Here is a 57,671-nt window from a genome sequence, read left to right as displayed (position 1 = left end):
GGTAGCATTGCACACGCTGGTGCGACGCGTTTTGCCATTCAGGACAATCGCAATGCCTTGCTCAAGGTCCAGCTCATGGTCAAGATACACATGGCAATTACCTGTACCAGTTTCAATAGTTGGCACCGTTGCGTGTGCAACCACGGCGTTAATCAAACCTGCACCACCGCGTGGAATGACCACATCAACGTACTCTCGCGCAGTAATTAACGCTTGCACCGACTCGTGAGTTTCGCATGGTAAAAGTTGTACAAATTCTGCTGCCAAACCATGTGAGACCAGCACGGCTTGTAAGATTTCGACTAATTTTTGATTCGAATGCTTTGCTGATTTTGAGCCGCGTAACAAGGCGATATTGCCAGATTTCAACGCTAAGCCAAAGGCATCAACGGTCACATTCGGGCGTGCCTCATACACCATGCCCATCACACCAAGTGGGACACGTACCTGGCGCATTTCAATGCCATTTGGCATCATCGAACCGCGCACAATTGTGCCAATAGGATCGGCAAGTTCTGCTACTTGCCGCAGTCCTACTGCCATTGCGTGGATGCGATCATGATCTAATAACAAACGATCCAAAATATTTTCTGGCATGCCACGCTCACGGCCTGCTTGAAGGTCTTTGGCATTGGCCTCGATAATCTCATCTGCATGCGTCTCTAACGCTGACGCAGCTGCAAGCAACACTTGGTTCTTCGTTTCGGTGCGCAATGCCGCTGCTTGTGGTGCACATTCATATGCGACACGCGCGAGGCGCAGCACTGCTGCGCTTTCATCTGCAACTTGCTGAGCATACGTGGAATCACTGTGAGTCATACCGTGATAGTACTGGCTTTTCATGCCAAAATTCTAGTTCTCTGCGGTATCACGCACCACGGCGTCCTCCGACTGCCGCTGTTCCCCGGTGCGGCGTTCGACCCCTGCCGCACTGCACGACCCTTCCGCTGTTCCCCGGGACAGCGCCGCAACACGCCGGCTCGCTCCAACCTAAGCGACTGCTGCTCCCCTGGGCGGCGTCGCAGCTACTCGACGCTCTAGCGCGCGTCACCAACCGCGTAGCCGCACACCCCAAAAGCTTCACGCACCGAAAACTATTCGTTTAGCCCGTAATGCGACAAATAATCTGCATGAATCACTGGTCGGTGCTGTGCATCTGGCAGTTCTTCTGTGTGGCGGCCAAGCATAGTTGCTAATGTTTCCGCATCATAGGAAACTTCGCCGCGACCAATCACTTTGCCAGCAGGATCAACGATGTCCACGATATTTCCGGCATGGAAGTCACCTTCGACTTCTGTTACGCCAACTGCCAGAAGTGAAGTACCACCTTGTGCTAATGCACGTGCGGCTCCAGCATCAACACGAATACTGCCTTCCGAATCCGCTGCATACAACGCCCAGAACTTCCAGGCCGACAAGCGGTTTTCTTTCGGATAAAACACCGTTCCAACGCTGGCATCTTCTAATGCCTGGCCAATATTGGCAGCTGAAGTGAGCAGCACTGGAATACCACCACGCGAGGCAATCCCGGCAGCTGAAACTTTCGACGCCATACCGCCAGTGCCTAGCGCACCACCGTCACCTGCGATAACTCCTTGTAAATCGGAAGCGTCACGCACCTGTGGAATGAAGGTGGCAGTTGGGTCACTTGGATTTTTATCATAGAGGCCATCGACGTCGGAAAGCAGCACCAACGCATCGGCAACCGCTAAATGCGCAACCAGGGCGGCGAGTCGATCGTTATCGCCAAACCGCATTTCAGAGGTCGCCACCGTATCGTTTTCATTCACAATCGGAACCACACCTAGATGCAACAATCGGTCAATCGTTCGCTGCGCATTTCGCGCACGCTCGCGCTGACCAGCATCCGAGGCGGTTAGCAACACTTGTGCAATTGTGCGACCATAGCGGGCAAAACTTGCACCCCAGGTATGCATCAGGTGTACTTGACCAACTGCTGCTGCGGCTTGTTTGGTAGCCAGATCTTGCGGGCGTTGCTGTAATGCAAGTGGTCCCATACCTGCTGCGACTGCACCAGAAGACACCACAATTAACTCGGTGCCTTTTGCTAATCGACGCTGCATGGCATTGACCAGGGCGTCGATACGCAGTGGATCGACCACGTGGCCTGCACCGGTCAGTGATGATGAACCGATTTTGACAACCACGCGTTTTGCATTGGTGATTTGGTTGCGCAGTTCCATTAGCCCTGCCAGCGGTCTCGTGAAGCTTCTTGGCCGTCACCAAAGTCAAGTTCATCGATCAAACCACGACGAACCTGGGACGCACGCTTGCGCTCTGCTGCAGACACACGCTCAGTGCGTGACAGGCGAATATCCGTGCCACGACCAGTTAAGGTTGGATCCACACCAGCTGCGGTCATTGGTTCCCACTCGAAGGAAACCGGACCAATGCTCACCGTCGCGCCAGCTTTCGCGCCAGCTTTATACAAGGCGTCTTCGACACCCATCCGGTTCAGGCGATCGGCTAAGTAGCCAACTGCTTCGTCGTTTTCAAAGTCAGTTTGAATAATCCAACGCTCTGGCTTTTCACCAGTAACAATGAAGCCACCTTCAATCGCTGGATCACGATGAATCTCAAACTCACGACCCTTGGCTTTCGCATCCACTGCTTTCGGACGAATAATGGTGTGCTTTTCCACTTTCGCCTTTGGTCGAGTTTTACGAGCCTGCTGCACAATCTCAAGCAGCTTGTAGCACAATGGGTCTAATCCCTTACGGGCGACTGCAGAGATAATAAATACTGGCCACCCGAATTGTGCTTCTAGATCTTCCTTGACAAATTCTGCCAATTCTTCTGCTTCTGGAATATCCACCTTATTCAGCACAATAATGCGTGGACGATCGCGCAAATCGCCTAATGAGGTATCTTCATCAAGAGCTGACTGGTAAGCCGCAAGTTCCGCTTCGAGTGCTTCAATATCACTTGCTGGGTCACGACCTGGTTCCATCGTGGCGGTATCAACCACATGGGCCAGAACTGCGGTGCGCTCAATATGGCGCAAAAAGTCCAGACCAAGGCCTTTGCCTTCGGAGGCACCTGGAATCAAACCAGGAACATCTGCAATGGTAAATGTTTCATGGCCAACTTCGACCACGCCAAGGTTCGGGGCCAAGGTGGTGAATGGGTAGTCACCAATTTTTGGCTTCGCTGCCGAGATCACCGAGATCAGCGAGGACTTGCCTGCCGACGGGAATCCCACAAGGCCCACATCAGCCATCGATTTCAGTTCTAAGATGATGTCGTGTTGTTCGCCTGGCTCACCTTTCAGCGCAAAACCTGGCGCTTTACGAGCACTTGAGGCCAAAGCAGCATTACCTAGACCACCAAAACCACCTTGTGCTGCGATATACCGCATTCCAATGCTGGTCATATCGGCTAAGGTTTCACCCTTATCATTGAGTACTACGGTTCCTGCCGGAACTTCAATAATAAGGTCCTCACCACGGGCACCATTGCGGTGATCGCCAGCACCGTTAGCACCACGCTGTGCCTTGAGATGTGGGCGGTAGTGCAAGTCAAGCAACGTGTGCACCTGGGAAGAAACCTCAAGAACAATGTCTCCGCCATGTCCACCGTTACCACCATCAGGCCCGCCCAATGGCTTAAATTTTTCACGGTGAATAGAGGCGCAGCCGTTGCCGCCATCGCCTGCGTTCAAGTGCAAGACCACGCGGTCGACAAAACGTGCCATAGTATTTCAGTTACCTTCCAGATGTTACGTTGTAATGCTTGTCGCCTGTTTTCGTACTGGTTGCACACACGTTGACGAACAAAGCCATAAGTATGTTGATATTACCAAAGATCAAGGTAATGCGCGAAGCAAAAAATCGTCTGAACATAATTCAAACTATGTTCAGACGATCAATCACAAGCTGCAAAGTTCCTGCACCTTGCAGGCTTTGCGACGCTGTTTCAGATCACAGACCTTCTCGGTTGCGTCGTCAAGCATCTGGTGCAAAACCACGATGTCTGGTAGCTCTATGCATGCACAGCTCGCACAACCACGCGCTACTAGTACACCGATTCCGCAAGCTGAACACGACCAAGATCAAAGAATCTCAACCGTGCTCAACAATGCTGCTTAGGGTAGTACATTATCCTTTGCGCAGGCAGGAGAGCTGTTCACACTGGAATGCTCCTGGAATACCTGGAATCAAACCATTAATCACAGCAATCAAGAATGCCACACCTTGCGCTGAGAGCAGTCCAAAGATAGCGGCTAACACAGCCCAAAGATGCGACTTACCGTCAGCTTGGGAAGAACCTGCTGCTGAAGATGCGCCAGTATCTGCTGGCGGTGGAACTTGGTTGTCACCGTTATTTGGTGGAACCTCATTCTCCCCCTTACCGTCATTACCATCTTGTGGCGGATTCACAGTTCCTGGGTCAACTGGAGCAACCACATTTACCTGGTGCTCTGCAGAGCTAAGATCCGTGGTTGCAACTACTGATAATGTGCCAGCTTCAGTTGGGGTGTAGGTAACTTCAAACATACCTTTGTCATTGGTGGTACCAGCAAACGACTGACCAGCAATTTCAAAGGTGATTGCCTTGTTTGCAACAGGCTGACCATCTTTCGTCTGGACAGTCGCGGTGAACGTGCCTGCTTGATTTGGCTTCAACTCGGCTGGGCCAACAATTTCAATCGTTTCAGCGCGCGCAACGTTATCTGCAACCTTATATGGCAAGGTTTCAGTCACACCATCAGCACTTGCGCTGACAGCCAACGTACCTGCATGCTTCGGAGTTTCGCTAATTGTTACTTGACCTTGATCATTGGTACGCAGTACAGAACCTTTGAACCCAACCTTGGTTGAAATGTCATGACCAGCAAGTGGCTGACCCGAAGCATCTAACGCGGTAATAGTAAAGGTGCTCTCAGTACCTTTTTGGCCTTCAGCAGGATTCGCTGAGATCTTCAACGATGCCACCGTGGCTTTTGGAGCCGCAACGATACGCACCGCTGGAAATACATCAGCCTTCAACGGTGAACAACGCACTAATGCTCGCGCCTGGTAGGTACCCAAAATCGGCACCGCTGCCTCAGCGTCAATCATCATAGTGAAGAAGGATTCTTCAGCTGGATAAATTTTCGAGCTCGGATTCGCAACGATCGGCAGAGTTGGCTTCACGCTGGTACCAACCTGATTGCCGGTCAAGGAAACCGTAATAGTTGGAATTTCAAAGCCCATCTTGCCTGCACGTGCGCTACCCACGAGGCCTTTATCCTGCGTCGCTAAAGTAATTTCGCTTTCGTTATTGGCATTAATACCATCCGTGGTCGCACCACCTGAAAGCGAATATGTCTTACCAGAGTTGGTCACCTGAATACCGGCTTGACCGCCAGCAATCGAGACATCATTGACGGTTGCGTTGTTCGGCATCTTCAAAGAAAGTCGCGCACGTTCCATCGATTTCGTGGTCACCGATGCAATACCGGCAACCTTAAATGGATTCGGCAAACCAACATACCCAGGCTTGATCACATAGTTAAATGGCTGACCAACAATCGCCTCAGTTGGAGCTTCCACAGCCGCGGTGAACCGGAAACTGTCACTTTTTTGCACGCTATCGGCTTGACTTTTCAACGCGCCAAGACCATTGGTGGTAATCGCACACTGAAAACTGATCTCTGCACTTGCCGCTTGCGCAACCGGCAGCATTGGAGCTGATAATGCCGCTACCCCAAGAAGAGGTACGACAGCAGCAGCAAGCACCTTTTGTAAACGAGCCATGAATATCCTTAAATAATTTCAATGATAAAAGTGTCAAAAATTGCAACCACCATAGACTCCAAGATGTTTTGGGACACGTAGTTGCGGTTACTTCCGCACCTACTGCTTTTGCTTGACGACGCTATCGCCAACAGTTTTGTCAGCCTGCCTCAGCAAGAGATCAGGTGCGAAAATGGAGCTACTCTTAGCGGTTCAATGGTGGCAGAATACGCAGTTTGCCGAAATAATTCAGCGCGGTGAAGATCATGCCGACGAAGCTGGTCAGACCGATGACTGTCGCAATCGTCTTGAAAATAATTGATGGATCAGAGGAATTAAAACCACGGGATGATCCCAAATCAAGAACAGATGATCCATACTTTGCAATGCTTGACCCCAGTGTAAGACCACCTTGAATCTGTGCCAAAACATCTGATGAACCATTTGCAGCTGGCTGGGTTTTCAACGCAGGAATCTTAACCTGCTCAGAGCTAATATCGCCGGTTGCCACTGTTACGGTTTGTTCTTCTTTCCTACGTGGAAGCTCATAGGTAACAACGCCATTCGCATCAGTGGTCAAGGTTACTTCTTTACCTGCGATGATAAACCTAAGCTCCTGATTTGCAACTGGCTTATCGTTAGCATCTACTACGGTAGCTTCCAGGGTAGCTGTAGCGTCGGTCTGCTGCGTTAGCTTTGCTGCGATTTTTGCCACCGACGCAGTTGGCTCGCTTGGCACGTTTGGCTCGCTTGGCTTACTTGGCTCAGGCGTATTCGACGTCGTTGGCTCACTTGGCTTACTTGGCTCTGATGTATTCGGCGTCGCATCAGTGTCAGTTGGCGTGGTTGTAGTTGGTGTTGTTGTGGCGGTGGTGGAAGTTTCAGGCTTCGGCTTTTCTTTCACAACAATTTCGGTGCCGTTTGTGATTTGCTCATTAACTTTCCCGATGATCTGCAAACCTTCTGATGCCTCAGTTGGGGTGTAGACATACTCGTATGCACCATCTTTAAGTGCAACAACCTGCTCTTGACCATCAATTGTCAAGGTTACTGAAGCAACTGGAGCATCATCGCCTTCTTCGGTGTATGACACCACCGCACGAATGGTCACTGGCTCACCAACGGTCACAGTCTCTGGCGTTGCAGTAATCTCAACCGCAGTTGGCTTCTTGGTGATATTGCGTACCTCAAGTGGCACATTCGTGGTCACAGTTGGAGTGGATTTTACCGTTGCAGTGTAAGTTTTTGGACCAATAGTAGTAGGCGTAATTTCTGCTGTAAATGCACCTTGTGCATCAGTGGTCACACTGATTGGTGCAGTCAAATCCTCTCCTGCGATCTCAACTTCAGCGTTTGCAATTGCAATACCGTCTTGATCAACCAAGGTACCTGTTACAGTTGCAGCTTCACCAACGGTAATCGTCGGTGTTGTGAATGCGCCGGTAATCGTCGTCGGCACTGCATCAATAATCGTAACCTTTGGGAACACCAAATCTTTGGTATTCACGCAGCGCAGCAAGACGTTATCAGCGGTTTCTTTACCACTAAGCGTCACAGTAAGATTCAGCACACTGGAAAAGAGCGCGTCTGGTGCAGCGAGGGAACCGGAAAATCGGGAAACTGAACCTTGTGCTGCTACTGGAGCAAACTCACCCGCTGCAGTTGCCTGAAAATGGAGTTCAGTTTCTGGCAAGGTAACTGTAAAGGTATCTCCTGCAAGCTCACCTTGAATTGGTGCAACTGCTAAATCTTTCACTTCACCTGTTGCATCAGTGGATTCTTTTGCAAAATCCACTCGTTGTGCACCAGCTGTACCAGTGTAATCACCACCATAGGTTGCATCCGTATAGCTGGCGTGTGCAGCATCAAATGGCACACTCACACGTGCATGCGAAACGCTATTCACATCAAAGCTATAAGCAGTAGAAAAAAAGCCACCGGCAAACTCATAGTGTTTTGGAATGCTCACAGTTGCATTTTTAACGGTGTAGTTAAACGTGCGCCCAACCTTCGCCTTCTCAGGAGCCGCCACCGTGTAGGTGATATTAACTGGGAATGCAGCCGAATCGTTATATGCACCCTCAATGCTCGAAGGAACTTTCGAATCGGTACCACGACTGAGTGCACAGTGCATTGGAGAGGTAACTTGCACGTCCTGGGCAAACGCTGTATCGACAAGAACACTGCTTCCTAGCACAGGAACCAATGCAACTGCGATTACGCGTTTCATAGTGTTGTTTTTCATTGACTTCAGTCCTTTACATTTCCGATGCATAAATCCGACTTGCTCTCGTAGATCTCAACCGGAATATATAGTGCTTATCGGAAACTCTATACTATCCGTTACTACAGTTAGTTTTTTATAGAAAAATATATCTGTGTCAAGCAGACAAAAACCCAGAAATACATGCGACAAGCATCTATTTCTGGGAATCAGTCAAAGTATCTAGAACGATCCTCGCCCAAAACTAGAACCTCGGCCGGTCACAACGCCAACAACACGAGATGCCATGATCGCAACAACAGCTAAGATCAAGACACCATGTCCTAAAACCGACAAGATCAGTTGAATCAGGCGACCATTTTCAGTTCGTGGTTGACTACTTGTGAGCGAATTCTTTGCATTCGAGGCAGCTCGTGCCAAGTCAGTGATTTGTGATTCGACTGCAGCAGTACGAGTGATCTGTGGAGCTTCTTGAGCCTGCACAGCACTGACGGTACTTGTGGTCATCATAACCACACTCAAAGCAGCCACCATAGCTTTTTTCATCATGAGTATTCCCTTCAATATTGTGACGTAAGGCTAATATCAGTTGCCCCACAAACACTCGGTCGCCTATACCTGCACGCAATTGCCCATCACAAACTGCAATAGCATGCACAAGTTTTGCAACCAATAAGTCTTCTTGCAAAGTATAATCAGATATTTCCATACGTAAAAGCCCCCACCAGAAACTAGTGAGGGCTTACAAACAAGAACTTTCAGAAGTTCTTAGGCGTCAACGGTCTCAGCATCTGGAACGATGTTCACAGTGCGACGGTTGCGCTTAATGCCGAAAGTAACGGAGCCAGCAGCAAGTGCGAACAAGGTGTCGTCGCCACCACGTCCAACATTCTCGCCTGGGTGGAACTTGGTGCCACGCTGACGGACGATAATCTCGCCGGCGTTGACCTTCTGGCCACCAAATCGCTTTACGCCAAGGCGCTTTGCCTCGGAATCACGACCGTTGCTGGAGCTGGATGCACCTTTCTTGTGTGCCATGTGGTTTCCCTCCTTCAGGAAATCTCGGTAGGCCGGTGAGCCTTACTTGATACCGGTAATCTTCAGCACGGTCAGCTTCTGACGGTGACCTTGACGCTTCTTATAACCAGTCTTGTTCTTGTACTTCAGAATCTTGATCTTAGGACCCTTGACCAGGTCTACGATCTCAGCAGAGACACTTACCTTCGCAAGTTCCTCTGGCTTGGAAATAACAGTCGCGCCATCGACGAGCAGAACCGGGGTGAGAGCCACGGACGAACCTGGCTCACCCTCGATCTTCTCGACCTTGACGAGGTCACCTTCAGCAACCTTGTACTGCTTGCCGCCGGTCTTGACGATCGCGTACATACGAGGGCTACCCCTTATCTATCTCAGGACCAAGCACCAAACTCGGCACTTAGTGATTAACGTTTACTTAAAATTTTTGGCTCTTTTAACGCCGATTTCCACCGTACCATCACGAAGGAATATCTCTGGCATGCCAGATTTCTCAGCTTAAAATAGCGACTTACAAAGACTACCTGCAAGCTACAAAAAAGACAAATAGTGACATTTACGTTGCTTGCCGACGCACGGCGCGACGCCGTCCTCGACTCGATCCGCGGGCCACCCGAGCAGTCGATTCATCCTGCTCTTGCGTCACAATATTTTCTTTCTTCACAGCTGTACTGGAGTTTTCTTCTGCTCCTGCAAGCTTACGACGCACCGCACGACGCTTCGTGCGCCCAGCGACACGAGTTGCAACAGGGGTATCTGATTGATCTTGATCATCCCCACGTTCAACTTCTTGTGTCGAAGATTCTACAGTTGCCGCTGGAGCTTTCTTGACAGCTCTGCGCTTACCACGACGACCACGCTCTGCGCTGGTCTGGCGTGCAACCGCATCGGCTGCAGCATCGGCTTCTTCAGTGTCCGCTGCTTCAACAGACGCCACGGCTTGCTCACCACGCGCATTTTCGTGTTGCAAACGCTTGCGTACCGCACGACGCTTCTTGGCGGTTTGTACGCCTTCTGCTTCGCCCTCTACAATCACGGCTGCCGTATCATCCGCAGAAGTCTCTACGCCCTCTCCTTCAGCCTGTGGAGCTGAATGTTGCAGGCTCTTTTTCACACCCCGACGACCACGACCGCGTCGCTTCGCAGCACTAGCGGTACTTGAGTGCGATGCTGTCGTGTCATGCGATTCTCCGCCCTGTTCAACCTGCGATTCGGCAGTCTCGTCAGCTGCCGTTAATGCAGCAGCTGCCGGTCCATAGTCTTCCGGCTTTGGCGCATGATCGCTGATCGAATTACCGCGTACCTTCCGCTTGCGGCGTGGAGATGCTTCAAAGGCTGCCACTGCTTCTTCATACGTTTGTGGCAGGTAATCTTCTCCACTTGGCTGATCTGGATCTTCCAGCTTCGCGTTGGTCACAGCATTTTCAATAATTGCATCGAATTCTGTATCCGCCGCAGTTGGCACAACTTCGCGTGCTCCACCACGTTGCTGTCCACGACGACGAGAGCGGCGTGCAGGTCGAGCATCCTCCTGTACCTCGGTTTCTACCACTGGAGCTGCTGGCTCAGTTTCGGCGTTCACGTGCGCGTCGTCAGGCATTGCAATCACAGCAGCAGCGAGTTCTTCATTGCTTCGTGTCGCTGGCGCAGCCGTGTCATTGCGACGATTCCGGCGCGAAGACGTTGCTGCTTCAGCAGATTCATGCTGCACCTGGTCGTCTTGCGAATTATCCTCATGCTGCATAACCACTACAGCTGGATGGCGGGTTGGGTCTTGATGCAGCACACCATGTCCGCTACGACCGCTAGCTGGACCATCGCGATGTTCAACTGGATCGTCGTGAATAATCACACCACGCCCATCGCAAACATCGCACTCGGTTGAGAAAGTTTCTAATAAACCAGTACCCAAACGCTTACGCGTGATTTGCACCAAGCCCAAGGACGTCACTTCCGAAATCTGGTGGCGGGTGCGATCGCGTCCCAGTGCTTCCGTGAGGCGACGCAAGACCAAATCTTGGTTTTCTGGTAGCACCATGTCAATGAAGTCAACCACAATCATGCCACCGAGATCGCGCAAACGCATTTGTCGCACGATTTCTTCAGCCGCTTCGAGGTTATTCTTCGTAACAGTTTCTTCGAGATTGCCACCTTGACCAGTGAATTTGCCAGTATTGACATCGATCACGGTCATCGCTTCGGTGCGATCAATCACCAACGTACCGCCAGATGGCAACCAGACCTTGCGTGAGAGCGCTTTTTGCAGCTGCTCATCAACGCGATATGCATTGAACACATCATTGCCATCGTGTTCGTCACGATCGAAACGTGCCAAGCGCTCGAGCAATTCTGGAGCGACCGACTGAATATATGCATGCACGGTATTCCATGCGCGCTTGCCATCGACAACTAGCCTGGAGAAATCTTCATTAAAGAGATCACGAATAACCTTCACCAGCATATTTGGTTCTTCGTACATGGTGACAGGCTTCGCACCTTTTGCATCCATCTCTTTTTGGGTGCGTTGCTGAATTTGCTCCCAGACTTTGTGCAAACGCTGCACATCAGCTGCGATCGCGTCTTGCGAAACGCCTTCGGCAGCAGTGCGAATAATCACACCACCATCGCGTGGGACAACCTCACGCAGGATGTGCTTGAGACGCTTGCGCTCTGGGGCTGGGAGTTTGCGAGAAATACCTGCAGAACGTCCACCTGGGACATACACCAAATAACGGCCTGCTAAGGAGATCTGCGTGGTCAAACGCGCGCCTTTATGGCCAATTGGATCTTTGGCAACCTGCACTAATACTTGGTCGCCGGATTTTAAGGCTTGTTCAATTTTACGTTGCCGCCCGCCCAAGCCAGCGGCGCGCCAATCAACTTCTCCGGCGTAGAGCACACCGTTGCGGCCTTTTCCAATATCGATAAAGGCAGCTTCCATCGATGGCAAGACGTTTTGCACACGGCCTAAATAGATGTTTCCGATCATCGATGCTTGCGTATCCGACGTGACGAAGTGCTCAACGAGCAGATCATCTTCTAATACGCCAACTTGTGTCACCAACCCTGGATGATCGTTGCGCTCACGTTCACGAACCACCATAGTGCGTTCAACGGATTCACGACGCGCGAGAAACTCTGCTTCGGACACAATATGACGCTTCTTGCGGGATTCTTCCCGCATTTCTACGCGACGACGACGCTGGGCTTCTAATCGGGTGGAACCTTTTAATGCCACCGGTTCTGTTGCAACGTCTTCGGTCTCGTCTTCATGGGTTTCAACAAGCTGTTCATGTCCACGTCCACGGCCAGTGCCGCGGCGGCCACGACGACGCTTGCGAGGAAACTCGTCATCATCATCTTCGGTGGCGTAGATGTCCATTTCGAAATCATCGTCACCGTGGGTTTCATTTTGCAACGTCGGCGCCATAAACAGCGGCGTTTGGAACTTCACCTCAGCAGGTGCAGGAGTCACCAGTGGGACCAGCGGCTCATCATCGTCTAAGACACCATCCCAATGGAATTCCGCAGGATCTTCTGCAGGTGCTGCCGCTGCTTTGTCTGCTGCTGCCTTGTCTGCCACCGCTTCGGCTGCCGCAGGCTCGTCCGCAACAGCTGGTTCCTCAGCTACTTCCGCAGGAGCATCTGCAGTCTCTACTGCAACATCGTCAGCATCGTGTGCAGCTGGCACTAATAAGCCCTCTTCTTGACGCTGCTTGATCTCACGATCAACTTTTGCCTCTAGCTGCGAGATCTCATTGGCAACATTCTTTTCTACCCGACGGCGCGTCTGTTCTACTTGCTCTGCTTCGACAGCAGGCTCCTCAGATGCATTCGCTTGAGATTGCTCTACGAGCGGGGCAAGTTGTTGCGCAACTTTTTCTTCAATCTGGTGAATTTCGTTTTCGACGTTCTTTTCCACGCGGTAGCGCAGTTTTTCTTCTTCCGAAAACTCAGCGGTTTGTGCTGCTGCGTCCTGTTCGTAGGCGTCGAGAAGCTGCTCGACTTCTGGCTTGGTCAGTGCTGATTGCGCAACTTTTTTCAAGCCCAATTCTGCAAGCTGTGCAATGACTTCTTTGGAACTTAGTCCCAACTGCTTCGCAAGCACATGGACACGGGTTTTTTCACCCAAAGTTGAACGGTCGAAGGTGGCTGGTGTGGCCATGACAGATTCGTCTCCTTATACCGAGCTCTTGGCTCTCGGCACGCGCCACACGCCGAAGCGACAATGACGACGCGACACTGTATCCTCCTCCGGGCGCAGCTCTTAGAAAGAATCGCAGCCAGCACAGAGTAAGAATGTCGGACCTTTTAAAAAATGTACGAGCAAGAAAACGGTTTTGAATTGTATGTATGTCGGTCTATGTAGTTATCACGACGGCATCCTATGTAAATCACACAAATACCGTCATTAAAAGCTATGCATGTAAACCATCATGATTCTCAAGCCAAAGACTTGCAGTAAGCATTGGGTATCTCGGCTTAGTGCATCATGCGCACATGCTTGGTTCTATCTTTCCATACCTTGCAACATTTTGCTGAACGAGCCACCCCTAAATCACAGAAAAGATTGCGGTACTGGCAAGAGTTACCCAACAGTAACAGCCATAGGGTGTTGCACGCTCGCCGCTTCTCCACGCAACACAGCAAACGGCAAACGACAGACGGCAGATGGCAGACGCACTCAGTGCCCCTCGCCACAGCACACAGCTTTTTCGCAAACCTTTCACACATACTGCTCAAGGTGGTCTTACCTGCTAACCGAACATGGTCGTGCCATGGGAAAGCCTCCTAGTTCAATTCACTAGGAGGCAATAATCACAAGCAAAAAGGCTTAGAGATTCGGGAACCAAATCTCAATTTCGCGTGCTGCAGATTCCACAGAATCGGAGCCATGCACAACATTTTCAGCAACGTTGAGCGCGAAGTCGCCACGGATGGTACCAGGAGTTGCTTTCGCAACTGGATCGGTGCCACCAGCGAGCTGACGCCACGCATCGACTGCACGTGGACCTTCCACGACACCTGCAACCAATGGGCCAGAGGTGATGAAATCTACCAGCTCACCAAAGAATGGCTTTTCCACATGCTCTGCGTAGTGCTTTTCTGCAGTCGCACGGTCTGCAACGCGCAGATCCATCGCAACCAGCTTCAAGCCTTTACGCTCGATACGGGCAATAATTTCTCCGATGTGGCCTTTGGCAACGCCATCTGGCTTGATAAGAATTAATGTACGTTCAGTCATACTTTCCTAGTCTAGCCTGAATCGCAGCTTTGCCCAATAGGAATTTCACTTTTCTTAGCCCAGCTCGCTGTGACCGCAAGAGTTTCTGTCTGCCTTCACCTTTGCAGCTTTACGACGCAGCGATCCACCCACTTTCTCTACCACCACCGCACACCTCTATTCCAGGTATAAGCGGGTTCACGATTAACCCGTTGCCCCACAAGTTTCGTGCAGGTAGCGCAAGTGTTCGGCGACTGGATCAATCGTGGTGTGGGCATAGAGCATGCGCATGCCAACGATATCTTCAACCTCATTCAGGATCAGACCAGTCGGGCTTGGGAAAAAGTCGAAGCCTGCGAAATCTGTGCCGAATCCTTGTGCTAATTCCAGCACCATCGCGTGATCCGCTGCTGAAAGTTCCACTCTGGTAGCAGTTCCACCGCGGGTAAAATTGCTCAAGAATTGTCCCGGTGCATGACGCAGCATGGCAGCAAGAATACGATCACCTAAGACATATACTCGCAGGTCTTTGCCGATCACATCAGCAACTTCTTGGCAGAGTAATTCGGTATCAGGTGCAAACTCATAGGTTTGCAGATATTCTGCTAGCTCTGTTGCATTGTGAATATGTGCCACCGCGAAACCACCATGACCATCAAGCGGTTTGAGTACCGCGGGGTACGACACGGCGTCGAAAAGCTCATGCACAGCATATTTGCAGGTGCGCAGGGTACGTGCACCTAGTTCGCGGGCATGGGTAAGTGTGCGCATTTTGTCATTGCACAGCCAGCTTGCTCGCGCGGAATTACTGGTATGGGTGCCAAGGGCTTCTAATTGTTGGCGGGCTTGCTGGTTTTCGCAGCGCATGATGGCAAATTGCGGTGGTTCGTGAGTGCGAAGATAGGCGTCTAATTCTTCGGCAAACACCATTGTGGTGCGTATGCCACGAGCTTCGCCTTGCGCACAATACTGCTGCGCTAACCATTGATTATTCGCATAACGGGTGCGGTCATACACCACTATTGCCTGCATATTCCCTGCTCCTGCCCCTACTTCTGATCCTGCTCCTGCAAGCATTGCAGAATATGCGCAAGAATATCTGCGGCGATATTGGCATCTGCCACCTTATTTAAGTTAATAAAGTGGGCGTTTGAATTAATTTCGCAAATGATTGGTTGTTCATCTGGGCCAAATAAAAGATCCACACCTGCAAAATCCAACTGCAAATGTTGGCAGGCTTGGATGGCCATTGTGGCAAATGCCTCAGGCAGTGTTACAACTGTTCCTACCCCACCATTGGTGAGATTCGCGCGGAAATCACCATTGCCGGATTCGCGTAGCATGCTGCTGACCACCGTGTTTCCAACAACTTGCATGCGCACGTCACGCCCGCGCGAGTTCGCAATGAATTCTTGTAATAATGCTGGTCGATTCTCAATGCGATCTAAGAACTGCAATAATTCATCGCGCGTGTGAATCAAAAACACTTGGCTTCCGAATGAGCCAAATGCTTCTTTGGCCACCAGTGGCAGACCTAAGGCAGCAATGGCATCATCGACAAAGCGTTGGTCGTGCCACTTGACTTGCCCGAACCGCATTGGCACAATCACCGTGGCAGGTTGCGGCAATACATCGAGTAACCCGAGATAGGTTGCGGTTTTATCATCACAAATTGCAATGGCATCGGCTCGATTAAAACAGCGAATCCCAACATGTTCGAGCAGTTGCGCGCACCGAATATCTTTATCCCACACCAATGCGAAATCAGGCTTGCCGGTGCGCAGTGCCCCAAGCACTTCCGTGTTGGTGACCACTTGCATCGCAATATTCATCTTCGCCGCGTTGGTAAGAATATCGGCGTAGAGTTCGTCGAACTTCGCAGAGCGTAAAAACGCATTCACCACCAGCCAGCCAGTGACAGTCATCAGTTTCCCTTCGTAACATGCACAAAGCGCAAGAAAACCAAGTATGTGCTTGCTTTTCTTGCGCTTCGCATCATGAATATTAGAGGTGTTGGGTTGTCAGCAATCCTCGTTGCATACGTGCAATCAAATTGGAGCGCAGATACAAGATATACCACCAGACGAGTGCAAAAAAGACCGCAATAATACCCATCGAATAGTGAATAAAAAATCCACCAAGCGCTATTACTTGTAATCCAATAGTCACCGGAAGTGCCCAGGATCGTTTTTGCACAAATGCTGCCACCAGCATCAATGTAGCCAAGGTGGTCACTGCTACCCAGTTGAAAGTGGTCCAGTAGGCACCACCGTCGACACGCAAAATCACGGTTAAGACCAGGTAGAACGTGATTGCTTCCATGACTAACGCACCGGCCATCACACCGCGTAAGCCCTTCATCGGGTCTTTCACTGGTGCATGGCCTGGGCCAAGTGGACCGTATTCTACGGGTGGTTGTTGTTTTGCCACTATTGCGGTTCCTTCCCCATTAAAGTGCGGGCTTCACCAGCGGTGACCACAGAGCCGGTAATAATGACACCTGCGCCAGATTGAATATCAGTGTCTTCGGCTAATTCCACGGCAAGTTCAACTGCACCAAGCAGGTTATGGGCAGTATGCACGCGTTCATCGCCAAAGATTTCTCGGGCGTATTCTTCCAATTCCTCTACCGGCAATGCACGCGGACTAGTATTTTGTGTCACCACAATTTCTTGCAGATATGGTTCAAGTGCCTGCAAGATTCCACGCACATCTTTATCGCCAAGAATTGCCACCACACCAATCATGCGGCTGAAATCAAAATCACGCGATAATGCAGCACCTAATGCTTTTGCACCATGCGGATTATGCGCGGCATCGATAAACACGGTTGGTGCGGTACGGACTCGCTCCAGACGACCAGGATTCACAACAGTTGCAAATCCTTGTTTCACAGTATCGAGATCCAGGCTACGGCCAGGTCCTGCCCCAAAGAAGGCTTCCACGGCGGCAAGTGCATTGGCAGCATTATGTGCTTGGTGTTCACCAGCAAGTGGAATGAAAATATCAGGATACTCCCCTGCCAAGCCGCGAATTGTCACTTGTTGTCCACCAACTGCGATACCACCGCTGACAAGCCCAAACTCAATCCCTGCGCGAGCGACTGCCGCATCAGTTGTCACCGCATGCTCTAAAATTGCACGCAGTGCATCTGGTTCTTGCAGCCCAATAATGGCCACATTATCTGGCGGAGACAGGAGATCATCAAGATCCCAGCGTTGCTTAATAATGCCAGCTTTTTGGGTTGCAATTTCAGCAAGTGTTTCGCCTAAAAATCCTTGATGATCCAGGCCAACTGGCGTAACAACGGCAACATCAGCTTGGATAACATTCGTCGCATCCCAGCTTCCGCCCATGCCAACTTCCACAATTGCCACATCAACTGGCGCATCAGCAAAAGCCGCATACGCCAGAGCGGTACGTATCTCGAACTTGGAAAGTTTCGGACCTCCCTTGGCAATACTTTGGGCATCAACCATTTCCACATATGGCTTAATTTCTTCCCATATCCGCACATAGTCGCGTGGATGAATTGGGAGGCCATCAATGGCAATAGTTTCTGTCACTGATTGCAAATGTGGGCTGGTGGTTCGACCAGTACGCCGGTGAAACGCACGCATTAACGATTCAATCATGCGCACAGTCGAGGTTTTGCCGTTCGTACCTGCCACTTGAATACTCGGAAACGCCCGTTCCGGGTTGCCAAGTAGATCCATGAGCAATTGCATGCGCTCTAATGTGGGGTCAATTTCGACCTCACTGAATCGACTCTCTAACTCGGCTTCTACGGCAGCCAGGGCTGCAATATCTTCCGGGGTAATCGTTTGTGGCGCTGGCTGTTCGGTGGGCGCTTGCACATCAATTGGCAAGCTTAAGCCCGACTCACTGAGCTTGAGTTCCCCCAAGCCCAGTAATTCGTGTTCGTGATTCGACACTTATGCTAACTCCTTGAGCAACGCGCGAATACGCGTTACTTCTTCTGCAGCAATCTGCTGACGATTCTTAATCTTTTCCACCACAGCTTCTGGAGCCTTCGCCAAGAAAGCTTCATTGCCTAGTTTCTTCCCGGTTTGCTCCAGTTCCTTTTCAGCGTTGGCAAGATCTTTTTCCAAACGCTTGCGCTCTGCAGCCTTATCCACGGTACCGGAGGTATCCAAGGAAACTGCCACAGTGGTCTGCGACAAACGCGTTTCAATCGAAGCAGATGCCTTAAACGTCTCCGCTGGAACCTCAAGCTTGGCCAAGGAACGGATCGTGGTTTCAAAGTTTTCCAAATCACAGGCTGCAAAATCCACGGCAGCTGGGACTTTTTGGCTTGGCTTCACACCTTGATCAGAACGGAATCGACGAATCTCAGTGACAAGCTTGACGACGTCGTCCATGCGGCGAGCAGCCACTTCATCTTTCGCTGCCCCACCGTTGGTTTCAGCGACAGTCGGCCAACTGGTGACATTCAATGATTCACCATCTGTCAGTGCCTGCCACAAAACTTCAGTAATAAATGGCATCGCTGGGTGCAGCATGCGCAACACAGCATCAAGGACGCGACCTAAAACAATTTGTGTGCGTGCACCAATGGCTTGTGCTTCTGGTGTTGCAGCATCAAAGTCACGTGGAATCTGTACCTTGGCAATTTCAAGATACCAGTCACACAGTTCACCCCAGGTGAACTGGTAAAGCAGTTCATTAGCCTTCGCGAACTGGTAGCGATCAAGATAATCGTCAACCGCTACGCGTACTTCTTCCAGGCGATCTAAAATCCAGCGGTCGGCGTCGCTAAGCTCATCGCGTGCTGGCAATTCACCCATGCGTGCACCGTTGAGCAGGGCAAACTTGGTGGCGTTGAACAGCTTGGTGCCGAAATTGCGTGAGCTTTGGGCGGAATCTTCGCCAACTGGAAGATCCACGCCAGGGTTGGCACCGCGAGCAAGCGTGAAACGCAAGGCGTCGGCGCCATAGTCGCGTACCCAGTCCATTGGGTCGATGCCGTTGCCCAGGGACTTACTCATCTTGCGGCCTTGCTCGTCGCGTACCAGGCCGTGGAGGAATAAGTCGGTAAATGGGATCTGTGGGCGACCATCGGTGCCTGCTGGGAATAGCTCTGGGGTGGTCTTAGCGGCGAAGGTGCCGAACATCATCATGCGCGCAACCCAGAAGAACAAGATGTCATAGGCGGTGACCAGCACTGAGGTTGGATAGAACTTTTCCAGCTCAGGGGTTTTTTCTGGCCAGCCCATAGTGGAAAATGGCCACAGCGCCGAGGAGAACCAGGTATCCAGTACATCGTTGTCTTGGGTGTAGCCGGCTGGTGCAGTTTCGTCTGGACCAACGCACACAATTTCGCCATTTGGACCGTACCAAATTGGAATGCGATGTCCCCACCACAGCTGACGAGAAATACACCAATCGTGCATATCATCAACCCAGTCGAAATAGCGTGGCTCAGCAGACTTCGGGTGAATCACGGTATCGCCTTGACGAATCGCATCGCCTGCATCCTTGGCGAGTTCTGCAACTTTGACCCACCATTGCAAAGACAGGCGTGGTTCAATTGGTTCACCGGAGCGCTCGGAGTGACCCACCGAGTGCATATATGGTCGCTTTTCAGCCACAATGCGGCCTTGTTCGGCCAATGCTTCGCGGATTTTCACGCGAGCTTCAAAGCGATCCATGCCGTCGAATTGCGTGCCGGTATTTGCGATATGGCCCTTCGCGTCCATTACTGATGGCATTGGCAGGTTGTGGCGCAATCCCAACGCGTAGTCATTTGGATCATGCGCTGGAGTGATTTTCACCGCACCTGTACCAAACTCTGGATCAACGTAATCATCAGCAACCACGATCATTTCGCGATCTGGAATAAATGGGTGTGGCAGCTTCGTGCCAACCAAGTCGCGGTAGCGCTCATCTTCAGGGTGAACCGCCACGGCAACGTCGCCAAGCATAGTTTCCACGCGCGTGGTTGCCACGATGACATGTGGTTCATCATCATTCATCGAACCGTAGCGAATCGACACTAATTCGCCTTCGACGTCTTTGTACACAACCTCAATATCAGAGATTGCGGTTTCGAGCACTGGCGACCAGTTCACCAAACGGTTAGCTTGGTAGATCAGGCCTTGGTCATACAGCTTTTTGAAGATGGTTTGCACCGCGCGTGAAAGGCCCTCATCAAGGGTGAAACGCTCGCGTGACCAGTCCACGGAGTCGCCGATTGCACGCATCTGGGTGCCAATCGTGCCGCCGTATTCTTGCTTCCATTGCCACACTTTGTCAATGAAATCTTCACGATCATAGTCCCAACGGCTCTTGCCCTCGGTTTCCTTCAGCTTCGCTTCAACCTTGGTTTGGGTTGCGATACCTGCGTGGTCCATGCCAGGCAACCAGAGTACTTCGTAGCCTTGCATACGCTTACGACGAGCAATGATATCCATCAGAGTGTGATCAAGTGCATGTCCCATATGCAATTGGCCAGTGACATTTGGCGGTGGAAGCACAATGGAGAAAGCTGGTTTATCCGAATGCGGATCAGCGGTGAAGTAGCCCTGCTCGACCCAATGTTGATACAGATTACTTTCGACTTTTTGTGGTTCCCAGCTCTTTGGGAGTTTTTCTGCACGATTGATTTCAGCCATGTGCTCTATTGTAGGCAATTGGGCTGCCATATCCATACACCAGTCCACGCGCGAATAAGTTTTTTTTGCAATTCCGCAGTTCACCGCATCTTTACATGGCCGTCATCTGCACTTCGTCCATCCTATTTTGGTAGCGGCTGCGTTGTTTGTGTGTTGCGCAGCGTTTGTAAGCAGCATAAGTACTGCTTGACGACGCCCACGTTGCCATGCAATCTTCCCCGCTCCTCGCAAAGTGCTTGTCGACCACTGCTTGTCGACGCTTCTCATCAGTGCCAGCGTGGTTCATGCTTCCGCACTGTCTACACGTCTTATTCTCGCTCCCCCAACCAGCATGACAAACGCCCTTATGTCTGCACATTGTCAAACATAAGGGCGTTTGGAGTTCTTGCGATACTGGTAGGAAATTATCCCCTACCACACAAGTGAAAAGGTTTAGCTAAGCAGATCTTGGACAGCTGCGCGCTCTTCAAGCAGTTCCTTCGCATTTGCTTCAATGCGTGCCTTCTGGAAGTCGCTCAACTCGAGACCAGAAACGATCTCCCACTTGCCATCGCGTGCAACGGTTGGGAAGCCGAAGATGATGCCTTCTGGTACGCCATAGGAACCGTCGGAAGGAATTGCAGCGGAAGACCAGCGCTCGGTGCCGTTGATCCAATCGTGCATGTGATCGATTGCAGAGGATGCAGCAGAAGCAGCAGAAGACTTGCCACGAACTTCGATAATCTCAGCGCCGCGCTTTGCAACACGTGGGATGAACTGATCAACATACCAATCATGCTCAACCAGGCCGGAGATCTTCTCGCCGCCAACGGTTGCATAGGTGATGTCTGGGAACTGGGTTGCAGAGTGGTTACCCCAGATGACCAGGTTTTCAATTTCAGTCTTGTCGCGGCCGAGCTTTTCAGACAGCTGAGAGATCGCACGGTTGTGGTCCAGACGCATCATAGCGTTGAAGCGCTCGTTTGGAACGTCCTTCGCTGCGTGCATTGCAATCAACGCATTGGTGTTTGCTGGGTTACCAACAACGAGCACGCGAATGTCATCAGCGGCATAATCGTTGATTGCCTTACCTTGTGGGCCAAAGATCTTACCGTTCGCAGCCAACAGATCGGAACGCTCTTCACCCTTACCGCGTGGCTTTGCACCAACCAAGAAAGCAGCGTTGGTGCCGTCGAATGCTTCTTCAAGCTTATCGGTAACGGTGATGTTCTTGAGCAATGGGAATGCAGAGTCATTCAATTCCATTGCCACACCTTCTGCGGCGCCTACAGCTGCAGGGATTTCCAGCAGCTGCAACTCGATTGGGGTGTCCTTACCGTAAACATCACCATTCGCGATGCGCCACAACAGCGAGTAGGAAATCTGGCCAGCAGCACCGGTAACGGCAATCTTCTTAACGGAAGTCATGAACTCTCCTTGTATGAGGTTGAGGGGAACTCCACAATTCGTGGCTTCCCGTTGAATGCGCCCAGCCCGTAGCAGAATTCAACCTGTACGCCGAAGGCTTCGCGCATATCTTGAACATCTACTAGCCTAATCCTCTCACCTTAAAATCCGCTACCAAGAACCCTTATTTCAGCACCGATGACCGCTTGAGATTTCTCACACTTTTTTCTTTGCTGGTATTCCCGCTGTTGAGATGAAATATTCTGCGCGCATCAAACGAACCACAGGGCGGTAATTGATGTGTATGAAAGTTGCCCACAGGTCTGCGTCGAAAAGCTTGCGCAGCATGCTTCAAGGCAACCTTTAGCTGTACTCAATTGCAGCAAACTCACAACTTCACCCACGAAAATACCCCCTTAATGTGACTTTTCTGTGTTTTAAGCCTCTTTAGGGATTTCTCTCTCAATTTTCGACTATCTTTAGAAAGATAACTGCCGTACATAACTTGCATGCGGCCAACTTGCACAATGTGGTCAGGAAGTTTCTGATACACACTGCCAAGCAAGCCACAGGCAAAACAAGTGGCAACCGATGTCGCGCACAAAAGTATGCGTCCTCGCCAGCAAGCATTCTGTACTACTTCAGCAACTAGTAAGGAGCACACTCGTGTCTGAGCTTCAAGGATCCGCTGAGAATCCTGACCCCGTAGATATCACTGAAGATCTACATGTAACGACTGACCCTTCACCTGAAACTGTGTTGGCAATCGCGGTCAGGCGTTTTTCTGAGGGTGGTTTCCACGATACGAAGCTAGAAACCATTGCGAAAGAATCGGGCATGTCGAAGCGCATGATCCACTACCACTTTGGCGACAAAAAGGGCCTGTACATAAGCGCTCTCGCTGAAGCCGTGCGTCGCTTACGCCCAACGGTGCAAGAACTTGAATTAGAGTCTGCCGTGCCGGTTGAAGGTGTGCGAAAAGTCGTCGAAGCGGTGTTCAAGCGCTATAACTTGCACCCTGAGGCCGTTCGGTTGCTTTCTTTGGAAAGCATGATGAACTACACCAATGTCGCAGAGCAGTCGCCATTGATGGATCAGTCAGCGATCACCTTGCAGCTGGATAAGTTGCTGATGCTCGGCCAAGATGCAGGCGCCTTCCGACCAGGCATTTCAGCGCAAGATGTCTTCACCCTAATTGCCTCACTTGCAGTTTTCCGCGTGACGGCACATAAGACCACCATCAACTTGTACAACATTGACATGCTTGACGACGCCAACACGCGTTCCATGGCGCGAATGGCAGCCGATAGCGTGCTGGCCTTTTTGACCTCTCATATCCGTGTTCCAGAACAGATTTCGTATATCTCGACCATCCCAGATACTGAGTCAGTTCATGTGATTGCGGATCACTACGAATCTGGCGAAGCAACGTATAACTTCGATACAGATATCTTCGAATAACACACTCTTTGAACACTCAACCGCCGGTGATCGTTTGCTCTATCAACGATCACCGGCGGTTTTGATGTATTACCTGTCATGCACAGGTATGCGTCTGAACAGCGGCGGCAATGGCGTAACCCGAGGCGATGCGCACCCATGCGCGACACCGGCGTGGCTCAGTATGACGAGTGCCAAGGTGCGGCTCCGGTGCTGCTATGCGCTTTGTTCTAATTCCTCATGGCTGAGAAGTTTTGGTGCCGCTTCTCCACGTGCTGCAGCAGGCGTCACAATCACTTGCGCAACATCTTCTCGATCTGGAATATCAAACATAATCGGTACCAAAATATCTTCCATAATGGCACGCAGGCCACGAGCACCGGTTTTGCGTTCCACTGCTAAATCCGCAATTACATCAAGTGCTTCAGGTTCAAATACCAGATCCACCGAATCCATGCGCAGCAAATGCTGATACTGCTTCACCAGTGAGTTCTTTGGCTCGGTAAGCACCTTCACCAACGACGCACGATCAAGATTATTCACAGTTGCCACAATTGGAAGGCGACCAATGAACTCTGGAATCAACCCAAACTTCACGAGATCTTCCGGCAACACATCCTTGAAAATATCAACGGCATCCTTCTCTTTCGTCGATGCAACATGCACACCAAACCCGATGCCCTTTTTCCCAAGACGATCTTCAATGACTTTTTCCAAACCAGCAAACGCACCAGCCACAATGAACAAAATATTTGAGGTATCCAGCTGAATAAAGTCTTGATTCGGATGCTTACGCCCACCTTGTGGCGGAATAGAAGCAACCGTACCTTCTAAGATCTTGAGCAACGCCTGCTGCACACCTTCACCGGAAACGTCGCGAGTAATCGAAGGGTTCTCAGACTTCCTGGAAATCTTATCAACCTCATCAACATAGATAATGCCTCGCTGCGCCTTGGCAACATCAAAATCTGCAGCCTGAAGTAGTTTCAGCAAGATATTTTCAACATCTTCACCGACATATCCAGCTTCCGTCAAGCTGGTTGCATCAGCAATCGCGAACGGAACATCGAGTAACCGCGCAAGCGTTTGCGCGAGATAGGTTTTGCCAGATCCAGTTGGCCCGAGCAGCAAAATATTTGATTTTTGTAGCTCCGTGTCATCCGCGTTCTTCCGCTTAGTGGTCACGCGTTGTTCTTCAGATCGCACTCGTTTGTAGTGGTTATAGACCGCTACAGACAACACACGTTTTGCAGCATCTTGCCCAATGACATATTGGTCAAGAAACGCTGAGATTTCACTTGGACGTGGCAGACGATCATGATCTGCGTGTTCTTCGTGTTGGCCTTGGCCGAGTTCTTCTTCGATAATTTCGTTGCACAGCTCAATACATTCATCACAGATGTACACTCCGCCACCAGCAATGAGCTTTTTGACCTGCTTCTGGCTCTTTCCGCAGAAAGAACACTTGAGTAAATCGGCGCTATCTTGAGTACGTGCAGCCATAATAGGGTTGTTCGATCTCTTTCACGTTAGAAACACAAAGTGTTATTGAAGTATTCTCATCCTACCGAAAATCTCCACCAGTGCGGGCATCGACTCGTAAGACGATCAGCCCGCGAGCACAAAACCCACGGGCTGATTGGTATAACGCTTCTCGACGCGTAACTATTTCATCATCACAACATTAGCCATTGAGCTTGCGATAATCGAAGATTTGATCCACAATGCCGTATTCCAGCGCTTCTTGAGCGGTCAGAATCTTATCGCGATCAGTATCTTTACGAATCTGCTCTGGGGTACGACCAGTGTGACGTGAAAGGGTATCTTCCATTAAGCGACGCATACGCTGAATCTCAGCTGCTTGAATCTCGAGATCCGAAACCTGTCCGCGTGAACCCTGGGTGGCTGGCTGATGAATCAACACACGTGCATTTGGCAGCGCAGCACGTTTACCTGGTGCACCTGCGGCTAATAGCACAGCTGCTGCTGATGCTGCTTGGCCAAGGCAGACAGTACGCACATCTGGACGCACGTACTGCATGGTGTCATAAATAGCCATCAGCGAGGTGAATGAGCCACCTGGGGAGTTGATATACATCGTGATTTCACGATCCGGATCTAAGCCTTCTAACACCAATAGCTGCGCCATGATGTCGTTGGCGGAAGTATCGTCAACTTGCGTACCTAAGAAGATAATGCGTTCTTCAAAAAGCTTGGCATATGGGTTGGTTTCTTTGGTGCCATACGCTGACTGCTCAATAAAACTTGGCAGCACGTAACGTGAGGATGGCATTTGCATACCGTTGTTCATGAAAGTTCTCCTTAAACCGTGATGTTTTTAGTTCGCAATTGGGCCTTGTGCCATGGAAATAACGTGATCAACAAGACCATATTCTTTTGCCTCTTGGGCAGTAAACCAACGGTCACGGTCAGAGTCGAGGGTAATCTGCTCGAAGGTTTGACCGGTGTGCTCAGCAATCAACTCAGCCATTTCGCGCTTGGTTTGCGCAAACTGTTCTGCCTGAATTGCAATATCTGCAGCAGTACCGCCAACACCTGCGGATGGCTGGTGCATCATAATGCGTGCGTGTGGCAATGCGTAGCGCTTGCCCTTGGTGCCACCAGAGAGCAGGAACTGTCCCATCGAAGCTGCCAAGCCCATGCCGTAGGTTGCAATATCGCAAGGCGAGTACTTCATGGTGTCATAAATTGCCATACCTGCGGTGACGGAGCCACCTGGAGAGTTAATGTAAAGGGAAATGTCGCGGGTTGGATCTTCGGCAGACAACAGCAAGATCTGTGCGCACAACTTGTTTGCAATTTCATCGTTGACGTCGGTGCCTAAGAAAATAATGCGTTCTGCCAACAAGCGTTGGTACACGGAATCGCTGAGATTCATGCCTGCAGCTGCTGCCATGTGGATCGATCGATCAGTCATGGAAAGGTACTCCTTACAAGTTTCTTTTGTTCATAAAATCGCGGACAGTTGCGTAGATCTTCGTCTACGATGCCTGATCACTACCATACCGCGCCAATACATTTTTTGCCGCTCTGTTCGCTCTCAGCAAAATCTATGGGGTATGACAAACGCAATCCTCGGTAAAAAAGCCCAGCACAATCAGTGCTGGGCTTTAATCACTTATAACAGTAAAGCAGAGAAATTACTTTTCTTCTTCAGCTGCTTCGTCTTCAAGACCAAAGTACTCTTCTGGGTCAATTGCATTGCCCTCGGAGTCTTTCACGGTCACACGGCAAATAGCTGCTGCCAATGCCTTACCACGGGTCACATCAGCGAACAGTGCGCCGATCTGGCCAGCTTGCTGCAACTGCTGGATGAACTGGTTTGGATCCATGCCATAAGCCTGTGCGGTGAACAAGATGTGGTCGGTCAGTTCAGACTGAGAAACCTCTGGCTTCTCCTGCTCTGCCAAAACATCAAGGAACAGCTGGGTACGAACGGACTTTTGTGCGTTCTCCAAAGCCTCAGCCTTGAACTGCTCAACGGAAGAGTTCTGGGTTTGCAGGAACTCGTCGATAATCTTCTCGTTGTGTGCAGCCTCACCGAAGGTGTTATGGAAGGTGTTGTGTGCTTGCTCTTCCACCAATGCCTGTGGCAGTTCGAACTCGACAGCGGCAAGTGCCTTTTCCAAAACAGCGTCGCGGATTTGGCCAGCCTGCTCAGTCTTTGCGCGCTCTTCCAAGGAAGCCTTGGTGCTTTCGCGAAGTTCTTCAACAGTGTCGAATTCGCTTGCTTCTTGTACGAATTCTTCATTAAGTTCAGGAAGCTTACGCTCCTTGGTCTGTACAACCTCAACAGTGATGGTTGCTTCCTTGCCTTCGAACTCACCAAACTTCAAGGTTGCGGTAAAGTCTGCAGACTCGCCAGTCTTCAAGCCACGAAGTGCAGTGTCCAAGCCGTCAATCAAGTCGCCCTGACCAACGGTGTAGGTCAGTTCAGAAGCCTTTGATTCTTCAACTTCCTTGCCATCCACAACTGCAGACAGGTTGATAATTGCAATGTCGTTGGTCTTCAGCTTGCGCTTGGTATCTGCCAACGTGGAGAAACGCTCACGCAACTTATCCAGCTCCGCATCGACAGCTTCGTCGTCAAGCTTAACTGCAGGAACCTCTACCTCGATGGCGCTGAAATCTGGCAATGCGATTTCTGGGCGAACATCAACTTCAGCGGTGAACTCTACAACAACTTCGTCCTCCAGCTTGGTGATCTCAATTGCTGGCTGGCCCAAAACTGCCAATTCATGCTCGGTCACTGCTGCTTGGTACTTCACTGGGAGTATGTCGTTGACAACCTGCTCAAGCACTGGACCACGGCCGAAACGTGCATCAATCAGCTTGCGTGGTGCTTTACCTTTACGGAAACCAGGAATATTTACCTGTGCAGCAAGTGCCTTGTATGCGGAGTCAATTTCGTTCTTCAGTTCCTCGAACGGAACCTCCACGGTCAGCTTGACTCGGGTATCGTTCAGCTTTTCGACGGAACTCTTCACGAGCGTTCTCTCCTGTAGATCTAATAGGGGCAATATTGACTTTAACCCCCGAGGCGCACGTGAATTTATGCTCCTCGGGGGCTATTGTCGGGACGACAGGATTTGAACCTGCGACCCCCTGTACCCAAAACAGGTGCGCTACCAAGCTGCGCCACGTCCCGATTTACTCTCCAAGAGAAGATTCTCTTTCAAGTAACGCCGCTCTTGGCGACAGGAGAAATATTGCCAGACTTTTTCGGATTTACCTAATCGGCTGGTCAGAGGCTATTTTTAGGCGCCTTTTCACACATAACTTTCAACGTTCAAGGTTCACGCACGTTTCAACACCTCTTCCAGGTTCTCCAACGCACACAATGCACGCACGACAGCCACAACCCAGGAGCCACAATCCTACAAATACGCAATGCATACCATTCGCCTACGCTTGCACACTCACGCACAGCGTTGAAGTCTCCGACAATCACGTGCCAAGATTTGCTCGGCGACGCCAACCCCTTGGCACAATTTCACCACCACACACCGGCGCCTTGATACTGCCCTAGATACATCGACGAACTCGCGCATCAATACGGCACACACAACCGCGCTACCATTCATCGGAATTTCAGCGAAGGGGAATCAATGCTTCAGCAAGCATCCATCAAGGTTTCAGCGAAGGGGCATGCACCAGCTACAAGCTTTTACTTATGACTCGCAAGCATGACTGCCATTGAAGAAAGTCCATGAGAGCATGCATTGTCACACTCCATTGAAATTCGCGGCGTAGCCTATCAACCACTTGAACTTAAGGATCAACGTGAGAATCAAAAAACACCCATTGCCTCCCGAGAAGATAATCCTTGAGGTAATGAGTGTGAAAATATTGGAGGGAATGACGGGAATCGAACCCGCGTCACCAGTTTGGAAGACTGGGGTAATAGCCACTATACGACATTCCCACGTGGATATTTCAGTGAACTTGAATTGCTTATATGTGCAGAAAACCTGCATGTAAAAACACAAAGTACGCGAAACTATCCGTTGTGCATCGATCACTTTAGCGCATCATGTAGCGTTGCGCAATTTTCACCGTCAAGATGCATATTCACACCAGGTCTACAATTCCACTGCAGCACCATTGTCACTCACGTCACTTCACCCATGTTCCTCACTAGTAAAACCAGACCATCGACGCGGCAGGCACTTTTTGGTCACACATGTTCTCGTTTTCCCGCCCATCGCCCCCGAATGTGTACCCCATAGGAGATCCTCAGCGATGAATTTTACGTCCACTTAACCAAACTTATTTTGGTTAAAAATCACGCAACGCACACCTCGGTCTTTATCTTTTCCACCCGATAAGCTGCTTAGTTTAGACAAACTAATCGCACAGCACCCCTGTAGACACTTTTCTACAATTTCTTTCCTCCTCTATTCGGCATGAATCTGCCGAAACGTGATTTACCCCACTGTTAGTTCTTTGAAATTGCCTCGATTATAGTTAGGCACATGAAGCCAACAATCATCGATTCCATCTCCGGACGTGAGCTATGGACCGCAGCAGAGTGCGCACAGTACTCTGGCACTGCACGCGGAACATTTACCAGCTACGCAGGGCGCGGTCGCGCACCTGAGCCGGTCACAAAGTTTCACGGTCTCACACTTTGGGATTCCGATGAAGTAAAAGCGTGGACCAAAACTCGCCACGTCGACCACTCTGACCAGTGACGTTTCTGGTTTTTACAGAAGTTTCGTCTACATCATCATGATGGCATGAGGAACTTTTCTCATATATCCAGCGTTGTTACAAGTAAGATCTAGCACTCCCCGGTCACGCATGCCGGTATCACATCATACCTTCTGTTTTTGGAGGTCACGCATGCTGACCTCAAGAAAGGTGTTCCACTCGTGTCTGTCTTATTATTAGTCGCAATCGTCGTTGGTCTTACGGTATTCGTGCTCAATCGCACCACTACTACCTCTCCGCAACTGACTGCCACAGATGGCTTGGCAGATGCTCTTGCCGATGCGCGCCGGTGGACTGAGCGTCTCGGTAGTCAAGTACTCACGCTCTCTTCCACCGACAGTATCGCGGCACAGGCTTTAGCAGATGCTGCTGAGCGTCATACTGCTGCAACTACCCAACTTGGAACCGCACAAACTGTACGCCAAGCAGCATTGGCACGAGAATCTGCCCTCGAAGGACTGCATTACATCAACGCTGCACGAGAGATTATGGGATTACCGACAGGTCCGGCACTGCCCGCCCTAGAAGGTCAAAAACAAGCAGGAGCTGTTACTGAAACACGAACTGTCGAGCTTGAAGAAAACCATAATGTCACCGCTGCACCAGCGTGGTCGCAACAAACGCCGCACTATTATCCTGGTGGTATGGTTGCCGGCCAGCCAGTGCCACGCGGCTGGTACTCCGAGCCTTGGTGGGCAAGTGCGCTTCGTACCGGCATTTGGTACGCAGGTGCTTCCATGCTTTATAGTTCGCTGTTCCATGGCATGGCAGGTGTAGCTCATGCCGCTACTCCTGATGTCAGTGGCGTTGTCCCAACCGATGCCGGCATTGATACCGGTGCCGACGCAGGCATCGATGCAGGCGACGACAGCGGCTTCTTCGACGGCGGCTTTTTTGGCGGCGGTGATACAGGCTCTACAGACGGCGGCTTCTTCGACGGTAGCGATGAAGGTGGCTTCTTCGACGGTGGTTTCTTCGGCGGCGGAGATAGCGGCGGCTTCGATTTCGACTTCGATTTCTAAACACTTAAGGGGCATCTTCAACCACTCGCTGAATCCACGGCGAAGAAGAAGGTGCCCCTTGAGGTTAGCGTCGTAAAGCCTTAGTATTTGGAAATTTCCGGCGCGATGCCAGTCTTTTCAAAATCCGACAAAATATCAATGCGGCGCTGGTGACGTTCTGCTTCGCTCCAAGGCTGCTCGAGGAACGCATCGACAATCGCGAGCACTTCATCCTCGGAGTGCATGCGTCCGCCAATGCCAATCAGCTGCGCATTATTATGCTCACGGGCCAGGCGTGCAGTCTCAACCGACCACGCCAGCGCGCAACGCGCACCTTTAACCTTATTCGCGGCAATTTGCTCACCGTTGCCAGAGCCACCGAGCACAATACCCAACGAGCCTGGATCATTAACCACCTGGGCAGCTGCCTCGATGCAAAACGCTGGGTAGTCATCGTCAGCGTCGTATACGTGAGCACCGCAGTCCACAACCTCATGACCTGCAGCTTCAAGGTGACGCACAATAATGTTTTTCATATCGAACCCTGCATGGTCCGCTCCTAAGTAAACTCGCATACCTCGAAGTGTAGTAGATACCGCGACACTGTTTGACGTTTCGGCGCTAGGAATCTTAAAAAAGTTCATATCTCCTTGCACCATAATCACCCACGTACGAGGCAATATATGCACCATCACTCCCCTTTTCTTCCGTTTTATTTGTAAAGTAGGGGGAACAACCTAATCTCGTTGGAAAGGCAGAGTTATGTCATCACTCAACTTAACGCAAGAGGAAGCACAACAGCGCAGCGCGTTGCTCTCAGTGCAACATTACGATTTTGCCGTTGACATCACCGGTGAGCACACCTTCCCGTCAACCACAACGGTAAACTTCACTGTCAAAGAACCAGGCACCACCTTTATCGATCTCATCGCAACTGAGGTGGCAAAAGTTGAGCTCAATGGCATTGACATCACTGCCAGCGCGGTACCGCTTGTCGACGGCGCCTACGACCCAACCAATGGTATTACGCTCACCGATCTTGCAGCAGGCCCACACACCTTGCGAATCGAAGCTACCTGCGAATATTCTCACACTGGCCAAGGTCTGCACCGCTTTGTTGATCCAGTGGATGAAGAAGTGTACTTCTACACGCAATTTGAACCAGTTGATGCCAAGCGCGTGTTCGCCTGCTTCGACCAGCCAGATCTCAAAGCTACCTACGATATTTCGGTCACAGCACCTTCGCATTGGAAAGTTGTGACCAATGCTCCACAGCTGATCACCAACCAGGGCCAAGTTTCCGTATTCCAATCAAAGGTTGATTACCCACTTTCCACCTACCTGATTGCCATCTGCGCTGGTGACTTCCACGTGGTCAATAACCTCTGGAACGGCAAGCTGACCCACTACGAACAAACACCAGCCGATCAGCCAACGGAACTGCAGATTCCGCTCGGCATTTACTGCCGCAAGTCTTTGGCAGAGCACCTGGATGCCGATGAGATTTTCCTCGAAACCAAGCAGGGCTTCGATTTCTACCACCAGAATTTTGGTATCGCCTATCCATTTAACAAGTACGATCAGCTGTTCGTGCCAGATTTCAATGCCGGCGCTATGGAAAATGCTGGTGCCGTGACCTTCCGTGACGAATACATTTTCACCTCCAAGACCACGCAAAATGCCTACGAGCGTCGCTGTGAAACAATTTTGCATGAAATGGCGCACATGTGGTTTGGCGATCTCGTCACCATGAAGTGGTGGGATGACCTCTGGTTGAACGAGTCGTTCGCAACCTGGGGTGCCGCCATTTCTCAGGCCGAAGCCACGAAATATGAAGATGCTTGGGTGACCTTCGCCAATGCCGAAAAGTCATGGGCGTACCAGGAAGATCAGCTGCCTTCCACCCACCCAATTTCAACGGATGCCAGCGATATTGAAACCGTGGAGCAAAACTTCGACGGTATTACCTACGCCAAGGGCGCTTCAGTATTAAAGCAGCTACAAGCATATGTTGGCCGCGATGCTTTCTTTGCTGGTGTGCGTGAACACTTTGCAACCCATGCTTTCGGCAATGCTACATTCGCTGATTTGCTTTCAGCACTGGAAAAGGCGTCTGGCCGCGATCTTTCCAACTGGGCAAACCAGTGGCTGAAGACCACCGGTATTAACCGCCTCAGCGCGGAAGTGACTATTGAAAACGGCGCCTACTCCTCCTTTGCAATTACCCAAGAAGGTGCACAACCAGGGGCTGGTGAATTGCGTACCCACCGCGCGGCAGTTGGCTTGTACAGCTTGGTTGGCGAGGAAGTTGTGCGCACCCACTTGGTCGAATTCGATATTGACAGTGCCCGCGTGGAATTGCCAGAGCTCATCGGTGAAAGCGCAGCAGATCTGGTTTTGGTCAATGATAATGATCTCACCTACTGCATGATTGTGCTCGACGAACGTTCGTTGGAATTCGTTGTGCACAATATTGATAAGATTTCTGCAGCGATGCCACGCACACTGTGCTGGTCAGCAACCTGGGAAATGACTCGCGACGGCAAGATGCGCGCACGTGATTTCATTAACCTCGTGGCCCGTGGTGCCCGCAAAGAAACCTCCATTGCCGTGCTCAACCACATTTTGGCCCAAGCAACCCAGGCCTTGAAGGTCTATGCGGATCCGCAGTGGGCAGCAGCAGAAGGCAATCAGCTACTTGCACAAGCACATTATGAGGCTGCGCAGCAAGCAGCTCCTGGCTCTGACGTGCAGCTTGCATTTGTCACCGAGCTCGCACGCTTGCCGCTGATCCCAGCTACCACGAGTTTGTTCCAGGCAATTTTAGCTGGCGAAAGCCCACTGGAAGGCTTAGTCAATGATGCACAGCTGCGCTGGAATGCGCTGCATGCACTGGTTGCTGCTGGTGAAATCGAAGATGTTGATTCCGCAATTGCGGCCGTGGCAGAATTTGATCCTTCTGCAAATGGTAAGGCCATGGCGGCACGTGCAGCAGCAGCACAAAACACCGCCCAGAATAAAGCAACCGTCTTTGCCGAATTAACCGAATCCGGTAAAGATCTTTCCAATACCATCTTCCGCGCCAAGCTGGCAGGTTTAACCGCACTGTCTCGCGATCGCTACATGGAGCAATTCAATGAGCGCTATTACGAGGTTGTGCCTCAGCTGTGGCAGGATCTGACCTCGGAGATTGCCCAGACCGCCGTCGAAGGCCTATTCCCAAGTTGGAATATCAGCGAGGCCGGCATTGCACGTGCCGATGAGTTCTTAGCGCAAGACAATCTTGCCGGCGGTATTCGTCGCATTATTGCCGAGCAGCAGTCTCGCGTCCAGCGCGCATTGCGAAACCGCGCGTTTGACGCCAGCTAACTAAGCTTCGTCTACCCCGCTTGAGTACTGCTCAGGCGGGGTTTTCTTTGCTTGCTTGACGACGCTGCCTTGCGCCTTGTTCCTCACGAAACCATCAATGATGCTGGACCGCCTACACGCCACAGACCAACTGGCGTAAACTTAGCAGGTATGACTACCCCACTTGGTGATGGCACACAAACGCCGACGAATGGCCCAGAATCCTTCTACGACGCTGTTGGTGGCGAGGATCTTTTTATTAAGGTCGTACATGAATTTTACAATCAGGTCCGCAACGATGATCTGATTGGGCCGATGTACCCGCATGATGATTGGGAAGGCGCTGAGAATCGTTTGCGCTGGTTCCTGGTGCAATATTGGGGTGGACCACAAGATTTCAGTGAAAGGCGCGGCCACCCACGCCTGCGTATGCGCCATGCCCCATTTTCGATTGGCGAAGCTGAAGCAGAGCGCTGGCTTGAAATGATGCGCACCGCAATGAATAGCGTCACGCTGTCGAAAGAACACTATGAAGCTATGTGGCTGCATATGCAACGAGTTGCCTATATGCTGATCAACCGTGCTGAGTAGCACTTAAAAGGTTAAAAGATTCAACGTTTGGGCGTAATACACCGAGCCAAAAGGTGCATCAATACGCACCCACCTACCAGCGGCAGATACCCGTAAATAACGTGGAATTTCTATTGGTGCGTCAACGGTTGGGATCAGACCTAATGCGTGCATGGCAAAAATCATGCGCATTGGGACCTCCACACTCGTGTGCCCGCCTGTCACGTTGAGTACTGTTTGATCCAGCAATGATGCAGGTGGGCCGAGTGGTCCGGAGAATTGTTTTGCCAGATCCCGGCCTTGTGTATGCAAGGTATACACCACATTGGCAGGGATTTCATCCAGTAGCTGAAAACCAGTGACCGGTGGCAATGCACCAAACTGCCAGGCTGCATCGAGTGTTCGCAGGTTTGTGTGCTCTACTACTGCTTGTGCCGAAAGTACCATGCCATCGTGTGCTAATGAGGCTTGGATTCGGCGTGCTGCAAGTACCCCAAATGGTGTGGACACAAATGCTTCCACACCGTGTTCACCAGTTTGAAAACGCACGAGAGCCTGGGAATCCAGGCCAACCGCACGTTGTAATAAGGAGCGAAGTCCTGCCTCGCCAGCAGCAAAAACAATAGGTTCAGTACTCATACGTTCCTGCACGCCTCTTATTCAGTCACCATCGTGAGCACGTTTAATTCCGGTTGTGTTAATGCACGCGGACGTGCCGTTGTTGGATCAACCACAATCTGGACAACCTCGATGATGCAGGTGAGCGTGTTGGTAGCGTCGTAAAGCTCTTGGCGAGTAGTAAACGATGACGTGCCGATTTCAACAACTTGTGTTTCCACCCGCACATGCGTGGTGTTCGGCAAGATCGGACGGAGATATTCCGCCTCGACTTTGCGCACGAACACTGCAGGGATTTCCAGGCCGCGCGAGGTGAATTCACGTTGTGCAAAAGCCATGCGTGCTTCTTGGGCGATCTCGATATAGGCGGAGTTGGTCACGTGCTGGAAACGGTCAAAATCGCCCCACCGCAGTGCGATCAGTTCGGTGTTGATACTTGGGTTTTCAGAATGCGTCATGGTTTCTACTATCTGGTTGATGCGAGGCAAATGTTAAGTGTACGGCAGGTGACGGTGCGCGCGTAGTCGGAGGTTGGTGGTGGTGCGAGGGTGCGGTTGAGGTGGCGCAGTGGTTGCGGTTGAGGTGACGGCGGCGCAGCTCCGGCATGGTGGCAGCAGCAGCGACGGCACGCCAGGCGCGGCGGCAACCCCAGGCACGGCGGCGCCACCCCAGGCAGCAGCGCTGACAGTACGCACAAACCGCTAGCTTTCGGCACTGTGTAGTCTCCTCGCAGTAACGTCTAGCTAGCGGTTTGGTTGTAATGGGTCAAGGTATACGCTTAGCGCGTCAGCTTGCGGTGTGTCACACGTGATGGACGTGCAGCATCTGGGCCGAGGCGCTCAACCTTGTTCTTTTCGTAATCTTCGAAGTTGCCTTCAAACCAGAACCACTGGCCTTCGGCAACGTTACCTTCCCATGCCAGGATGTGGGTACAGGTGCGGTCAAGGAACCAGCGGTCGTGGGAAATGACCACGGCACAACCTGGGAACTTCTGCAGCGCGTTTTCCAGTGACGACAAGGTTTCCACGTCGAGGTCGTTGGTAGGCTCGTCGAGCAGGATCAAGTTGCCGCCCTGCTTTAAGGTCAATGCCAAGTTCAAGCGGTTACGCTCACCACCGGAGAGCACCTTCGAAGGCTTTTGCTGGTCAGCGCCCTTGAAGCCGAACGCGGAGAGATATGCACGCGATGGCATTTCGTTTTGGCCGACGATAATATAATCCAGGCCGTCGGAAACTACTTCCCAAACGGTCTTTTCTGGATCAATATTTTCACGCCCCTGGTCCACATACGACAACTTCACGGTCTGACCAACTTTGACTTCACCGGCGTCTGGTTGTTCCAGACCAACGATCGTCTTGAACAGGGTGGACTTACCCACACCGTTTGGACCAATCACACCAACAATGCCGTTTCGTGGCAAGGTGAACGACAGATCCTTAATCAGCACGCGACCGTCGAAGCCCTTTTCCAAGGCGCTGACTTCAACAACCTGCGCACCCAAACGAGGTGGGGTTGGGATTTGAATTTCTTCGAAATCAAGCTTCTTGAACTGCTCGGCTTCTGCCACCATTTCTTCGTAGCGAGCCAGACGCGCTTTGTTCTTTGCCTGACGTGCCTTCGCACCAGAACGAACCCATGCGAGTTCATCCTTCAGACGCTTTTGCAGCTTCTTATCCTTTTGACCAGCAATTTCCAGGCGGTCAGCCTTCTTCTCCAGGTAGGTGGAGTAGTTGCCTTCATATGGGTACAGCTTGCCGCGATCGACTTCGCAGATCCAGCCCGCGACGTGATCCAGGAAGTAACGATCGTGAGTCACGGCGAGAACAGCACCTGGATACTTCGCAAGGTGTTGCTCTAACCAGAGCACTGATTCTGCATCGAGGTGGTTGGTAGGCTCGTCGAGAAGCAGCAGGTCAGGCTCAGAAAGTAGCAGCTTTGCTAATGCGACGCGACGACGCTCACCACCAGAAAGGTGGGTCACAGGAGAATCAGATGGTGGGCAGCGCAGTGCTTCCATTGCCTGCTCGATCTTGGAATCGACTTCCCAGGCGTCCGCTGCATCGAGTTCTTCTTGCAGCTTGCCCATTTCTTCCATGAGCTCGTCGGTGTAGTTGGTGGCCATTTCTTCGGCAATTGCTTCGAAACGCTTCTTCTTTTCAAAGATCGGGCCAAGGCCTTCTTCGACGTTTTCACGTACGGTCTTTTCCTCATTCAATGGTGGTTCCTGCAACAGGATTCCCACGGTGGCACCTGGGTCGAGGAACGCTTCACCATTAGAAGGCTGATCCAGACCAGCCATGATCTTCAGAATCGACGATTTACCAGCACCGTTCGGGCCGACGACGCCGATTTTTGCGCCTGGGTAAAAAGCCATGGTGACGTTATCCAAAATAACCTTATCGCCAATAGCCTTGCGCACATTTTTCATCGTATAGATGAATTCACCCACGTTGGTTTCCCCTTATACATAGTTAGGAATTGTCCACTCAGGAACATTCGTTATAGTCACCTGAAAGGGTACATCATTTCGCAAGATTTTTGGGTATAAGCTCAGCTTTTCGACGTCAATTGGCGCCAGCAAAATCATAAAAATATGCCTCTATGCAGCGAGTTCAACCACCACACCACAATATAGAACACATGTGCGAACAAACCCCTACACCATGTTACCCCCTGCTGTTAAAATTTTTACTTGACAACATTGTCTGGTGAAGATAATATTCTTATCAGAGTTAAACCTCAGTAAGTCTCGGCTTGTTTCCGAGATTGAATGCTCCACCGACAATGTTTACATTGTCGGTTTTTTTATTGCAAAAGGAGCAGGCTATGGCCACTACTCGCTATAGGGTTGGCATCGATGTTGGTAGCTTTTCAGTAGGCACAACAGCGCTTGAAATTGATGCCGATGGCATGCCAATTAAGATCCTCAGCTCGGTATCGCATATTCACGATTCCGGCTTGGACCCCGATCAAATCAAATCAGCCGTTACCAGGCTTGCATCTTCTGGCGTTGCACGCCGCACACGCCGGTTGTATCGCCGGAAGCGCCGCAGGTTGCAAAAGCTGGATGCATTCTTGGAGCAGCAAGGCTGGCCAGTTACCCCATTCGAAGACTATGAGGATCCGTTTTATCCGTGGCGAGTTCGTACTGAACTGATTTCTTCGCCGATTGAAGATCAAGCAGAACTTGGCGAGAAGCTGTCAATTGCGTTGCGCCATATTGCACGCCATCGCGGTTGGCGAAATCCTTATATGAAGGTCAATACCTTGCATGTCCCAGCTGCACCTTCGGCTGGTTTTGAGCAGATTCGGGAAGAATCCACGAAGCTGATTGGACGCCCATTCCCAGAAACAGTTTCGCTGGCGCAGATTGTCACTGCAGTTGCACTAGGCAAGCAGAAACTACGCGGTGAACAAGGCCTGCTCTCTGCCCGCTTAATGCAAAGTGATTTTGCCAATGAGATTCAAGCAATTGCCAAGATGCAAGGCTTGACCAGTGAATTAACAAATACACTCATTGATTACGTGTTTGCGGCAGAATCACCAAAAGGTTCCGCAGCCAGCCGTACAGGTAAAGATCCACTGCAACCGCAGCGTTATCGTGCGTTAAAGGCAACTGATGCGTTCCAGAAATATCGCGTAGCTGCGTTGATTGGTAACTTACGGATTCGCGAAGGAAATGCGAAAGTTGCATTAACGCAGGAGCAATTCATGTTGGTGTACAACCATCTGATTGAGTTGCCAGTTACCAAAGAGCCTTCGTGGATTGCTATCGCTGAGGTGCTCGGCATCGATCGCGGGCATTTACTCGGCACCGCAACGATGACTGACGACGGTGAACGTGCTGGTGCAAAACCACCAACACACGATACAAACCGTAGGATTTTAGGATGCAAGATCAAGCCACTGGTTCAGTGGTGGAAACAGGCTTCCGCAGCTGAACAAGATGCCATGATTAAAGCACTTTCAAATGCTGAAGTTGATGATTTTGATTCTGAGGTAGGTGCAAAAGTACAAGCGTTCTTTGCTGATCTTTCTGATGATGATCATGCAAAGCTTGATGCACTGTATCTTCCAATTGGACGCGCAGCCTACAGTGAGGACACATTGCGACGGTTGACGCGTCGGATGTTAGAGGAAGGCGTTGATCTGTATACCGCGCGGCGTGCAGAGTTCAATATTGAGCCAGATTGGGCACCTCCTGCCCCACCAATTGGCGAACCAGTGGGGAATCCTGCAGTTGACCGTGTGCTCAAAACAGTTGCGCGTTGGTTGCAAGCTGCTGAAGATACCTGGGGTGCGCCGGAATCTGTGAATATTGAGCACGTTCGGGCATCGTTTATGAGCGAAGCGCAAGTTCGACAAATTGATCGCGATAATCAAAATCGTGCAAAGCGTAACCTTGCGTTAGTTGAACAGATGCAACAGCAGCTGAATATCGAGGGACGTCCACGCAGTGCAGATCTGTGGAGGTATCAATCGATTCAGCGCCAAAATGGTCAATGCGCATATTGCGGTAGCCCGATTAATTTCACGAATTCCGAAATGGATCATATTGTTCCTCGTGCTGGCGAAGGTTCGACCAATACGCGTGAAAACTTAATTGCTGCATGTAAGCGATGCAATAGTGAGAAGAGCAATATTCCGTTTGCGGTATGGGCCAAGCAATGCCAGCGTCCAGGCGTATCGGTTGCAGAAGCCATTGAGCGTACGCGTCACTGGCTTGTTGATCCAGGTATGCGCACAAAGGATTTCAATAAATTCCGACAGGCGGTTATTGATCGTTTCCGCCGCACCACGATGGACGAAGAAATTGATAATCGTTCCATTGAATCCGTTGCGTGGATGGCGAATGAATTGCGCGCGCGAATTTCTCAAAACTTCCACAACACTGACACCAAGGTTCGTGTGTTTAAGGGCTCATTGACTGCCGAGGCACGCAAAGCATCTGGTATTAGCGGGAAGCTTGAGTTTATTGATGGTGTTGGAAAATCTCGTTTGGATCGCCGCCACCACGCAGTAGATGCTGCGGTAATTGCCATGATGTCTGCGTATGTGGCAGAAACGTTGGCGGTGCGCTCCAACTTAAAGCACGATCAAGAACTGCGCCGACTAGCACCACAGTGGAAAGAATATACCGGTAAAGACGCGGCTCATCGCAGCGAGTGGAAGAACTGGATCAAGCGTATGCACGCGCTTGTGGCATTGCTAAACGACGCAATGGAACAAGATCGGATCGTTGTATCGTCGAATCTGCGCCTCCGATTGGGCAATGGCCGTGTTCACGAAGAAACCATCGGTGCGTTAAAATACCTACGCGTTGGCGACGCGATCAGCGTCACAGACATCGACCGAGCTTCTTCTGAAGCGCTGTGGTGTGCGTTGACTCGCGATCCTGATTTTGATCCGAAAGAAGGATTACCAGCGAATCCAGACCGCGTGATCCGAATTCATGATAAACGTCTATACGCTGATGATCGCATCGGTTTCTTCCCAGTCGGTGCTGGTTGTTTGGCGGTTAATGGTGGCTATGTTGAACTTGGTGCAAGCTTCCATCATGCTCGTATTTATCGCATTACCAGCGGAAAGAAGCCTGCTTACGCGATGTTAAGAGTGTACGGTATTGATCTCGTGAAACATCGTCACGAGGATCTTTTCACTGCTGAGATCGCACCACAAACCATGAGTGTTCGCCAATGCGAGCCAAAATTGCGCAAGGCACTTGCTGATGGCACAGCTGAGTATCTTGGCTGGTTCGTTCAAGATGACGAACTACTCGTTGATATGACGGCGTTCACTGATGGTCAGGTTGGCGGCATGCAAGCTGAACTCGGTGAAGTTCGACGGTGGAAGGTTGATGGGTTCTACAATCCTAGACAGTTGCGCTTGCGACCACGACTGCTTTCTGCTGAAGGGTTACCAAAAAATGCATCTGAGAATCTTAAAAAAGTAATCGACGCACCAGGTTGGCTTCCAGCGGTCAATAAGTTGTTTACGTTTGGCAAAGTCGTGGTCATTCGACGCGATATTCTAGGACGCCCTCGTTTAGAAAGTAATGCCCACTTACCGATCACGTGGGAAGTGAAATAACACATGAATAATTATGGGTGGCAAGTTCTTGATTTCACTGGATTTACCGGTCTGCTTCGTTATAAACGTGGAAATCTCCTGGTAGTGCATGAAAGCCAAGAGACTCAAGAACTGCCACTCATAAATATTGCAATTGTGCTGATTGGTAATAGTGTTTCGGTAAGTGGAGCGGTGCTTACGAAACTATCGGAACTTGATATCGCACTCATCGTGTGTGATTGGAAGAAAGTGCCGACCGCCATTGCAGCTCCCTTTGGTGATCACACACGAATTGGTGCAAGACAGCAAGCGCAAGCAGATCTCTCACTCCCACGACGTAAACGCGCGTGGAGCAACATTATTAAGGCTAAAGTGAGCGGTCAGGCATGTACGCTGCGTTCACTTGGGTATCAAGATGGTTATGCCTCTCTTCAAGCGCTGAAGAAGAGTATTAATTCGGGCGATAGCCATAATATTGAAGCACAAGCAGCGAGAAAATATTGGAGCACGATTTCTGGTTCACATATGTTCTCTCGTGTGCCAGGAATAGGCACTGATCGTTGGAATAGCGCACTCGACTATGGTTACACGATTCTACGCGGACATGGCATTCGTGCTTTAACCGCAGCAGGACTGATTGGCACGTTAGGTGTGTTTCATCATGGTAGATCGAATGCTTTTGCACTAGTTGATGATCTGATGGAACCTTTTCGACCTGCACTTGATGAGTTTGTGTTTTCAAACTTTGAGCAATCAGGTGTTTTAGAGGCATCTCATAAACATGCACTTGTAGAAGCTTTTACGTTGCCGTTTACGAAAACAGGACAAACGATTCCAACGGTATTTGAAGATTTTGCTCAAGCATACGGTGCTTATGTGGAAGATACACAGCGCATCTTAGAAGTTCCGCATTGGATAGGGAGCAATCATGCCCAAAAGAGGTGAGGAACCTATGTGGTGTGTGGTGATGTTTGATCTACCTGTAGCAACAAAACGCGAGCGCAAAGAAGCTACGCGATTTCGTAATAGTTTGCTTGATTTAGGCTTTGCGAGAGCTCAGTTCAGTGTCTATGTGCAATATCTGCCGTTGGCGAGTCGGCTACATTCTATTGTGAAAACAATCAAATACGATTTACCAGTTGGCGGAGACATTCGCATTATGTGTGTGACCGATACGCAGTGGTCGAAAACCATCCGTTTTTCTGCGCAACAAGAAGTAAACGTAGAAGACGAACCTAGCCAATTGGTCATTTTTTAAACACAAAAACCCTGAAATACTCCAGTTCACACCGCATTTTTGGTGTGAACTGAAGTATATCAAGGAATTTGAGAGTTAAACCCCAGCTAGGTCTGTCGTTCCCACGGGAAACATAGAAGTATATCAAGGAATTTGAGAGTTAAACCCCAGCCTGTTGGTGGTCAATATGGCTCGCTGGTGAAGTATATCAAGGAATTTGAGAGTTAAACCCCAGCGGGCTTCTTCACCGCATCAAAATCGGTCGAAGTATATCAAGGAATTTGAGAGTTAAACCCCAGCCATAGTCGGTGAAATTCACGCTAGTTTCGAAGTATATCAAGGAATTTGAGAGTTAAACCCCAGCCCACGCGACATGATGGGGGGTTTGGATCGAAGTATATCAAGGAATTTGAGAGTTAAACCCCAGCAAGCGCGAATTATGGAACTTACGGGCACGAAGTATATCAAGGAATTTGAGAGTTAAACCCCAGCCCGCCGTAAGATGGGTGTTAAGTTCTTCGAAGTATATCAAGGAATTTGAGAGTTAAACCCCAGCCAAACATTGTCGTCAAGCGTTCGTGAAGGAAGTATATCAAGGAATTTGAGAGTTAAACCCCAGCAACGTTTAACGGAAAATGTTAATGGTAAGAAGTATATCAAGGAATTTGAGAGTTAAACCCCAGCAATATGCGCCGTAGCACGCACCCAGTACGAAGTATATCAAGGAATTTGAGAGTTAAACCCCAGCACAGCCAATCGAGCAGTTGATTCAGCTCGAAGTATATCAAGGAATTTGAGAGTTAAACCCCAGCTTATATTTATATAGTTAGTGTCCCCTGTGAAGTATATCAAGGAATTTGAGAGTTAAACCCCAGCTCCTCGTCGTCCTCATCAACCTTGCCGAGAAGTATATCAAGGAATTTGAGAGTTAAACCCCAGCGGCCTACCGATCAATTGCCGGCGGGCAAGAAGTATATCAAGGAATTTGAGAGTTAAACCCCAGCCTTATTAATAGCGACGGCCACAGGAAAGGAAGTATATCAAGGAATTTGAGAGTTAAACCCCAGCTGGAACGAATCGAAGAAACATCAAACGGAAGTATATCAAGGAATTTGAGAGTTAAACCCCAGCCGAAAAGTTCCGCTGTTCTTTTGCGTACGAAGTATATCAAGGAATTTGAGAGTTAAACCCCAGCTGATGGGTTCGTTGAAGGCTGTTACGGGGAAGTATATCAAGGAATTTGAGAGTTAAACCCCAGCCACATCGTCATACGGTTCATACCGATCGGAAGTATATCAAGGAATTTGAGAGTTAAACCCCAGCATCCGTTTGAGCAGCTTCCACGCGCAAAGAAGTATATCAAGGAATTTGAGAGTTAAACCCCAGCCTCACGGTTTTGGGCGCACCTGAACAAGGAAGTATATCAAGGAATTTGAGAGTTAAACCCCAGCCGCGCGATCAGTGGATTAAGGCGATGGCGAAGTATATCAAGGAATTTGAGAGTTAAACCCCAGCTAGCTATTGATATCGCGCGATTATGCTCGAAGTATATCAAGGAATTTGAGAGTTAAACCCCAGCCCGCCAGTGGCGCCGCCGCCAGTGGTACGAAGTATATCAAGGAATTTGAGAGTTAAACCCCAGCCCGTAGTCATAGACTTTAACGCCGCCGTGAAGTATATCAAGGAATTTGAGAGTTAAACCCCAGCTCGACGAACTTCGCGACAAAATGGATAAGAAGTATATCAAGGAATTTGAGAGTTAAACCCCAGCAAGACAGCGCCTATATGGAGTTAATTAGGAAGTATATCAAGGAATTTGAGAGTTAAACCCCAGCCGCGGCAGGTCAAGTATGCTCACTGGCTGAAGTATATCAAGGAATTTGAGAGTTAAACCCCAGCCGGCGTCGGCGACTCTAGACAGTATCTGGAAGTATATCAAGGAATTTGAGAGTTAAACCCCAGCTGAATGGACGCCACCTGATACGCGTACCGAAGTATATCAAGGAATTTGAGAGTTAAACCCCAGCTGGCCAATTCCTTGCGGCTTAAAAACAAGAAGTATATATCCTTAAGTTCAAGTGATCGTGGAAACACCTTACTCAAATAAAGGTGTTTATATGGATTCGCGTTGGAAACCAAACGACGAAAAAATTACTCAACTATGCGCCCTGATCCAACAAGGACAATCCGTACGATCTACAGCAGCACAATTGAACATATCCTTATCAACGGCATACCGCATTGCCCATGAACGTGGTTTAGCGTTACACACCAAAACCAGGATTAGTCCACAACAAACCAAAGAGATAACCAGGTTATGGCATGAAAATCTCACACCCACGGATATCGCCCGTGCAACAGGTGTAGGACCAACTCCGGTGTACCGTATTGGCATTGAACTAGGTTTATGGAAAGTCCCTGAACTGCCCAGACGCGCAATGGCCACACGTCGACGATGCGAATACTTACAACTACGCGTTCATGCTTTCAACCGAAAAGACGCAGCCGCAGCAGTTGGTATCAATATCCGCACCGCCGCTGATTTACGAGATAAAAATTATGGTATTCGCGCAATCGCTAAAATAATCGGGCGCTCACCTGGGACTATCAGCAAAGAACTCAAACGCAACAAAGACGAGTTCGGTATATACCTTCCTCATGAAGCACATCGAAAGTCTGTTATTCGACGTTTAAGACCTAAGCGAAGAAAACTCGAGATCTATCAAAAACTTCATGATGAAGTATGGAAAGGTTTGAAACAGAAATATTCTCCTGAACAAATTTCTAATCGCTTGCGCAAAGACTTCCCAACAGATGAAACTATGAGGGTGAGTCATGAAACTATTTATCAGACGTTATTTTTCCAAGCTAAAGGCGAGTTGAAAAAAGAAATCGCTTCTGCACTGCGCCAAAAAAGAGCATATCGCAGGCCACATGACCAAAGAGTTTCTCGCAATCGTTTTGCAGATCCCATGGTCATGATTTCAAAACGACCAAAAGAGGTAGAAGATCGTGCCATTCCTGGGCATTGGGAAGGTGATCTCATCTTAGGGAAAAATAACCAATCTGCGATAGGCACACTCGTGGAACGTACCACTCGTTACGTCATGCTTGTACATCTGCCTGAGGCTCATGATGCAGCTGCTGTGAATCAAGGACTTCAAGCAGCGTTTAGAAAGCTACCAGCACATTTAAAAGCTTCACTTACCTGGGATCAAGGAAGTGAAATGGCATGTCATAAAGCTTTTAGTATTGCGACTGATTGTCAAGTCTATTTCTGTGATCCTGGATCACCATGGCAGCGAGGAAGCAATGAAAATACGAACGGGTTGTTACGGCAGTATTTCCCCAAAGGTACTGATCTTAGTGTGTATACCGAATATGATTTAGAGCTCGTAGCCGTAGAGTTAAACAACCGGCCACGAAAAACATTAGACTGGGACACACCAGCTGAACGTTTAAGTCAATTATTAGACGTCACTGACAACTAACCGTGTTTCCACGCCCCCTTGAAACCGCCTATCAAGGAATTTGAGAGTTAAACCCCAGCTATATGCACTCTAAGTGCAGCATGGGAAGAAGCATATCAAGGAATTTGAGAGTTATTCCTCCCAACCATCGCCCTACCCCCAAGCACAAACCACCACACGCTCAGCCCTCCACAAACCCACCACCCTCCCTGCAACCTCCCGCACTAGAACGGCGCACTCACCTCCTCCTCAACTGCATGCACCTTCGCATTCACTCGCATACCAGCTCCTACCCCAACCAGATCCGCAAAATTCGCACCACTCGGCTTCGATTCCAGCACTTCCCTCCGCTTGAAATTCACCGCGTATTTCTTCATATCTACACCCACATGGTTTGCTCGCAAGACGATCTTCGATTCCCTGCGCCCATCCTTTTCCCATTCCTGATGAATCAGCGAACCCACTGCAATAACCTGGCAGCCTTTACCAGATTCCTGCAATGAAACCAGCACGTTATCCGCGAGATTCCCCCAGCATTCCACATCAATATACAGCTGGTTAAAGCTCACAAATCCGCTGGTATCTGCCTCCAGCTTGGTGTCGGCATTGTCGTCGTTATACGCATCGGATCGCTGCTTCTCGCCTTTGCGTTCACTTGCCTGATCAGCTTTGCGATACCTCGAAGAAGCCAGCCTGAACTTCGTCAGCGTCGCACCTGAAGGAAATACAATCTGCGTCGGTTCGTGCGTCAGGTTGCCAACAATTGTCGTTGAAGTGTACACAAGATCCCCCTTATGTCTTGTATGTCAAAAGAACATATTGGTTGTTACCAATACCGATCTAGGTCCCCTTCTAGCTCAATTTTCATCTTGAACTAGATCCAAATCGTGTGTTCTATGGTGAACGAAATTGACAATTCTGTCGAGGGCAACTGAAGAAAAAATCAGCCAGTTGCCCCAATTCGTGGGATAACTGGCTGATGAATAAGCTTCTACCTGCGGGTTTCTTTCACATTCGCAGGCAATGTACTTGCGACAACGAACTTAACCACCTTGATGGTATTGCTGTGCCACGGATCCTTCCCCGCGTCGCATAGCTGCAAGCATTTCGTTGTAGGCCTGCAGATCGTCATCGCCGCTTTCATCTTCGTGTTCGTCGAAGGCTTGCTGTTCAATGCGATCGTCACGCAGCCACTGCAAAAACAGCGTGCCAAATACGATAACCAGCGGGAACGATCCTGAACCCCAGGCGATTCCGCCGCCAACATTTTGATCGTGCATCAAATCCACGCCCCACGGCAGGTTGAGGGTGCGGTAGAAATCTTCGGCCAAGATCTCGGAAAGTTGCATGAGATACACGCCAAAATAGAGGTGGAACGGCATCGAAAATACCAGCCAAGCCAGGCGCGAAATTACCGAGTTATACTGCGGCTTCGGATCCGAACCAATCATTTCCCAGTAGTAGATGTAGCCAGAGAGCAAAAATACCCAGTTCATAATCAGGTGTCCGGCGTGCTCCGAAACCATGAGGTCGTACCACGGAGTGACGTAGAGCAGGTAGAAAATCGTAATGAACTGAATGGTGTTAAATGCAGGGCTGAGCAAAAACGCGAGAATCCGGGAGTCTAAAAACGCCTGCACCCATTCGTGCAGCCCCGGCTGCGAGCTTTGCGACGGTTCGGTTGCATCCAACATCAGCTGGAACGGAGCACCGAGAACCAAGAACACAGGGATCACCATGGATAGGGCCATGTGCGCCACCATGTGCATAGAGAACATTGCCGGCATGTACAGGCCAATACCTGAGCTCATGGAAAGCCCGAGACTAATCGTGCCGGTGAGCCACCAGAAAGTGCGAATAATTGGCCACTTTTGGCCTTTACGGCGAAGTAATACCAGGCCATAGATGTAGGCAGCTGTCAGGACGATTGCTAAGAATGTGAACATGATGTCAAAGCGCCAGACTGTCCATACGCTCCACACGGTTGGCTCAATGGTGAGGTCATAGCCCATTTCTAGAGCCATTGGGGTCAGATCAAAAACCCTTGGTGGTGGCGGTGGGGTGCGTCCTAAAGAAATTGCCACACCAATCGTTGCAGCCATGACGACGACTTCAGCAATAGCCACACGCAAGAACGTTCGGGTATCACCTTGTTCCAATTTTGGCATGGTACTGCGACGATGCATCAAACCGAACAGTGCCAAGATCAGGGTTAACACTGTTTTGGCCAGAATCACTCGGCCATATCCGGTAATGAATAGGTCTTGTACGCGCACACGAATAGCGGTGTTGATCAAGCCAGAGGCTACCAGCATGAGCATGGCGATAAAGGCGAGCGTCGAATAGCGACGAACCGCCAGTGCGAGATTTGGCCCTAGCCTGCGACCATGCGCGATAAGTCCCATGAGTCCGCCGACCCACAGCATCATGAATAATAGGTGCCAGAGCAGCGAGTTCGTGCCGTAATCGTGATCGCCACCAGCAGCGGAATGCCCCTCTAAGCCAAGCGGGGCAACAATAGCAATTGCGCCGAGCAGTAACAGCGGTTGGCTACGCCACATTTTACTCAAGGCACCTGCGATGCCCACGACTCCGGCAATGGCTGCTCCGGCCAGCCATGCTTGAGACTCTGCGACTTGGCTAATGGCAACACCCCAGTTGGTTGGTTGCAGGGCAACTGAAAGTGGTTGGCCGGAGACGTCGGAAAGCACGAGTGGGATCATCATCACTGATAAGAGGGCATATGCCAGGGCAGCGCCGGCGCCGGTTCGGGCAGCGACGAGTCCGTCGACTGTTAAGTGTGCGACGTTAAGTTCGCTGCGCGCTGGTGTGATGAAAAAGGCTGAGGTTAAAAATGAGCCGACGGCCAGTGCAGCAAGTACCCATGAGACGGCTCGTAAGAAGGGGAAGCCGGCGGTGGTCGGTATGCCGGGATCGGGGATGCCTAGTGCTGCGAGCGATTCTGCGAGGAATCCCCAAGAGATTGTTGCACCAATTACACCTGCAACACAGAAAAAGGCCAAATAGAGTGGCCATGTGGGGCGTGCCACTAGACGAGTCGTTGCTTCAGACATGGCTACTAGCGTAACTGGAGCGGCGCAGTTTCGCCGCATTTACAAGCGTTTAGGAGTGGGCGCACAGGTATATGTTTTTCTCGATGGTCGTATTGACCTGTGCATTTTCTTTGTTCCGCATATTACACTAATCTTTTCTAAGGTAATGCCTCCATAGCTCAGTGGATTAGAGCAGTCGGCTTCTACCCGATTGGTCGCGGGTTCGAATCCTGCTGGGGGCACTTGTTGAAAACCTCCGCCTACATGCATCATTGAAGTAGGTGGAGGTTTTGGTTTTCGCACTCCCCTGTTACACCGAGAAGGTGCGCCACTGAAATGCGTCGTCAAGCTTTGGGCTGTGGCTTAAGCGGTATCGCCGCCGAGGTTTTCGTAAAACTTGCCCATCAACGGGCTCAACAGCGCGCCTGGCACTACCAGCGAAATGCCGTTCATGGCTTTTGAGAGCGGTCCTGGCACTACGCGGCGTTTGTTGCGAGCCATGGCTGCCAGTGTTTCTGCCGAACATGATTCATAGGTGGTCCAGAGGAAATCGGGCACAACTTTATCCACAATCGATTGTTCTTCTTCCGGAACCACTGCTTCGCGTACTGGCCCTGGTGCTAATAATGTGCAGCTCACGCCGGTATTTTTCAGCTCATAGTGCAAGGCTTCGGTAAAGGCATTCACACCCGCCTTGGTAAACACATAGGTGGCGTTATTCGGAATCGGGACGTTGCCAGCAGCAGAACCCACATTACAAATTGCACCGACTCCGCGCTCAATCATGCCTGGTAGCACCGCGTGCGTGAGCTCAAACACCGCTGCCGCGTTGAGATTGAATTGAGTGGTTTCATACTCCCAATTTTGCTTGATAAACGGCCCGAAACTGGCCACGCCAGCGGAGTTAATAATGATGTTAATTTCACGCTGCTGCAGGTGCTCAATCAAGGCTGCACGCTGGGTGGAGTCGGCAAGATCGCAGGCATATACCTCGGCAATAATCGAGTACTGCGCTTCTAATTCAGCAGCAAGTTCTGCCAAAAGCTGCTGCCGACGAGCAACCAAAATGAGGTTATGCCCCAGCTTGGCTAAATCTTTCGCCATTGCTTTGCCAATGCCTTGGCTTGCCCCTGTAATCACAGCGCGGGCGTGGAGCTTCGGTGCAGGTAATGCCATGAGAACGTCCTTTACTTCAAAATGCGCACCACAAAGATTCGCAGCTAATTCACGCTTGCACGACGATGAGCACCGTACAGTAACAGCGATTAATACCCCTCAAGGATACCTTGTTTTCCGAATCGGCTGCAGAAAATCAGCTCGTTCTTGCTGCGCTGTTGGCAGCTTGACGACGCTGCGCGTACTCGGCCGATGCGGGGTTATCACCGTAGCTGCGTCCACACCGAAGCTCCAGCAAAGCCTTATCCATAACAGCATTAGTGCGTATTGGCACGCATTGATGCTGGTCACGGAATTGTTCTCGATGTTGCAGGTATGCGTCGCAAAGTAGTTCATGCAGCTCGATCGTTGAACAAAGCGCAACATCTTCTGCCCTTTCAGCCTCTCCCTCCCGCATCCGCACCGACTAATCACACAAACGCCACAGCCATCTCACAATAACACTCCGACCTGCAGTAATCATAAAAATCTAAAAATAATACACACAATTTTTCACCATCTCTCATTGATTTCACACCCCCGCAATAGGGTAAAAAATTGTGACTCGAGCCACTAGGTTAGAAGTTTTTTATCTAGGTCACTATAAGATAACAGGTGAGACATCGGACATATGACGTCTGACTTTTCACTACATCACTTTGCGGCACGTTATATGTCTTTCTTTCACCTTGCATTACCGACCGAAAGGTACCCTGATGAGCTTTACCTCTTCAAGGCGCGCGTTACTTGCTGTCGTTTCAGGATTGACGGTAGCGTGCGGCGCCGTCCATGCAGTACCAATGGCATCTGCGGCTGAAACTTTTGCCGGCGTTCCAGGCCATGCCCCAAACGGCACATACGGCTTCGATGCCAATCCAGATATGAGCGCTGCTCCTTTGTGGGAAGATGAATTCATTGCCCAGTCCGGCGATGGTTTTAGCTGCTACCGCATTCCAGCGCTCAATACCGCACCTGATGGCACGCTGTTGGCATCGTATGACGGACGTCCAAACAACTGTAACGACGCTCCAAACCCAAACTCCATTGTGCAGCGTCGCTCCAATGACAGCGGTGAGACGTGGTCTGCTCTCACCAACATCGCACCTGGTGTGACCGGCAACGAGCCTGTCGGCTTCTCGGACCCTTCCTATATCGTCGACCGCGAAACTGGCACCATTTTTAACTTCCATGTGAAGTCCTTCCGCCAAGGTCTGGTGCGTTCGCATGCAGGTACCGAACATAACAACCGCGATGTCATTCAGGCTGTTTATGCAAAGTCTAAAGATGGCGGCGTGACCTGGAAGTACGACAACGTTATCACCCGCGAAATCACTCCTGATCCTTCTTGGCGTGCTCGCTTCGCAACCTCTGGTAACGGCATTCAGCTGAACTATGGTCCACATAAGGGACGCCTGATCCAACCAGCCATGATTCTCACCAACAATAATCAATGGAGGACGGTTGCATGGATTTCTGATAACCACGGCGAAGATTGGTATGCATCAAATCCTTGGGGACAAGGCATGGACGAGAACAAGATCGTCGAGCTGTCCAACGGCGTGCTGATGAACAACTCTCGTTCTTCCAACCGCAGTGAAACTGCACGTAAGATTTCCTATTCTTATGACGGCGGCGTGAACTGGACAGATCCAGTACTTGATCCACGCTTGCCAGACCCTCGCAATAACGCTTCTATTATTCGTGCATATCCAAACGCACCAGAAGGTTCCGCTCTAGCAAAGGTTTTGCTGTTCTCGAACTCCAGCAACCCTGCTACTCGTAACAAGGGCACCATCCGCATGTCCTGCGACGATGGTCAAACTTGGCCAATTGCCAAGGAGTTCCGTGCTGGATCAACGGAATATACCAATATGACCACGTTGAAAGACGGCAATATCGGTATGCTCTACGAGATCAACCGTTCTGGCGGATATGATATTCGCTTCGCAAAGTTCAACATGGCATGGTTCGGCGCTTCCTGCTTGACGTTGGACAATGCAAAGACTCGCGTAGCTGCAGGCGATAGTGTTACCTTGCCAGTTACTTTGACGAACTCCACCGCTCGCCCAATTTTCAAGCAAGCGCTTGAATTCGGTTTGCCAGCAGACTGGACCGCAACTGCAGATCCAAGTGAGATTAGCTTGGCACCAGGCGAATCCACAGTTGTAAACATCACCTTGAATGCGCCTATCGACGGTGTCAATGGTGTGAATGCAGTCTATATCGCTGTACCAGATGGTCGTTCGAGTGCATTAGGTGCGATCGAAGCTGAACTCTACAACTCCCAGTCCACAGTAGCCCCACTTGGCACGTACTGGGACGAGACAGTCACCGTACCGACCGCCTTCGTTGGCATTAAGAATCCAAAGAAGAATAATGAGTGGCGCGTGGGCGATCGCGTTGAATACGAAATCACCATTGTGAACCCAACTGGCCACAATATTTCCGTAACACCTTCTGGCTCTGACATGCAAGGCTTTGCCCCTCCTGGCACGCCAAACTGCCGTTGGAGTGTATTCCGTAACCGTATCGATGTCTGCCGCACGGCAACGCACACCATCACCGCCGAAGATTTGACCAGAGGTTTCCATGAGACCACGGCGAACTGGTCATTCCAAGACGCAACGACTCGTGCAACCACGACTCAAGAGATGACCACTCCACGTGTCACGGTCGTGCCTGATCCAACGAGCTTGATCCCAACAGTATTGCCAGAAATTGTGACGGCAACGGTTGATCCGATCGGTACCGTTGCATCTACCGAAGCCGATACTGTCACGGTTCCAGTTTCTGTGAAGGTAGCATCCAGCAACCAAACCATTCCAGATACTGCCACTGTAGCGGTCTATCTTGATGGCGAATTGGTCGAAGATGCAGCTATCACCAACGGCGCAGTCTCCCTCAACGTCACTGTTCCAGCCGTTGAAGCTGGTGAAAATCCTGTGAAGCACACACTGGTTGCACGACCATTTACTCGTGATAATGGATACCGCGCCGTCGATGGATTCGGTGAGTTCACAGTCCTTCCACGTGAGCATCTTGCCGGCACCACCGTTTTGACGCTGGGCAAGCTGAGCGATAAGTTCGCAGGTACCGTAGAAAACAATTCGGTTGTCGCAACGGCACGCCTGCAGCGCGACGGCCAACCAATGGCTGGCGAAACCGTCGAATTCGTAACCTCCGATGGTAAGACGATTACTGGCACAACTGACGCTGAAGGTATCGCAACTGCTGTCATTCCGGTTGCTCCACTTGGACAGATCCTGCAAGACGAGGTTCAGTTCACAGTAACTGCACGCTTTGTAAACTCCGGCCCAACCACCGCAGTCTTCGATGATTCGCAAGCTGCACAAAGCTTCACCATCCGTCCACACTCGGAACAGCCAACGACTACACCAGAAGCTCCTGCTGAACCACCAAAGGTGATCACGGTCGAAGTTCCAGGCGAAACCAAGATTGTCGAAGTACCAACGACTATCGTGGTACCTGGTGAAACCAAGATTGTCGAAGTTGAAAAGGTCGTCGAGGTTGAAAAGGTCGTACAGGTTCCAACGGTCAGCAAGAATGATACGCTGAACAAGATTCTGATTGCATTGATTACTGCCGTATCCGTCATCGGTGGCGTACTTGCTGCAGTGAATATGCACCTGTTCAATAGCCTCAAGGCACTTGGTGGCCTGAAGCGCTAATACACAACGCTTCATAAGCCAGACAACGAGCGTCCAAGCATTGCTTGGACGCTCTTGTTCATTTCCGATTCCATCATTCCTGCACGCCTCACAACTATCCACGTCGTTTCTCCTCGTTACGCAACCGGTGTCATTGCTAGCGGCTCCAGCCGTTTGCGCCAGTAGGCGCTTGAGAGAGCGATTGCACGCGGCGTCGTCAAGCATATATTGGAGGCGCAGTACGTGGAGATCTGCGTGGGTATGCTGGAGTTATCCGATTTCACCAGCGTTACCCTTCTTCCATGAAAGAAACTAGGATGTGTAAGTATGACTGATATTGCAGAAAAAGATAATCGCCTTGTGTGGATCGACCTGGAAATGACGGGTCTTGACATTCATCAGCACACCATCGTTGAAATCGCGGCGGTTATTACTGATGCAGATCTCAATATCGTCGGTGAAGGCATCGACCTTGTTGTGCATGCGACCGAAGAAGAACTTGCGCGGATGAACGAATACGTGACCAATATGCACAATTCTTCGGGCCTGACCGAGGAAATCCGCCGCTCTACCATAAGTCTTGCCGAAGCAGAAGATGCAGTGCTTGCGCTTATCGACGCTCATTGTGATCCCGAACACCCAGCACCGCTGGCAGGCAATTCCATTGCTACTGACCGGAGTTTTATTCGCCAGCACATGCCACGACTCGATCAAGCATTGCACTATCGCATGATTGACGTTTCATCGCTGAAAGAGCTTTCACGCAGGTGGGCACCGCGTGTGTACTTTAACCAACCAGATAAAGGTATGGCGCACCGCGCACTGGCAGATATTATGGAGTCCATTCGCGAGCTTGAATACTACCGTTTGAGCTTGATAGAAACTGACCGTAATAGTGAAGAAGTTGAAGCCGCAAAAGCTGCCGCAACCGCCCGCTACCAGTCGTTTTTGCAATCTTAAAGTTTTGCGTTAAGATAATCATCGCTGCGTTAAGCAGTAATGGTGGCTGTAGTTCAGCTGGTAGAGCACCAGGTTGTGATCCTGGGTGTCGCGGGTTCGAGCCCCGTCAGCCACCCCTACTAAGCGCCCTGATTCTTTCAGGGCGCTTTTCCTATGCTTGGATCCGAAACGCGGATCGTGCGGTTGTGCGGTTGTGCGGTTGTGCGGCAAGCCTAGACAACAACAGGCGCTTACTCTCTAGCGCTCCATTGCAGACCTGCAGCTTCGCGCGGCGGTCAGTCTTGCACGGCAGCTTCACAGGGAGTCGGCTTCACAACAGCTTCGCGCGTCTGCCACTTCACAACAGCCTCACAACCGGTTGACGACACTTACTATACGCACACTACAACACAAGAGCACCTACACTTTTGCCCCCCCCAAAAAAAACCGCTCTCCTGCAAAAAACGGCATCCCCTGCGGTAAACACAAGTGATGCCGTCCAAACCTAGAGTCTGAAAACTGCCGTAAAGAACAAAACTCGCTACTATGCGTCAGCGTTTCCCTTCTTCCACGTCGCCCAATCGATATTCCAGTCACCCAAACCATCGTAACCAGAGAGCGTCCCACCAATGGTGTTTTTCACCGTCACAATATCGCCACGCTTAACAAAGTCTTGGAACCAACGAGCATTCTCGTACGTAACGTTCACACAACCATGCGAAACATTGGAGTTCCCTTGTGCCCAGACTGACCACGGTGCGGAATGCACATAAATACCGGAATACGACAGTTGCGTCGCATAGTCAACAGCGGTACGGTATCCGCCCGCCTCAAGCGACAACCCATAGGTTCGAGAATCCATCACAAGGTTCTCGTACTGATCGCCAATGACATACACACCATTTGGAGTCGGGAACTTATTCGACCCCAAAGAAACCGGCATCGTCTTCACCTCTGCACCAGACTTCATCACTTTCATCGTCTTGGTTTTATCATCGACAACTGCTTCGACTCGTTCTCCAATGGTAAAGCTTGAGCGGCGACTATCCGCAGCATACACACCATTCGCAACCTCAAGCCCATATACAGGAGCTTCAACAGTCACCTTGGTGCCTGGTGCCCAAAACTTCTCCGGGCGCCACCGAACTTCATGATTCGAGATCCAATAAAACGCGCCATCGACATGCGGAGTCGTCTCGATCTTAATGGCTTCTTCAACATCTTTTCGACGCGTAATCGGGGTATCAAAGAACAACGCAATTGTTTGTCCCACGCCAACCTCAGCACCATCAATCGGTGATAGTCGAGTAGCTGCCAACGCAGCCGGCACTAATGTCTGGAAGGAAAGCTGCAACACTTCACCATTGCGATCTTCGGCATACAAACTGTAGGTACGTCCATACCCAAGCGGTTCTTCCGTTTTCCACCCATTACCGTCTGCGGTCAACGAAGAATCAACAATTTTGCCTTCGGCGTTCTTTAACGTGACCTCAGCCAAACCTTCACCCAGTGAGATAACCGTGATTGGCTCAGCTGGATTCACACCTGTCTCACCGTCAGCAACATTCGCTCGCGGCTTTTGTTCCACAACCGGCATAACCGACACTTCAGTCACATTGCCAGCTTCAACCTCTGTAAAACCATCAATCGTGCAACCTGCTACTCCCAGCAGTACAATTCCGCACACAGCGCTTGCAACTACTTTACGCATGGTTGTCACGTTTTCTTCCTATCGTCATTCAGTCATTTCATTACAGCATTTCACAGCTGCGCCTTTATACACGTGATACTGCATCATCGGTGCGTACGTGCCATGTTGCAAGTATTAGCTTTACGACGCTTTCAGCGTCAGCATTCACTGTATGTAACAAATATCTCAGTAGTGAAATTTGCTCGTACAAACTATCTTAAAGGCGACACATTCCATACAACGCCGTACACCCGCGAATGTTGCCCAATCGTTATCTGAAACACATTCATCTACCCTTCCCATAGTCGCCCGAAAACACATCATTTCTATCCCCTCTACCATGACGTGAAGAACACACAGAATAGACAACATATAGCCATATAAAAAATGCCGATGAACTGGGGATTTTACATCAAATACAAAAGGTGCTATATTTTTATTTCGTTGCGCTGAACAGCAACAGCAAGCGCCATTAGCTCAATTGGCAGAGCAACTGACTCTTAATCAGTGGGTTCGGGGTTCAAGTCCCTGATGGCGCACAGTTTACCTCCTTGCTTCAAGCAAGGAGGTTTTTTACATGCAGATTTATTTCAATACCATCGCACCGCCGACATAACCTCGACCGGATGTGTCCTTTGAGTGTTTACCCATAGGATCGCCTTCCTTTGTCATAAGGCTGTCCACTCACCGAACAGGCGCGCAGTATTAGCCCGCTTCGACACGCAAGTCTTCACCATGCACCGACGAGGAAGCCACTTCAGACACCACATAAAAAGCGTCTTTCGTAAACCGTATTTCACGGTATCAGGTAAACAAACATCTACCGGGTGAGTCGAATATGCACCCAGCAACCAAAGAACACAGCCAACCGGCGACCGTCGGGGAACTGCATATTGCTTATGGCCTGTCCCCTAATCTGGAATTAAACCACCACAAG

The 57,671-nt window shown here is 50.4% G+C and carries 38 protein-coding genes, 5 tRNA genes, 2 pseudogenes and 1 CRISPR repeat array (1 of these 46 only partly in view); of the genes and pseudogenes, 15 read left to right on the top strand and 30 right to left on the bottom strand.

Annotated elements, in window-relative coordinates; genetic code table 11:
• From NXS99_RS03040 to NXS99_RS02965, 16 genes are all read right to left on the bottom strand, one after another.
• Positions 1 to 819 carry the 5' portion of a glutamate-5-semialdehyde dehydrogenase gene (locus NXS99_RS03040; protein ID WP_259287319.1) on the bottom strand. The gene continues 480 nt to the left of window position 1, outside the view, so 819 of the gene's 1,299 nt are visible here — the first part of the coding sequence; its start codon is at positions 817 to 819; its stop codon lies beyond the left edge, outside the window.
• A gap of 275 nt (positions 820 to 1,094) precedes the next feature.
• Entirely contained in the window at positions 1,095 to 2,204 is a 1,110-nt protein-coding gene (gene proB, locus NXS99_RS03035) for a glutamate 5-kinase (protein ID WP_259287196.1), read from the bottom strand.
• On the bottom strand, positions 2,204 to 3,715 hold the full coding sequence (obgE, locus tag NXS99_RS03030; RefSeq protein ID WP_259287195.1) for a GTPase ObgE: 1,512 nt from the start codon (positions 3,713 to 3,715) through the stop codon (positions 2,204 to 2,206). The genes proB and obgE overlap by 1 nt, the downstream gene beginning before the upstream one ends.
• A 403-nt stretch (positions 3,716 to 4,118) precedes the next feature.
• Positions 4,119 to 5,759 (bottom strand): Ig-like domain-containing protein, encoded by a 1,641-nt coding sequence (locus tag NXS99_RS03025; RefSeq protein ID WP_259287194.1) that lies wholly within the window; start codon positions 5,757 to 5,759, stop codon positions 4,119 to 4,121.
• Between the two features lie 184 nt (positions 5,760 to 5,943).
• Positions 5,944 to 7,983, bottom strand: coding sequence for a carboxypeptidase-like regulatory domain-containing protein (locus NXS99_RS03020; RefSeq protein ID WP_259287193.1), 2,040 nt, complete (start codon positions 7,981 to 7,983; stop codon positions 5,944 to 5,946).
• A 201-nt stretch (positions 7,984 to 8,184) separates the two neighbouring features.
• Complete coding sequence (locus NXS99_RS03015) at positions 8,185 to 8,511, bottom strand: hypothetical protein (protein ID WP_259287192.1); 327 nt, start codon at positions 8,509 to 8,511, stop codon at positions 8,185 to 8,187.
• A 219-nt stretch (positions 8,512 to 8,730) separates the two neighbouring features.
• The gene (gene rpmA / locus NXS99_RS03010) at positions 8,731 to 9,000 is read right to left on the bottom strand and encodes a 50S ribosomal protein L27 (RefSeq protein WP_259287191.1); all 270 of its coding nucleotides are present in this window, start codon (positions 8,998 to 9,000) and stop codon (positions 8,731 to 8,733) included.
• A 42-nt stretch (positions 9,001 to 9,042) separates the two neighbouring features.
• Positions 9,043 to 9,348 carry a 50S ribosomal protein L21 gene (rplU, locus tag NXS99_RS03005; RefSeq protein ID WP_259287190.1) on the bottom strand — a complete coding sequence of 102 codons (306 nt, stop codon included), beginning with the start codon at positions 9,346 to 9,348 and terminating at the stop codon, positions 9,043 to 9,045.
• Positions 9,349 to 9,553: 205 nt separating this feature from the next.
• A complete protein-coding gene (locus NXS99_RS03000) occupies positions 9,554 to 13,162 on the bottom strand; it encodes a translation initiation factor IF-2 N-terminal domain-containing protein (RefSeq protein WP_259287189.1) in 3,609 nt (1,202 codons plus the stop codon).
• 669 nt (positions 13,163 to 13,831) lie between these two features.
• Positions 13,832 to 14,242 carry a nucleoside-diphosphate kinase gene (ndk, locus tag NXS99_RS02995; protein WP_259287188.1) on the bottom strand — a complete coding sequence of 137 codons (411 nt, stop codon included), beginning with the start codon at positions 14,240 to 14,242 and terminating at the stop codon, positions 13,832 to 13,834.
• Positions 14,243 to 14,425: 183 nt separating this feature from the next.
• Positions 14,426 to 15,253 (bottom strand): RimK family alpha-L-glutamate ligase, encoded by an 828-nt coding sequence (locus NXS99_RS02990; RefSeq protein ID WP_259287187.1) that lies wholly within the window; start codon positions 15,251 to 15,253, stop codon positions 14,426 to 14,428.
• Between the two features lie 17 nt (positions 15,254 to 15,270).
• Positions 15,271 to 16,146, bottom strand: a complete 876-nt coding sequence (locus tag NXS99_RS02985; RefSeq protein ID WP_259287186.1) for a RimK family alpha-L-glutamate ligase — start codon at positions 16,144 to 16,146, stop codon at positions 15,271 to 15,273.
• Between the two features lie 79 nt (positions 16,147 to 16,225).
• Complete coding sequence (locus NXS99_RS02980; protein ID WP_259287318.1) at positions 16,226 to 16,582, bottom strand: DUF4233 domain-containing protein; 357 nt, start codon at positions 16,580 to 16,582, stop codon at positions 16,226 to 16,228.
• A 68-nt stretch (positions 16,583 to 16,650) separates the two neighbouring features.
• The gene (locus NXS99_RS02975; protein WP_310593299.1) at positions 16,651 to 18,156 is read right to left on the bottom strand and encodes a folylpolyglutamate synthase/dihydrofolate synthase family protein; all 1,506 of its coding nucleotides are present in this window, start codon (positions 18,154 to 18,156) and stop codon (positions 16,651 to 16,653) included.
• Positions 18,157 to 20,856: a valine--tRNA ligase gene (locus NXS99_RS02970; RefSeq protein WP_259287185.1), complete on the bottom strand. Its 2,700-nt coding sequence runs from the start codon at positions 20,854 to 20,856 to the stop codon at positions 18,157 to 18,159. It lies immediately after the preceding gene.
• A gap of 432 nt (positions 20,857 to 21,288) precedes the next feature.
• On the bottom strand, positions 21,289 to 22,263 hold the full coding sequence (locus NXS99_RS02965; RefSeq protein WP_259287184.1) for a malate dehydrogenase: 975 nt from the start codon (positions 22,261 to 22,263) through the stop codon (positions 21,289 to 21,291).
• Positions 22,264 to 22,953: 690 nt separating this feature from the next.
• Here NXS99_RS02965 and NXS99_RS02960 point away from each other — a divergent pair.
• Positions 22,954 to 23,703: a TetR/AcrR family transcriptional regulator gene (locus NXS99_RS02960; protein ID WP_259287316.1), complete on the top strand. Its 750-nt coding sequence runs from the start codon at positions 22,954 to 22,956 to the stop codon at positions 23,701 to 23,703.
• A gap of 195 nt (positions 23,704 to 23,898) precedes the next feature.
• On the opposite strand, the gene clpX is transcribed toward NXS99_RS02960, so the two are convergent.
• From clpX to NXS99_RS02930, 6 genes are all read right to left on the bottom strand, one after another.
• A complete protein-coding gene (clpX, locus tag NXS99_RS02955) occupies positions 23,899 to 25,185 on the bottom strand; it encodes an ATP-dependent Clp protease ATP-binding subunit ClpX (RefSeq protein WP_259287183.1) in 1,287 nt (428 codons plus the stop codon).
• Positions 25,186 to 25,366: 181 nt separating this feature from the next.
• A complete protein-coding gene (locus NXS99_RS02950) occupies positions 25,367 to 25,993 on the bottom strand; it encodes an ATP-dependent Clp protease proteolytic subunit (RefSeq protein WP_259287182.1) in 627 nt (208 codons plus the stop codon).
• Positions 25,994 to 26,020: 27 nt separating this feature from the next.
• A complete protein-coding gene (locus NXS99_RS02945) occupies positions 26,021 to 26,620 on the bottom strand; it encodes an ATP-dependent Clp protease proteolytic subunit (RefSeq protein WP_259287181.1) in 600 nt (199 codons plus the stop codon).
• A 223-nt stretch (positions 26,621 to 26,843) separates the two neighbouring features.
• On the bottom strand, positions 26,844 to 28,190 hold the full coding sequence (tig, locus tag NXS99_RS02940) for a trigger factor (RefSeq protein WP_259287180.1): 1,347 nt from the start codon (positions 28,188 to 28,190) through the stop codon (positions 26,844 to 26,846).
• A gap of 87 nt (positions 28,191 to 28,277) precedes the next feature.
• Positions 28,278 to 28,351, bottom strand: a tRNA-Pro gene (locus NXS99_RS02935).
• Positions 28,352 to 29,053: 702 nt separating this feature from the next.
• A tRNA-Gly gene (locus tag NXS99_RS02930) sits at positions 29,054 to 29,128 on the bottom strand.
• Between the two features lie 550 nt (positions 29,129 to 29,678).
• Here NXS99_RS02930 and NXS99_RS02925 point away from each other — a divergent pair.
• Positions 29,679 to 29,897 (top strand): hypothetical protein, encoded by a 219-nt coding sequence (locus NXS99_RS02925; protein WP_259287179.1) that lies wholly within the window; start codon positions 29,679 to 29,681, stop codon positions 29,895 to 29,897.
• A gap of 180 nt (positions 29,898 to 30,077) precedes the next feature.
• Positions 30,078 to 30,938, top strand: a complete 861-nt coding sequence (locus tag NXS99_RS02920; protein WP_259287178.1) for a DUF1542 domain-containing protein — start codon at positions 30,078 to 30,080, stop codon at positions 30,936 to 30,938.
• A gap of 80 nt (positions 30,939 to 31,018) precedes the next feature.
• On the opposite strand, the gene NXS99_RS02915 is transcribed toward NXS99_RS02920, so the two are convergent.
• Complete coding sequence (locus NXS99_RS02915; protein WP_259287177.1) at positions 31,019 to 31,492, bottom strand: ribose-5-phosphate isomerase; 474 nt, start codon at positions 31,490 to 31,492, stop codon at positions 31,019 to 31,021.
• Positions 31,493 to 31,679: 187 nt separating this feature from the next.
• Here NXS99_RS02915 and pepN point away from each other — a divergent pair, with 187 nt between their 5' ends.
• Together pepN and NXS99_RS02905 are read left to right on the top strand one after the other, a co-directional pair.
• Positions 31,680 to 34,286, top strand: a complete 2,607-nt coding sequence (gene pepN / locus NXS99_RS02910) for an aminopeptidase N (protein WP_259287176.1) — start codon at positions 31,680 to 31,682, stop codon at positions 34,284 to 34,286.
• A gap of 150 nt (positions 34,287 to 34,436) precedes the next feature.
• Positions 34,437 to 34,856 carry a globin gene (locus NXS99_RS02905; protein WP_259287175.1) on the top strand — a complete coding sequence of 140 codons (420 nt, stop codon included), beginning with the start codon at positions 34,437 to 34,439 and terminating at the stop codon, positions 34,854 to 34,856.
• Between the two features lie 3 nt (positions 34,857 to 34,859).
• On the opposite strand, the gene NXS99_RS02900 is transcribed toward NXS99_RS02905, so the two are convergent.
• The 3 genes from NXS99_RS02900 to ettA form a co-directional block, all read right to left on the bottom strand.
• Positions 34,860 to 35,474 (bottom strand): hypothetical protein, encoded by a 615-nt coding sequence (locus tag NXS99_RS02900; protein WP_259287174.1) that lies wholly within the window; start codon positions 35,472 to 35,474, stop codon positions 34,860 to 34,862.
• A 17-nt stretch (positions 35,475 to 35,491) separates the two neighbouring features.
• On the bottom strand, positions 35,492 to 35,911 hold the full coding sequence (locus tag NXS99_RS02895; RefSeq protein WP_259287173.1) for a thioesterase family protein: 420 nt from the start codon (positions 35,909 to 35,911) through the stop codon (positions 35,492 to 35,494).
• A 320-nt stretch (positions 35,912 to 36,231) separates the two neighbouring features.
• Complete coding sequence (ettA, locus tag NXS99_RS02890; protein WP_259287172.1) at positions 36,232 to 37,902, bottom strand: energy-dependent translational throttle protein EttA; 1,671 nt, start codon at positions 37,900 to 37,902, stop codon at positions 36,232 to 36,234.
• A gap of 377 nt (positions 37,903 to 38,279) precedes the next feature.
• Here ettA and cas9 point away from each other — a divergent pair, with 377 nt between their 5' ends.
• The 5 genes and pseudogenes from cas9 to NXS99_RS02865 form a co-directional block, all read left to right on the top strand.
• Positions 38,280 to 41,543 (top strand): type II CRISPR RNA-guided endonuclease Cas9, encoded by a 3,264-nt coding sequence (cas9, locus tag NXS99_RS02885; protein WP_259287171.1) that lies wholly within the window; start codon positions 38,280 to 38,282, stop codon positions 41,541 to 41,543.
• 3 nt (positions 41,544 to 41,546) lie between these two features.
• The gene (gene cas1, locus NXS99_RS02880; protein WP_259287170.1) at positions 41,547 to 42,467 is read left to right on the top strand and encodes a type II CRISPR-associated endonuclease Cas1; all 921 of its coding nucleotides are present in this window, start codon (positions 41,547 to 41,549) and stop codon (positions 42,465 to 42,467) included.
• A gap of 7 nt (positions 42,468 to 42,474) precedes the next feature.
• Positions 42,475 to 42,780 (top strand): CRISPR-associated endonuclease Cas2, encoded by a 306-nt coding sequence (cas2, locus tag NXS99_RS02875; RefSeq protein WP_259287169.1) that lies wholly within the window; start codon positions 42,475 to 42,477, stop codon positions 42,778 to 42,780.
• 51 nt (positions 42,781 to 42,831) lie between these two features.
• A CRISPR array of direct repeats spans positions 42,832 to 44,850; the repeat unit is 36 nt; unit sequence GAAGTATATCAAGGAATTTGAGAGTTAAACCCCAGC.
• Between the two features lie 26 nt (positions 44,851 to 44,876).
• Positions 44,877 to 44,999, top strand: a pseudogene (locus NXS99_RS02870) (helix-turn-helix domain-containing protein); the annotation flags it as partial.
• Positions 45,000 to 45,299: 300 nt separating this feature from the next.
• A pseudogene (locus NXS99_RS02865) lies at positions 45,300 to 46,250 on the top strand (IS30 family transposase); the annotation flags it as partial.
• A 203-nt stretch (positions 46,251 to 46,453) separates the two neighbouring features.
• On the opposite strand, the gene NXS99_RS02860 reads toward NXS99_RS02865, so the two are convergent.
• Positions 46,454 to 47,011 carry a single-stranded DNA-binding protein gene (locus tag NXS99_RS02860; protein ID WP_259287168.1) on the bottom strand — a complete coding sequence of 186 codons (558 nt, stop codon included), beginning with the start codon at positions 47,009 to 47,011 and terminating at the stop codon, positions 46,454 to 46,456.
• Between the two features lie 261 nt (positions 47,012 to 47,272).
• Positions 47,273 to 49,303 (bottom strand): bifunctional copper resistance protein CopD/cytochrome c oxidase assembly protein, encoded by a 2,031-nt coding sequence (locus NXS99_RS02855; RefSeq protein ID WP_259287167.1) that lies wholly within the window; start codon positions 49,301 to 49,303, stop codon positions 47,273 to 47,275.
• Positions 49,304 to 49,450: 147 nt separating this feature from the next.
• On the opposite strand from NXS99_RS02855, the gene NXS99_RS02850 reads away from it, so the two are divergent.
• Positions 49,451 to 49,524, top strand: a tRNA-Arg gene (locus NXS99_RS02850).
• Positions 49,525 to 49,645: 121 nt separating this feature from the next.
• Here NXS99_RS02850 and cmrA read toward each other — a convergent pair.
• Positions 49,646 to 50,458: a mycolate reductase gene (cmrA, locus tag NXS99_RS02845; RefSeq protein WP_259287166.1), complete on the bottom strand. Its 813-nt coding sequence runs from the start codon at positions 50,456 to 50,458 to the stop codon at positions 49,646 to 49,648.
• Between the two features lie 695 nt (positions 50,459 to 51,153).
• On the opposite strand from cmrA, the gene NXS99_RS02840 reads away from it, so the two are divergent.
• The 3 genes from NXS99_RS02840 (at position 51,154) to NXS99_RS02830 (ending at position 55,180) form a co-directional block, all read left to right on the top strand.
• Positions 51,154 to 54,126, top strand: coding sequence for an exo-alpha-sialidase (locus NXS99_RS02840; RefSeq protein ID WP_259287165.1), 2,973 nt, complete (start codon positions 51,154 to 51,156; stop codon positions 54,124 to 54,126).
• Positions 54,127 to 54,432: 306 nt separating this feature from the next.
• The gene (gene orn, locus NXS99_RS02835) at positions 54,433 to 55,065 is read left to right on the top strand and encodes an oligoribonuclease (RefSeq protein WP_259287164.1); all 633 of its coding nucleotides are present in this window, start codon (positions 54,433 to 54,435) and stop codon (positions 55,063 to 55,065) included.
• A 42-nt stretch (positions 55,066 to 55,107) separates the two neighbouring features.
• Positions 55,108 to 55,180, top strand: a tRNA-His gene (locus NXS99_RS02830).
• Positions 55,181 to 55,588: 408 nt separating this feature from the next.
• Here the strand turns inward: NXS99_RS02830 and NXS99_RS02825 are convergent.
• Positions 55,589 to 56,755, bottom strand: coding sequence for an Ig-like domain-containing protein (locus NXS99_RS02825; RefSeq protein ID WP_259287315.1), 1,167 nt, complete (start codon positions 56,753 to 56,755; stop codon positions 55,589 to 55,591).
• Between the two features lie 445 nt (positions 56,756 to 57,200).
• Here NXS99_RS02825 and NXS99_RS02820 point away from each other — a divergent pair.
• Positions 57,201 to 57,273, top strand: a tRNA-Lys gene (locus NXS99_RS02820).
• Positions 57,274 to 57,671 lie beyond the last annotated feature (398 nt).

The organism is Corynebacterium sp. HS2168-gen11 (genome assembly GCF_024834075.1).
Taxonomy (GTDB): Bacteria; Actinomycetota; Actinomycetes; order Mycobacteriales; family Mycobacteriaceae; genus Corynebacterium.
Note: the sequence above shows the minus strand (reverse complement) of the source record. Positions and strands in the feature narration are given on the sequence as shown.

What these genes read in the sequence shown, in the direction of transcription:
- proB (WP_259287196.1), bottom strand. Translation starts at nt 2,204, where the DNA reads ATGGAACTGCGCAACCAAATCACCAATGCAAAACGCGTGGTTGTCAAA.
- obgE (WP_259287195.1), bottom strand. Translation starts at nt 3,715, where the DNA reads ATGGCACGTTTTGTCGACCGCGTGGTCTTGCACTTGAACGCAGGCGAT.
- NXS99_RS03025 (WP_259287194.1), bottom strand. Translation starts at nt 5,759, where the DNA reads ATGGCTCGTTTACAAAAGGTGCTTGCTGCTGCTGTCGTACCTCTTCTT.
- NXS99_RS03020 (WP_259287193.1), bottom strand. Translation starts at nt 7,983, where the DNA reads ATGAAAAACAACACTATGAAACGCGTAATCGCAGTTGCATTGGTTCCT.
- NXS99_RS03015 (WP_259287192.1), bottom strand. Translation starts at nt 8,511, where the DNA reads ATGATGAAAAAAGCTATGGTGGCTGCTTTGAGTGTGGTTATGATGACC.
- rpmA (WP_259287191.1), bottom strand. Translation starts at nt 9,000, where the DNA reads ATGGCACACAAGAAAGGTGCATCCAGCTCCAGCAACGGTCGTGATTCC.
- rplU (WP_259287190.1), bottom strand. Translation starts at nt 9,348, where the DNA reads ATGTACGCGATCGTCAAGACCGGCGGCAAGCAGTACAAGGTTGCTGAA.
- NXS99_RS03000 (WP_259287189.1), bottom strand. Translation starts at nt 13,162, where the DNA reads ATGGCCACACCAGCCACCTTCGACCGTTCAACTTTGGGTGAAAAAACC.
- ndk (WP_259287188.1), bottom strand. Translation starts at nt 14,242, where the DNA reads ATGACTGAACGTACATTAATTCTTATCAAGCCAGATGGCGTTGCCAAA.
- NXS99_RS02990 (WP_259287187.1), bottom strand. Translation starts at nt 15,253, where the DNA reads ATGCAGGCAATAGTGGTGTATGACCGCACCCGTTATGCGAATAATCAA.
- NXS99_RS02985 (WP_259287186.1), bottom strand. Translation starts at nt 16,146, where the DNA reads ATGACTGTCACTGGCTGGCTGGTGGTGAATGCGTTTTTACGCTCTGCG.
- NXS99_RS02980 (WP_259287318.1), bottom strand. Translation starts at nt 16,582, where the DNA reads ATGAAGGGCTTACGCGGTGTGATGGCCGGTGCGTTAGTCATGGAAGCA.
- NXS99_RS02970 (WP_259287185.1), bottom strand. Translation starts at nt 20,856, where the DNA reads ATGGCTGAAATCAATCGTGCAGAAAAACTCCCAAAGAGCTGGGAACCA.
- NXS99_RS02965 (WP_259287184.1), bottom strand. Translation starts at nt 22,263, where the DNA reads ATGACTTCCGTTAAGAAGATTGCCGTTACCGGTGCTGCTGGCCAGATT.
- clpX (WP_259287183.1), bottom strand. Translation starts at nt 25,185, where the DNA reads ATGGCTGCACGTACTCAAGATAGCGCCGATTTACTCAAGTGTTCTTTC.
- NXS99_RS02950 (WP_259287182.1), bottom strand. Translation starts at nt 25,993, where the DNA reads ATGAACAACGGTATGCAAATGCCATCCTCACGTTACGTGCTGCCAAGT.
- NXS99_RS02945 (WP_259287181.1), bottom strand. Translation starts at nt 26,620, where the DNA reads ATGACTGATCGATCGATCCACATGGCAGCAGCTGCAGGCATGAATCTC.
- NXS99_RS02925 (WP_259287179.1), top strand. Translation starts at nt 29,679, where the DNA reads ATGAAGCCAACAATCATCGATTCCATCTCCGGACGTGAGCTATGGACC.
- NXS99_RS02915 (WP_259287177.1), bottom strand. Translation starts at nt 31,492, where the DNA reads ATGCGAGTTTACTTAGGAGCGGACCATGCAGGGTTCGATATGAAAAAC.
- pepN (WP_259287176.1), top strand. Translation starts at nt 31,680, where the DNA reads ATGTCATCACTCAACTTAACGCAAGAGGAAGCACAACAGCGCAGCGCG.
- NXS99_RS02905 (WP_259287175.1), top strand. Translation starts at nt 34,437, where the DNA reads ATGACTACCCCACTTGGTGATGGCACACAAACGCCGACGAATGGCCCA.
- NXS99_RS02900 (WP_259287174.1), bottom strand. Translation starts at nt 35,474, where the DNA reads ATGAGTACTGAACCTATTGTTTTTGCTGCTGGCGAGGCAGGACTTCGC.
- NXS99_RS02895 (WP_259287173.1), bottom strand. Translation starts at nt 35,911, where the DNA reads ATGACGCATTCTGAAAACCCAAGTATCAACACCGAACTGATCGCACTG.
- cas9 (WP_259287171.1), top strand. Translation starts at nt 38,280, where the DNA reads ATGGCCACTACTCGCTATAGGGTTGGCATCGATGTTGGTAGCTTTTCA.
- cas1 (WP_259287170.1), top strand. Translation starts at nt 41,547, where the DNA reads ATGAATAATTATGGGTGGCAAGTTCTTGATTTCACTGGATTTACCGGT.
- cas2 (WP_259287169.1), top strand. Translation starts at nt 42,475, where the DNA reads ATGTGGTGTGTGGTGATGTTTGATCTACCTGTAGCAACAAAACGCGAG.
- NXS99_RS02855 (WP_259287167.1), bottom strand. Translation starts at nt 49,303, where the DNA reads ATGTCTGAAGCAACGACTCGTCTAGTGGCACGCCCCACATGGCCACTC.
- cmrA (WP_259287166.1), bottom strand. Translation starts at nt 50,458, where the DNA reads ATGGCATTACCTGCACCGAAGCTCCACGCCCGCGCTGTGATTACAGGG.
- NXS99_RS02840 (WP_259287165.1), top strand. Translation starts at nt 51,154, where the DNA reads ATGAGCTTTACCTCTTCAAGGCGCGCGTTACTTGCTGTCGTTTCAGGA.
- orn (WP_259287164.1), top strand. Translation starts at nt 54,433, where the DNA reads ATGACTGATATTGCAGAAAAAGATAATCGCCTTGTGTGGATCGACCTG.
- NXS99_RS02825 (WP_259287315.1), bottom strand. Translation starts at nt 56,755, where the DNA reads ATGCGTAAAGTAGTTGCAAGCGCTGTGTGCGGAATTGTACTGCTGGGA.